The organism is Pseudomonas sp. LS_2 (assembly GCF_042709235.1).
In the GTDB taxonomy this organism is placed as follows: Bacteria; Pseudomonadota; Gammaproteobacteria; order Pseudomonadales; family Pseudomonadaceae; genus Aquipseudomonas.
This window is the reverse complement of sequence record NZ_JAVAYC010000021.1, coordinates 1-54,548: the sequence shown is the minus strand read 5'-3', so window position 1 is coordinate 54,548 and position 54,548 is coordinate 1. Positions and strand designations below refer to the sequence as shown.

Below are 54,548 nucleotides of genomic sequence, written 5' to 3'. Positions count from 1 at the left end.
ACCGATCGCCACGTGCGGGGCTCTTGCAATGAAGTTCAAGTCGATCCAGTTTTCCGTCGCGGCCCTGGCCGGCGCCATCGTCCTCAGCATCGTCGCGGCCCTGGTGCTCTACGCGGTGTTCTCCAGCGAACGCACCCAGGCATTGGTCCAGCAGCGCACCCAGCAGCAGCTTGAGAGCGTGATCCAGCAACGCCTGGAGTCGATGGCTCGCACGCAGGTCAGCGAGATCCAGCGCGGCCTGGAGGCCCCCTTGGTGCTCAGTCGCGGCCTGGCGACCGTCAGCAGCCTGATCGGCATGCAAGGCAGCGACGGCAGCCCACTGCTGCAGGTAGAGCGCACGCACCTGGCCAACCTGCTCAAGCGTACCCTGGAGACCAACCCCAGCGTACTGGGTGCCTACCTGGGCTGGGAGCCGAACGCGCTGGACCGTGCCGACAGCAACAGCGAGCGCTTCCTACCCTGGTGGTTCCGCAATGCCGACGGCAGCCTGGGCTACGACCGCCTGATCGATGTCAACGACCATACCGTGCTGTCCACCGGCGTGCGCGCCAGCGAGTACTACCTTTGCCCCAAGGAAACCCTGAAGGCCTGCGTGATCGACCCGGCGCCCTACAAGGTCGGCGACAAAATGGTCATGCTCGCCTCGTTCGTCGAGCCGATCCTGGTCAATGGACAGTTCCAGGGCATCGCTGGCGCCGACCTGTCGGTCAACTTCATTCAGGACCTGCTCAACGCGGCCGACCGTCAGCTGTATGACGGTGCGGGCGAGCTGGCATTGGTCTCGAGCAATGGCCGGTTGGTGGCCTATACCCGCGATGCCACGAAATTCGGTGAGAAGGCCAGCGACGTGCTGGACGCCTCCGAGGCTGCGACACTGGCCAGCCTCAAGGGTGAGGAAATCACCTACAGGGTCGACTCGAGCAAGGATCGCATCGAGCTGTTCCTGCCGTTCAAGGTCGCCAACACCGACGCCCGCTGGGCGCTGCTGCTGGAAATGCCGCTGAGCACGGTGATGGCCGACGCCAAGCACTTGCAGAACGAGCTGGCCGAGCAGCGCAAAACCGACATCACCGGCATGACGCTGGTGGGCCTGGCCATTGCCGCCGTGGGCCTGCTGGTGATCTGGCTGCTGGCCCACGGCATCGCCCGCCCGCTGCGCCAGATGGTGGCAATGCTCGATGACATCGCCCAGGGCGAAGGCGACCTGACCCGCCGCCTGCAAAGCGACCGCGCCGACGAGCTGGGCGCCATCGCCAAGGGCTTCAATACCTTCCTGACCAAGCTGCAGACCATGATCAGCCAGGTGGTCACCTCGGTGCAGAAGGTCAGCGACTCGTCCGAGCACACCGCCGACATCGCCATTCGCACCAACCAGGGCGTGCACAAGCAGATGGTCGAGATCGACCAGGTGGCCACCGCCGTGCACGAAATGACCGCCACCGCCCAGGACGTGGCGCGCAACGCCACCCATGCGGCGCACGCGGCAAGCAATGCCGACCAGGCAGCCAACCAGGGCTTGCAGATAGTGCGCGACACCTCGCGTTCGATCAGTGTGCTGGCCAGCGAGATTGGCCGCGCGGTGACGGTTGTGCAGGACCTGGCGCGCGACAGCGAGAACATCAATGCCATTCTCGTGGCGATCCGCGCCATTGCCGAGCAGACCAACCTGCTGGCACTCAACGCCGCCATCGAGGCCGCCCGTGCTGGCGAGCAGGGGCGCGGCTTCGCGGTGGTCGCCGATGAAGTGCGCAACCTGGCTCAGAAGACCCAGCAGGCCACCGAAGAAATCCAGCAGATGATCCAGCAGCTTCAGCAAGGCACCCGCGATGTGGTCAAGGTGATGGAAGACAGCCAGGGCAAGACCGACGACAGCGTGCAGCAGGCCACCCGTGCGGCAGAGGCGCTGGAAAGCATCACCCAGGCGGTGTCGGTGATCAACGACATGAACACGCAGATCGCCAGCGCTGCCGAACAGCAGAGCGCGGTGGCCGAGGACATCAACCGCAACGTCATCAATATCGGCCAGGTGGCCGGCGAGGTCGCCGGCGGGGCGGATGAGTCGAGCCAGGCCAGTGCCGAGCTGACCAAGCTGGCCGAGCAGCAGCGGCGCCTGATCAACCAGTTCAGGGTTTGATGGGTGGGGCGTCAGCGATGGTTTCTTCGCGGACAAGCCCGCTTCACGCCGGGGTCAGGCACTCCGGTGCATCCAGCTTGGGGTTATTGACGAAGTTCGCCAGCGCCCGCTCGCGCAGCGCAGCGGGCGGGCTGGCCAGCAACTCGTGCAGCCTGGCGATTGGCGTTTGCGGATCGAGCCAGGCCGCCTGCCCCGCTTCATCCAGAATCAACGGCCGACGCTGGTTGACCGCTGCCTGGGTCACCACGGCGCAACTGAGCCAAACCTGCTCCTGCACAGGGTACGCCTCCCACACCGCCGCATAGAACAGCGACGCGCCCTCGCCCGGCGTCAACCAGTACGGGCGTTTGCGTGCCGTACCCCGCCATTCGTAGAAACCATTGGCCGGCATCAGGCAACGCCGTTCAAGGAACGCCCCGCGAAACATCGGCTGATCGGCCAGGGTTTCCGCGCGGGCCTGGGCCGGGGTACGGGTGAGGTCGGTCAGCCATGGCGGGGTCAGGCCCCAGCGCGCGCGGGCCAGTTGCAGCTGGCCGTCGAGCTGGCGCTGGATCAGCACCGAGGCTCCGGGGGCGATGTTCCAATGGGCTTGCTGGTCGCTCGGAAAGCCCGGCAGGGCGGCGAAGCCGGGGGTCCAGCGAAAGAGGGCGTAACGTCCACACATAAGGCGAAAACAACCTAGAATCTGTCTGAAATATGCCTGCACTCGTCCATACTGCGTTGAAACGGGGCTCGGAATACTCATGTACTACAGTACACTGCGCTTCCTCGCCCCGTTTCGCCTTGTCTGGCCTTCGCGCAGACACATTTCAGACAGACCCTAGCAGATCAGGGTACCGGGGAAACTCTCCGGTTCGTCGCCGGCAAGTGGCTGGGCCGCATTGTACTCATCGATCAGCTGGCGTGCGTACCCGGCCTGCTCATCGGTCACCGCCAAGGCCAGCAGGCCCTGCATCGGCAGGTCGCCCATGGCCCCGACCAGGTCGCGGCCGACCACATGCACCTCGATGCCCTCGCTGGCCAGCATGCCCACCAGCATCTCGGCCTCCATCAGGCTGGCCGGTTCATAGATACGTTGCATCAAGCGTCATCCTCGCGTCGTACATCGAGCATCCATTCGTCACCGTGCACCTGCAGGATGAACACAATAGGCTGGCAGCATACCTGACAGTCCTCGGTGTAGACCTGATCGCCCCCAGACAGGTCGATCGTGGTTTCCACCGACTCGCCACAATAAGGACAACGATAGAAGTCGGTCTCTAGCATCTTGGGGCCTGCGCAGTGACTTGTGCGTATAATTGCCGGTCTATTTACAGGGCCTGCGTGTGTCCGAGCCGTTTTTCGAACCCCACCCCTATCTATTACCCTAGCCGTTTCCAACAAGAGAGCATGATGGGCGAATTCGATGCCATCCGACCGTACGACGACGCTGAGGTCCCTGCCGTTCTGGCACGCCTGCTCAGCGACCCGGCATTCCTCGATATCCTCACCCACTTCCGCTTCCCCCGCGCGGCGGGCGCCTTCGGCTGGCTGCTCAAACCGCTGATCGCCCGGCGCCTGCGCCAGGAGTTCGCCGGCGTCAGCTGCGTATCCACCTTGCAGGACAAGGTCGAGTACTACGTCGACCGCACCATCGACCGCGCCACCGACGGCGTCACCTACACCGGCGTGGAACAGCTCAAGGCCGGCACCGCCTACCTGTTCCTGGCCAACCACCGCGACATCGTGATGGACCCGGCTTTCGTCAACTACGCGGTGTACCACGCAGGCCTGCCGACGCCACGTATCGCCATCGGCGACAACCTGCTGCAAAAGCCGTTTGTCAGCGACATGATGCGCCTGAACAAGAGCTTCATCGTGCACCGCTCGCTGAGCGGTCGACGCGAGAAGCTGGCTGCCTACCAGCTGCTGTCGGCCTATATCAACCACTCCATCCGCAACGACGGCGCCTCGATCTGGATCGCCCAGGCCGAAGGTCGCGCCAAGGACGGTGACGACCGTACCGACTCGGCGATCCTCAAGATGTTCCACATGAGCCGCAAGGAAGAGCCGTTCGGCACGGTGATCCAGGGTCTGAACCTGATCCCGGTATCAATCAGCTACGAATACGACCCCTGCGACCAGGCCAAGGCCCGCGAGCTGTACATCCGCGCCACCACCGGCAGCTACACCAAGGCCCCCGGCGAGGACGACAACAGCATCGCCCTGGGCATCACCGGCTACAAAGGCCGGGTGCACATCAACTTCGCGCCACCGGTGACCGAGTACTTCGAGGACACCAAGCAATTGGCCCAGGAAATCGACCGACAGATTCTCGGCGGCTACCGGCTGTTCCCGGCTCACTACCTGGCCTACGCGATGTGGGAAGAAAAGGACGAGGCCCTGGGTGTGCCGAGCGCCGACACACTGTTCCCAGCCGATGAGCTGGAGCGCGCCAAGGCCGAATGGCAGCGCCGCCTGGACGCCTGCCCGGTGGAACATCGCCCCTATCTGGTACTGCAATACGCAACGCCGGTGCGCAACCAGTACCAGGTCAAGGCGCACAGCCCGGTGGCCTGATGTTTCCGGGGCCGCCCAGCGGCCCCGGCGACTCACACCACGGTGCTGAACCAGGACAGCAACAGCGCCATGGCCAGGCAGGAGAAGCCGAGGACGTAGTAGTAACGCGGTACGCGCTGGTAGAAGGCATCCACCACGCCCTCCTCGGCGGCCAGGCTCTCACGGGCCTGCACCTCGCGGCGGCGGGCGACGTGCAGCAGCAAGCCGCCCGGGCAGGTGATGAGCAGGGCCAGCACATTGATGAGCTTGGCCGGGTGGGCAGCCAGGAGCCCCCAGAGCAATTGCAGCGACATCGCACAACCTCGTAGCGACGAAAACGAAGCCAGGCATTCTACCCAAGGCCAACGCACCCGCCCGGTTTTTGCGACCAACTGTCACAAGGTTTCACCTGTCATACGCACGTCACACGGCCACGCCACCCTGTCGGCCTTTTCTGACAGGAACTCACCATGCTGCACGCCGAAAACCAGGACCGTCTCTATCTCGTGGCCCAGAACGATGAACAACAAGCGCTGATCGACGGTTTCGCCATCAACGTCCATGACCGCCGCTGGCTGGTCTACTGCGCCCTCGGCGGGCATGCGCACGATGACCTGCCGGAAATCGATGCAGGCACGGGCCTGAGCATGCTGGACTTTGGCATCGCGGCTGCTTGAACGCAGCCCGATAGGCCTTTGTGCTCCAGCATCCTCAATGCCCTGGCACTCGCACATGACGCGCGCCGGCCTGGAAACCGTGGCCACGTGCCGACCACGCGATGACGAAACCGACTACCACCACCAGCACCAACGCTGGCGGGAAAGACATCACTCCCCAGGCCTCAGGCAGTACGCCCCCTAGCAAACCCCCCCCCGCAATGGCGCTGTTCCAGGCCACAACGTTCATCGACAAGGCCACGTCAGCCCCCTCGCCCGCCGTATCTGCCAATGCCGTCTGCAAAAGCGTTGCCGCGCCACCGAAGGTCAACCCCCACACAGCCACGCCGATGTAGATGGCAGCCGGAACGCGAGCCAGCCAGACGAACAGCAAGGCCACCATTGCGAAGACCGCCAGGCTGCCCAGGACCGTGGCGCGCAAGTGGTGATCGACAAGCCGACCGGTAATGCCGATGGCGATGAGTGCCGCCACGCCGAAGGTCAGCAGCACCAGGTCCACCTGCGTGGCCAAGCCCGCTTGTACGACGAACGGCGCGATGTAGGTGTAGAGAAGGTTGTGGGCCAGCATCCAGGCGATCACCACGCCCAGCACGGGTCGTACTCCCGGCGTGGTGAACACTTTGCGCAGCGGCAAGCGCTCGTGCCCCGCCTGGCCCGGATAATCCGGCACCTTGGCCAGCACCCAGACGATCAACACCAAGGTCAGTGCCGACATCAAGACAAACGCACTGCGCCAGCCGATTACGGTGCCGAGCCAAGTGCCCAAAGGCACGCCCAGCGACAGCGCGATCGGCGTACCAACCATTGCCACGGCCAACGCCTTGCCTTGCTGGCGCACCGGCACCATCCGGCGCGCGTAGCCAGCCAGCAAGCTCCACGCAAGCCCGGCCGAGACGCCGGCGAAGAATCGAGCAGCGAGCGTCAGCCAGTAGTTCGACGAAAACGCGGTGATCGAATTGAAAACGAGAAAGCCGACGATAGCGACCAGCAAGACCTTGCGCCGCCGCCAGCCCTGCGTGGCAATCGTTAGGGGAATGGCGGCCAGCATTGAACCTAGTGCATAGGCGGTCACTGCCTGCCCTGCCAGCGCGGTAGAAATGCCTAGGCCCGTCGCCATCTGCGGCAACAGACCGGCCGGCAATGTTTCGGTGATGATGCAGATGAAGCCGGTCATGGCCAAGGCGAGCAATGCGGCCAGCGGAAATCGGTCGTCCTGGGTGCTGGCCGCTGCCGGAGAGGCCGTTGAAGTGGTTGTCATCGCAATGAATGTCTCGGTGAAAGTGAGAGGGGGTGAGCTACTGCGAACGCAGAAGACCATATATATACCGATCGATACATTAGTGAGGGCAGCGCTCGATTGTCAACGACTTATGTATTGACTAGTATATAAATCACGGCATTTTCCTGGAGTCCGACATGGCGGAAATGGGGCGCCCACGCACTTTCGACCGCGACAAGGCGGTCGAGCAAGCGATGCACATCTTCTGGCAGTACGGCTACGAGTCGACCTCGCTGGCCCAGCTCAAGGCCGGTATTGGCAACGGTATTTCCGCGCCTAGCTTCTACGCAGCCTTCGGCTCCAAGGAGGCGCTGTTCCAGGAATGCGTGCAACGCTACCTGTCCACCCACGCACAGGTGACGGAGCCACTGTGGGATACCGGCATCCCTCCTCGTGAAGCCATTGAAACGGCGTTGCGCAGCTCGGCGAGGATGCAATGGGAAGAAGGTCACCCCACAGGCTGCATGGTTGGACTTGGCGTCATGAGCGCTCCCTCCGAGGAACACGCCGCTGCGACGATGCCCTTGACCCGCTCTCGGGCTCGGACCAGAGCAGGGTTCGTGGCCTGCGTGCAACGAGGCATCGACAGCGGTGAATTGCGAGCCGATACCCAGGCCCAGACCCTTGCGAGGGTGTTCGAAGCCTTTCTGCTTGGCTTGTCCACCTTGGCCCGCGACAACATTCCCTACGCGGCGATAGAGGCTTCCATCACCCAGGCAATGTCGGCGTGGGATGCGGCGACGGCTCCCGCGGCGCCAGGAGGCACGGCCGGAACATAAAAAAAACCCGCTGCCTGTCGCCAGGCAGCGGGTTTTCTTCATTCAAGCGGCGAAGGTTACTCGCCCAGCACCTGACCGATGGTCGGGTCCTTGAACAAGCGGGTCAGTGCATCGCTGAGCACATCGCTGACCAGCTTGGTGTTGGTTTCCTCGTTCGGCGCCATGCCGAAACGCTGGTCGAGGGAAGCGCCGTAACGACCGCTGTAGCGGCGATTGGCATTGGACACGTCGGCGCGGAAGGTGGCGCCGATGGTCGCCTCGGTCACGTACATCTTGTCCTTGGGCGACTGGTACTTGAGCTCGGCCAGCGTCACGGTCAGTTGCGGCGCGTTGTAGGCATTGGGTGTCGGGGTGAAGCCCAGCAGGCGCACCGCCGCTTCGGCCTGGGCCTGCAGCTTGGGCAGTACATCATTGGCACCGACACTGATGGTGCTGGTTTCAGGGTACATGCCGCCACGGGTGCCCAGCGCTGGCGACGCACGGCCATCAACCACCTTGACCACGACCGGCTGGCCACGGCCTACCGGTTGCAGCTGGGCGTTGAGCTTGGGTTGTGGGCTGAGTTGTTGCGGGCTGTGGGCACAACCGACCAGGCTCAGCGTGGCCACCGCGATCAAACCGAACAACAGACGTTGCAGCATGCGCATTTCTCCAGAAAAAGCGGCAAAGGCCCACAGTATACCCAGCCTGATACAGGCCAGTCATCGGCCCAGCCCCACTGTCACAATGGTTTCATGCCCTGTGCTTATCCTTGTCCTGGCCCCGACTGCACAGGAACCACCGTCATGGCATCGCTCTGGACTCAACTTTTCCGACGCCCGCGCCACAATACCTACGCCCGCCTGGACGCCGACGGCCGGTGCCTGGGCTTCAAGCAGTGCAGCCAGGCACCCGATGGCAACGGCTGGGTGCAGGTCAGCGAAGCGCACCTGGGTTGGTTGGGTCGCCCACTACCGGCCAGCGCCCGTGTTTGCGCCCGCGCAAGCCGCCGTTGGCTGCAACGCAGCCTGCCGGCCTGACAAACGCTGCAATAAAAAGCCAAGAAGCGCACATTTCTGCCCGCGACCTCGTTATAATCTGCCCCCGATTATAAGGACGTCTCCTGATCGGGCCCCGCATTCGCCGCTTGACCCCGGCATCTTCACCCTCGCCCACAGAGAGCCTTCCACTCAGGTCTTGCCTTGGCGTCGTGCCTGCTGTTTCCGGCCACAGCCCTTCGCATGAACCTGCGGGTTGCCATCGCGCAGTCCACTTTGAGGTTCACGTCTTCAAAAGAGCGTGAAAAAACGGTTTTCACAACTTCACGAGAGTGTGGCGAGCAAATGAACAGTCTGGCATGTGTAAAAGCGACAGATGTGTCCCTGACAGCCCTGAACAGACGGCAAAAGCGCTCATCCTGGATGGGAGCCTGAAGCCGCTCCGTAACCCGCGACGGGCCCCTTGACCATAAGTCGAATTGCCGCAGCAGCGGCAAGGGCGTTCAATATCCGAACACCCAAGACTGGTTGGCGGTGTCCGCGGAAGTTGCAAGAACTGCGAAGAGTCGGACATGGCGACCCTGGCCACCCCAGGCGTCCTATGCTGTCAATTAGGTGCTGTAGATTGTGGAGACGCGTTAATGGCGCAGAACGAATCGGTTGATGTGGTACTGGTAGGCGCGGGCATCATGAGTGCCACCCTGGCCGTACTGCTCAAGGAGCTGGACCCGACGCTCAAGCTGGAAGTCGTCGAGGCGATGGACTCCGGTGCCGCGGAAAGTTCCAACCCCTGGAACAACGCCGGGACCGGCCACGCCGGCCTGTGCGAGCTGAATTACACGCCCCAGGCCGCCGATGGCAGCATCGACATCAAGAAGGCGGTGCACATCAACACCCAGTTCGAGGTGTCCCGCCAGTTCTGGGCCTACCTGAGCAACAAGGGTGGCTTCGGCCCTGCACGCGACTTCGTGAACCCCGTGCCGCACCTGAGCTACGTCGAAGGTGACAAGGGCGTCGACTTCCTCAGGAAGCGTTTCGAGCTGCTCAAGCAGCACCACGCCTTCGCCGAGATGGAATACACCGAAGACAAGGCCGTGATGAAGGAGTGGATGCCGCTGATGATGCCGGGTCGCCCGGCCGACCAGCGCATCGCCGCCACCCGCGTGCTCAAGGGTACCGATGTGAACTTCGGCGCGTTGACCAACAAGCTGCTGAAGCTGCTGGGCAACGACGCGAACACCCAGGTCAAGTACAGCAAGAAAGTGGTTGGCCTGCGCCGTAACGGCAGCGGCTGGACCGTCAGCATCAAGGACGTCAACAGCGGCGGCAGCCGTGAGGTCGATGCCCGCTTCGTGTTCCTGGGCGCCGGGGGCGCGGCCCTGCCGCTGCTGCAGGCCTCCGGTATCCCGGAGAGCAAGGGCTTTGGTGGCTTCCCGGTCAGCGGCCAGTGGCTGCGCTGCGACAACCCGGAAATCGTCAAGCAGCACCAGGCCAAGGTCTACAGCCAGGCCGCGGTCGGTGCGCCGCCGATGTCGGTGCCGCACCTGGACACCCGCGTGGTGGATGGCAAGAAATCCCTGCTGTTCGGCCCCTACGCCGGCTTCACCACCAAGTTCCTCAAGCACGGCTCGTTCATGGACCTGCCGCTGTCGGTGCGCATGGGCAACCTTGGCCCGATGCTGGCGGTAGCCCGTGACAACATGGACCTGACCAAGTACCTGGTCAGCGAAGTGATGCAGTCGATGGAGCAACGCCTCGAGTCGCTGCGCCGCTTCTACCCCGAGGCCAAGGCCGAGGACTGGCGCCTGGAAGTGGCTGGCCAGCGTGTGCAGATCATCAAGAAAGACCCGAAGAAAGGCGGCATCCTGCAATTCGGTACCGAGCTGGTCTCGGCCGCCGATGGCAGCCTGGCCGCGCTGCTGGGCGCCTCCCCTGGCGCTTCGGTGACCGTGTCGATCATGCTGGAGTTGATCGAGCGCTGCTTCCCCGAGCAGGCCAACGGTGCCTGGGCCGCCAAGCTCAAGGAGATCTTCCCGGCCCGCGAGAAGACCCTGGCCACCGACGCCGCCCTCTACCACAAGATCAGCGCCCACAACGACGAGGCACTGGGCTTGGTCGAGAGCAGCCCGGCCCAGCACTACGCCTGAGCAAAGCACTGCGCCTGACCTGTCAGGAACAACAAAAAACGCCCTTCGGGGCGTTTTTTGTTGTTCGCAAGCGCTTCACTCCGCCAGTTGCTGCGGCACCCGTTCGGAAATGAAGTCGATGAACGCCCTGGCCCGAGGCGTTTGTGCGCACCGGGGCGGCCACATCAGCCAGATACTGCCGCGATTCTCCGTGTAGTCCTCAAGCACCGCTTGCAGCCTGCCTGCCGCTACGTCCTCCTTCACCAGGTAACTCGGCGCCTGGACGATCCCCAGCCCCCCGAGCGCTGCCGAAGCAAGGGCCTCGCCATCGTTCAGCACGATGTCTGGCCTGAGCGGCTTGGCCGGCGCCGGGCCCTTGAACGCCCAGGTCTCCGGCCGCCCGGTGGTGGGGAACCGGTAGTAGATGCAGCAGTGCTCGTGCAGCTCCGAGGGCGAGCGCGGCACGCCATGCTGCGCCAGGTACTCGGGCGAGGCGCAGGTGGTGAAGGTATGCGGGCCGATGCAGCGAGCCTGCAGGCCCGAGTCCTCCAACTCACCCAGGCGCAGCACGATGTCATAGCCCTCTTCGATGACGTCGACCTTCATGTCATCCAGGCTGATATCGATGGTCACTTCCGGGAAGCTGGAACGGAAGTCGCGAAGCGCAGGCAGGACGATCTTGCGCCCCATCACCGTGGGCACGCTGACCTTGAGTCGCCCACGCGGCGTGTGCTGCACCAAGTGAAGCTCGCGCTCGGCCTCCTGAAGTTCTTTCAGGATGTTGCCAACATGCCGGAAAAGCACCTCGCCTTCACCCGTCAGCGCCAGCGAACGGGTGGTGCGGTTCAGCAAACGCAAGCCCAACTTGAGTTCCAGACGCTCGACAGCCTTGCCGACCGCAGAGGCCGACAAGCCGAGCTTTCGTCCAGCCGCAGCAAAGCTGCCGGTCTCTGCGGCAGCAGCGAAGGCCACGAGGCCACTGAACGATTCGACCAACATGATTGCGGACATATTGTCGCGAATCATAGGACCGCTACCCACCTTCTGTAAACGCAGGTCGCGGCCAATCATGAAAGTGATTGCGTGCAAATAACCGATCGACCCTCGGTTGCCTCGTTCATTGCGCTCACAGCGCTAACAACGGATCTCTCCCATGAATAACAACAGTGGCAACACCACGTCGGGAACAGCGAGTGAAGCACCCGCCTACGACTTCATCGTGGTAGGCGGCGGTTCGGCAGGCGCCGTACTGGCCAACCGCCTCAGCGAGGATGCATCGCGTCGCGTCCTGCTGATCGAAGCGGGCAAAGCCTATGCGCCACACAACTACCCCGATGCGGTCCGACTGCAAACGGCAATTGGTGGTGACCCAGACCACGACTGGGGCTTCAGCTCCGAGACTGGCTGGGGCGGCAAGTCGTTTCCAGTACCGCGCGGCAAGGTGCTGGGCGGTTGTTCTGCGGTGAATGCCGGCGTCTGGATGCGTGCACCGGCCGCCGACTTCGAGCGCTGGACCAAGGCCGGCCTGCCGCACTGGTCCGTCGACGACGTGCTGCCCTTCTTCCGCTCCAGCGAGCGGACGGTCTCAGGCGTCGATCAGTGCCGCGGTCGCACCGGCCCGGAGCCGATCCATCAGTTGCAGGACGATGAAATCTCCGACATGCAGTACGCCTTCATTGCGTCGGCTGAAAGCGCAGGGTTCGCACGGGTGAAGGATTTCAACGGCGACTCGCCATTCGGTGCCGGCCCCTACCCCATGAACAACCGCATGGGCCAGCGGCTGAATACGGGCATGACCTACTTGTCCGACGCGGTCCGTCTGCGCCCGAACCTGACGATTCTCAGCGAAACGCTGGTCGACAGGGTCGAGGTCGAGAACGGCCAGGCACGCGCGGTGATCCTGGCCGACGGCCAGCGTATCGGTGCCAATGAGATCGTGCTGTCGGCCGGCACCTACGGCTCGGCGGCAATCCTGCTGCGCTCCGGCATCGGTCCGGCTGCCGACCTGCAGGCGCTGGATATCCCCATCGCCGCCGACCTCCCGGTCGGGCAACGGCTGCAAGAACATCCGTTCTTCTACACCATCTGGGCAGCGCGCCCTGAGCGGCTGGGCCTGCCCATTCCGCCGGTGGGCGCAATCCTCTGGGCGAAGTCGTCCAAAGGCGGCCCCAACGACGGCGACCTGCACGTCACTGCGGTGCACTACGGCGACCCGGCAGACTCGCCGACCGGCGCCATCTTCATGCTGGCGCTGGCCCTGACCCGTCCACGCTCCACCGGCACGCTGAAGCTGCGCGACCGCGACCCGAACACTGCGCCGATCATCGACCTGAACATTCTCGGCGAGGCAGAAGACCGGGCATTGATGGTCGAGGGCATCCAGATGATCCGCCGCATCGCCAGCCAAGGGCCGCTCAGCGAAATCATCGCCCAGGAGCTGGTTCCAGGTGCCGCGATCGTCGACCCGGCGGCGCTGGAAGCCGCCCTGCCCACGGCACTGGACATCTACCACCACCCCACCTCGACAGCGCCGATGGGCGGCGACAACGATCCGCACGCGGTGACCGACTACCAAGGACGTGTACGAGGCGTGGCCAAGTTGCGCGTCGTCGATGCCTCCAGTTTCCCCGACGTGCCGTCTGTCGCGACCAACCCCACGGTGGTCATGCTGGCCGAGCGCGTCGCCCACTGGATCAACGGGTAAGTCGGCTTGTCGCCACGTAGCACGCTGCTTCAGCGCCTGAGGAAGACGGCGATGATCTGGCTCGCCGTCTACCCCACCGTGCTGCTCGTGCTCGCCCTGGTGGGAGATGTGCTGAGCGATTGGCCGCTGCCATTACGAGTACTCGGCGCCACGCTGATCATCGTGCCGATCGTCGCCAATATCACAGAGCCGATCGTCAGGGCAGCGGTTGGCGCAATAGAGCGCAAGTGGGCGCGCATCAGCGCGCGCCGGGCTTGCGACGACTGAAATTCTTTCAATGGGAACCAAACAATGGCCAAGGCCACGAACGATGAAGCGCTGCGCAAGGCCTTCAACTGGATCGACGGCGTACTGCGCGCGGAAGGCACCCGGCGGGAGTCGATCGACCCCGCCACCTACCAGGTGATTGGCTACTACATGGATGACGGCCTGGCCGCGGCAAAGGCCGCTGTCACGGCAGCCAAGCGTGCCTTCAAGGAAACGCCATGGGCGCACGACCATGAACTGCGTGCCCGGGTCCTGGAGCAACTGGCCAGCGCCTTCGAGCGCAATCGCCAGAAGCTGCTGGACATCCTTTCGCTGGAGAACGGCAAGGTCCAGGCCGAAGCCGCCTTCGAACTGGACATGATCCCGAGCAAGCTGCGCTACTCGGCAGCCACTGCACTGCTGGAAAGTGGCCGCGCCGTCACGCCCAAGCCTGGCAGCATTTCGATGATCCTGCGCCAGCCGATGGGCGTCGCGGCCGTTATCGCCCCGTGGAACTCCCCGCTGGTGCTGACCGTTCGCTCCTTGGCGCCGGCGCTCGCTGCCGGCTGCACGGTGGTGATCAAGCTGCCGTCGCAGGTGGCGCAGATCGGCAGCGCCATGGCCAAGGTCATGGCCGAAGCCAAGGACTTGCCCCAGGGCGTCATCAACCTGTTCTTCGAAAGCGGCCCGCAAGGCTCGGCCTACCTGGTGGAGTCGCCGGATGTTCCAGTGGTGAGCTTCACCGGCTCGACCCAGACCGGGCGTGCGATCAGCAGCACCGGCGCCCGCCACGTGAAACGCTTTGGCATGGAACTGGGCGGCAAGACGCCGATGATCGTGTTCGACGACGCTGATGTAGCGGCGGCATTGCCGGTGCTGGAGAAAGCGTTGACCGTCTTCAGCGGCCAGTTCTGCATGACCGGCTCGCGCCTGCTGGTGCAGGACGGCGTGTATGGGCAGGTGCGCGACGCGATGGCCGAGCGACTGCGTCGGGTCAAGGTCGGCCCGGCGGCGGACCCGGCCAGCGACATGGGGCCACTGATCGACCGCGCCAATGTGGAACGGGTCGAGCGGGTGGTCGAACAGGCGATCGCGGCAGGGGCCAGGGTGGTCGAACGGGGTGGCGCCGTGCGGAACGGGCCACTGGCGAGCGGCGCGTTCTTCCGCCCTGCACTGCTGGAGGTGTTCGACAACCGCCTGGCTATCATCCAGGAGGAAACCTTCGGGCCGGTGCTGACGATCCAGCGTTTCTCGGACGAAGCCGAGGCGATCCGTCTGGCCAACGACAACGAATATGGGCTGGCCGCAAGTGTCTGGACCCGCGACGTGGACCGCTCGCTGCGCGTGGCGCAGGCCCTTGATGTGGGCTCGGTATGGATCAACGACTGGGCAAAGGTGTACGACAGTACCGAGGAAGGGGGCTTCAAGCAGTCTGGGCTGGGGCGCTTGAATGGGCTTGCGGCGCTGGAGGACTTCCAGGAGTACAAGCACATTGCCTTGAAGCCGGGGCTCAGTCAGGGCTGAGGGGCTTTGCTGTATGGCACCGGCTGCGCCGGTGTTCGCGGGTAAACCCGCTCCTACAGGTTCAGCGCAGCTCTTCAGCACGGCGCGGTACCTGTAGGAGCGGGTTCACCCGCGAAGAAGCCTACGATCAACCACGGGCTTTTTCGATCACCTCGATGTATTCCGGCGCATTGCGCTGGTCGGCGATGGCTTCAACGAAGGTCTTGCCGTGCTCGTCCTTGCCATCCACGTCATGGCCCGCCGCGACGAAGAAGCCGACGAAACGCTCGAAGTCATCAATGCGCAGGCCACGGTAGGCCTTGACCAGCTTGTGGTGAGACGGCGAAGTCACACCATCGGCAGGCTCGAACTGAAGGAACGTCTTGATGTAGTCATCGCTGATTTCATCGCCAATCACCTGCTTCTTGTCTTTACGCATTGCCGACTCCGACTGGGCCACCACGGGCATTTCAAAGGCGGCAGTGTACCCCCCGCACGCCGCACGCCTCAACGCGTACGTACGGTGCCGGTATGCAGGTCGGCCCAGACATGGCCGTTGCCGTAGGTCAGGAACTGCACGTACAGGGTTTCGTTGCGCAGCAGGTCCATTACCACGCGGTAGTCGGCCACCGGGTAATTGAGCGTCAGCGTGCGCGAGGCCTGGTCGTAGGCGGGTTTCTTGAGGCTCTTGCCGGCCTCGCCATCGAAGTTCAGCAGCACCTGGGCGATGGTCGCGCCTTTGCTCAGCGGCTTGCCCTTGAGGCGCACCTGCAATGACGAAGTGATCGGGATCGGCTGCTGGTCGGACTGGCGCTGGGTGCCCACCACTACCGAGTAGTCGGTGACTTGCAGCAGTTGCTGCGCGGTGGGGGCTTCCTGGCGCAGGGAAAGGTCGTCCGGCGGCAGGAACTGGCTGTGCAAAGGCGCCGCCGACAACGGCAGGCTCACGGCCAGCAGGAGGGGTATGAGGGCACGCATGACGGCTCCTTGGAATGAGCGGACACTCTAGCACGCCCGCTCGGCACTCAGTCGAACTGCGCGCGCATCCAGGCCTGATACTCGGCCACGCCAGGCTCGCCCTCACGCGGCGCCCAGTGCGCGTGCTCGCCCTCGCCCACCGGCCGGTAGGGCCCGGCCTTGCACTCGAAGAGAATGCTGTCGGCTTCCAGCACCACCAGCCCGTGATAGATACCCGGCGCCAGGTCGACGCCCAGGCAATCACCGCCCGCCTGCATCACGCGCTTTTCGACGACCGCACCCTGGTCATCGAACACCAGCAAGCCCAGCCGCCCCTTGAGCACGATCAAGGCCTCGGCCTTGTCGTCGCTCAGGTGTCGGTGCGGCGGAATATAGGTGCTTGGCTGCAAGCCTACCGCCATGCGGTGGCAGGGCTCGCTCATCGCATGGAAATTGTGGTGCTGGCGACCGCGCGGGCTGTCGCCAGCCTGTTGCGCCAGGCCCACCAACAGCGCTTGGTCGATGAACGCAGGCGGGCGCATGTTCACATCCCTTTGACGGCAAAGATGCCATTGGCATTGCGCCAGTAGCCTTTGTAGTCCATGCCATAGCCGAAGATGTAGCGGTCGACGCACGGCAGGCCGGCGAAGTCGGCTTTCAGGTCCGGGCTGGCCTTGCGGTCGTGGTCCTTGTCGATCAGCACGGCGGTGTACACGGCGCGGGCGCCGGCGTGCTTGCAGAACTCGATGATGGCGCTGAGGGTGTGGCCCTCGTCGAGGATGTCGTCGACGATCAGCACGTCGCGGTCGATGAAAGACACCTCGGGCTTGGCCTTCCAGAACAGCTCGCCGCCGCTGGTCTTGTTGCGGTAGCGAGTGGCGTGCAGGTACGACACCTCAAGGGGGAATTGCAGGTGGGTCAGCAACTTGCCGGCGAAGATCAGCCCGCCGTTCATCACGCAGAACACCACGGGGTTCTTGTCGTGCAGTTGCTCGCAGACCTCTGCACCCACCTTGGCGATGGCCGCATCGACCTCGGCTTCGTTGTACAGGCAGTCAGCCTCGCGCATGACTTGACGGATATGCTCGAGATCGGCGGACATGGCGCTCTCCAAGGGGCAGGGAAATGGAAAAGCGGGCAAAGGTACGCATCCGCCGGGAACAGATCAAGGGTTTATGGACTAACGTGCACGACAGCAAGAACTGAATAGATTAATCTAGCGCGGTTTTTTTGCCCGCCTTCCGGAGCCCTTCCCATGCCCACTCGTGAGATCCGCCACCCGCTGATCCGCCACAAGCTCGGCCTCATGCGCCGCGCCGATATCAGCACCAAGAACTTTCGCGAACTCGCCCAGGAAGTCGGCGCCCTGCTGACCTATGAAGCAACCCAGGACCTGCCACTGGAAGCCTACGACATCCAAGGCTGGAGCGGCACCGTGACGGTCGAGAAGATCGCCGGCAAGAAGATCACCGTGGTGCCGATCCTGCGCGCCGGTATCGGCATGCTCGACGGCGTGCTCAGCCTGATCCCCGGGGCCAAGGTCAGCGCTGTGGGCGTTGCCCGTAACGAGGAAACCCTGGAAGCACACACCTACCTGGAAAAGCTCGCGCCGGACATCAACCAGCGCCTGGCCCTGATCATCGACCCAATGTTGGCCACCGGCGGTTCCATGGTCGCCACCATCGACCTGCTGAAGAAAGCCGGCTGCCGGGAAATCCGCGCCATGGTGCTGGTAGCCGCCCCGGAAGGCATCGAAGTGGTCGAGAAGTCGCACCCTGACGTGCAGATCTACACCGCCTCCATCGACGAGCGCCTGAACGAGCACGGCTATATCATTCCCGGCCTGGGCGATGCCGGCGACAAGATCTTCGGCACCAAGCAGAAGGACGCCTGACCATGCAGGACGGCTTCAACGACCCGCTGTGGCGCCAGGTCGTCTCCGGCGCGCAAATGCTCTTCGTGGCCTTCGGCGCACTGGTGCTGATGCCGCTGATCACGGGCCTCGACCCGAACGTGGCACTGTTCACCGCAGGCCTGGGCACCTTGCTGTTCCAGCTGGTGACCGGACGCCAGGTGCCGGTATTCCTGGCCTCGAGCTTTGCGTTCATTACCCCGATCATTCTCGCCAAGGGCCAGTTCGGCCTGGCCGCGACCATGGGCGGGGTGATGGCGGCCGGCTTCGTCTACACCTTCATGGGCCTGATGGTGAAGATCAAAGGTACCGGTTTCATCGACCGCATGCTGCCCCCCGTGGTGATCGGACCGGTGATCATTTCCATCGGCCTGGCCATGGCGCCGATCGCCGCCAACATGGCCATGGGCAAGGCTGGCGACGGCACCGCGCTGATGCCCTATTCCACCGCGATGATGATCTCCATGCCGGCGCTGCTGACCACCCTGGTGGTGGCCGTGTTCGGCAAAGGCATCTTCCGCCTGGTGCCGATCATCGCCGGTGTACTGGTGGGGTTTGCCCTGTCGTTCGCCTTCGGCGTGGTCGACACCGCGAAGATCGCCGCAGCGCCTTGGCTTGAGCTGCCCAGGTTCACCGCACCGGAGTTCAACTGGCAGGCGATCCTGTTCATCGTACCGGTGGCGCTGGCACCGGCCATCGAGCATATCGGCGGCGTGATCGCGGTGGGCAGCGTGACCGGCCGTGACTACCTGAAGAAACCCGGCCTGCACCGCACCCTGTTCGGCGATGGCCTGGCCACCACCGCAGCGGGTATGTTCGGCGGCCCGCCCAACACCACCTACGCCGAGGTCACGGGCGCGGTGATGCTGACCAAGAACTACAACCCGAAGATCATGACCTGGGCAGCGGTGTTCGCCATTGTCCTGGCGTTCATCGGCAAGTTCGGCGCGCTGCTGCAAAGCATTCCGGTACCGGTGATGGGGGGCATTCTCTGCCTGCTGTTCGGCTCGATCGCGGCGGTGGGCATGAACACCATGATCCGCCACAAGATCGACCTTTCCGAGGCGCGCAATCTGGTGATCGTCTCGGTGACCCTGGTGTTCGGCATCGGCGGGGTATTGATCGGCAGCGGCGACGGCCCGGACGACTGGGGCCTGAAGGGCATCGCCCTGTGCGCCATCGTGGCGATTGCGCTGAACCTGATCCTGCCGGGCAACGACGGCTGGAAGAACAGGAAGCTGGACGACCAGTTGCCTTGATGCAGCCTGAGCGGGCAAGTCCGCTGCTACAGGCGCTTCGCACGACCTGTAGGGGCGGGCTTGCCCGCGAAGACGCCAGTCTCAGGCAGCGTAACACTCAGGCCCTTTCACACATGCCCGCCAACACCCGCGCCCATTGCGGGTGATCGTTCAGGCAAGGCACCAGCACCAACTCCTCGCCCCCTGCCTCGATGAACTGCTCGCTGCCGCGCTGGCCAATTTCTTCCAGCGTCTCGATGCAGTCGGCAACGAAGGCCGGGCACATCACCAGCAACTTCTTCACCCCCGCCTTGCCCAGCTCGTCGAGCCGCGCCTCGGTGTAGGGCTCGATCCACTTCGCCCGGCCCAAACGCGACTGGAACGACACTGACCACTTGCCGTCGGGAATGCCCATGCGCTGGGCGAAGGCCCTGGCACTGGCCAGGCACTGGCCGCGATAGCACACCGCGCGCATCTCGGCGCTGGCGTCCTTGCAGCAATCCTCGGCCTGGAAATCATGGGTGCCGGTGGGGTCGAGCTTTTTCAGGTGCCGTTCGGGCAGGCCATGGAAGCTCAGCAACAGGTGGTCGTAGTCCTGCTGCAAATACGGTTCGGCACTGACGGCAAGCGCCTCGATGTACTCGGGGTGGTCGTAGAACGGCTGCAACACGCGCATCTGCAAGGGCAGCCCGCGTTCGGCGACGGTCGCCTTGGCCAGCTCGACCACGGTGGTCACGGTGCTGTCGGCGAACTGAGGATACAACGGCGCCAGCGTTACCTTGCGCACACCCTGGGCGGCCAGGCGTTCGAGCACTTCGGGCAGGGCCGGCTGGCCGTAGCGCATGGCGATTTCTACCGGGCCGTGGGGCCAGTGCGGAGTGATTGCCGCTTGCAGGCGGCGGGTCAGCACCACCAGGGGCGAGCCTTCTTCCCACCAGATCGAGGCATAGGCATGGGCCGACTGCTCGGGGCGCTTGACCAGGATCAGCGACACCAGCAGGCGTCGCACCGGCCAGGGCAGGTCGATCACGTAGGGGTCCATGAGGAACTGGTTGAGGTAGCGGCGCACGTCGGCGACCGAAGTGGAGGCCGGTGAACCCAGGTTGACCAGCAGCAGGGCGTGATCGGTCATGCAGCGTCCTATGTCAGGGGCGGCTGGACAGGTGGTCCAGCGCCGATTGCAGATCGTTGTAGCGGAAGGTGAAACCGGCGGCCAGCAAACGCGCCGGGCGCGCCCGCTGGCCGCCCAGCAGCAAGGTCGACAACTCGCCCAGGCCCGCCTTGAGCAGCACGCCCGGTACCGGCAACAGCGCCGGGCGATGCAGCGCGCGCCCCAGGCGCTTGGCGAACTCGCGGTTGCGCACCGGCTCTGGCGCGCAGGCATTATAGGGACCGCTGGCGTCCTCGTGCTGCAAGAGAAAATCTATCAGCGCGACCTGATCTTCGATATGCACCCAGGGCATCCATTGCCGACCATTGCCCAGCGGCCCGCCCAAGCCCAGCTTGAAGGGCAGGCGCAGGCGCGACAAAAAGCCGCCATCACGGGCCAGCACCAGCCCGGTTCGCACCAGTACCACGCGAATGCCGAGGCTCTGCGCACGCTGTGCGGTCTCTTCCCAGGCAATGCACAGCTGGCTGGCAAAATCCTCCTTCACCGGCTGCGAGGCCTCGGTAAGCTCACGCTCGCCAGCGTCGCCGTACCAGCCCACGGCCGAGCCGGACACCAGCACTTCGGGGCGTTGCCGGCGCTGTTCCAACCAGGCCAGCAACTGCTCGGTCAGGGTGACGCGACTGGCCCACAACAGCTGGCGCCGTGCGGCGGTCCAGGGCCGATCGGCGATCGGTGCGCCAGCCAGGTTCACCACCGCATCCACCGGGTCATCAGCAGCCAGCTCCTCAAGCCGGGCAATGCCGCGCACGCCAGGGCCGCAGCGTTTAGGCACCTGGGCAGGGTCGCGGCTCCACACGGTCAGGCGGTAGCCCTGGCCGCGCCAGAATTGGCAGAGGTGCTGGCCGATCAAGCCAGTACCGCCTGTCAGCAATATATGCATGGCTGTGTCCTCGCAAGCTTCGCCTGTGGTCTATTTTTAAGATCAAGGTGCTTTCTAAACCAGCTGTTTGACCGAACGCTCTCGGATTAAACATAGGCCAAGCTGTCCATCGAGCGGAATAACCTTATACAAAGTTTTTGTATTGTACAGGTTTGCCCAGCAGCGTAGGCTGCCTTATAGCCAAGGTTCGAAGAGGCCATCATGACAGTACCTATTGCCATTATCGGTGCCGGTATCGCCGGCCTTTCCGCCGCCCAGGCGCTACAGAAAGCCGGGCAGACCGTCCACCTGTTCGACAAGGGCCACGGCAGTGGCGGGCGCATGGCCAGCAAACGCAGCGATGCCGGGGCCCTGGACCTGGGCGCCCAGTACTTCACTGCCCGCGACCGGCGTTTCGTCGAGCAGGTCCAGCAATGGGTAGAAGCGGGCTGGGCCGCACAATGGAAACCGCAGTTGTACAACTACCGCGATGGCGAGCTCACCCCCTCCCCCGACGAGCAAACTCGCTGGGTAGGCGTACCGCGCATGAGCGCCATTACCCGTGGGCTGCTCAAGGACGTCACGGTGAACTTTGGCTGCCGCATCGCCGAGGTGTTCCGCGGCAAGCAGTACTGGCACCTGCAAGACACGGAGGGATGCAGCCACGGCCCGTTCAGCCGCGTGGTCATCGCCGTGCCCGCGCCCCAGGCCACACAGCTGCTGGTCGCCACCCCCAAGCTTGCCGCGGTGGCCGCCGGGGTGCAGATGGAGCCGACCTGGGCCATCGCCCTGGCCTTCCAGACCCCACTCGACACCCCCATGCAAGGCTGCTTCGTGCAGGACAACCCGCTCGACTGGCTGGCGCGCAACCGCAGCAAGCCCGGGCGCGACGAGCAACTCGATACCTGGGTCTTGCACGCCACTTCGAGCTGGAGCAAGCAGCACATCGACCTGCCCAGAGAGGATGTGATCGAGCAGCTCTGGGGCGAGTTCGCCGAGCTGGTGGGCTGCGTGGTGCCCGAGCCGACGTTCGCCCTTGCCCATCGCTGGCTCTATGCACGCCCCGCCGGTAACCATGAATGGGGCGCCCTGGCCGATGCCGACCAGGGGCTCTACGCCTGTGGCGACTGGTGCTTGTCTGGCCGGGTCGAGGGCGCCTGGCTCAGCGGCCAGGAAGCAGCGCGGCGGCTGTTGGAGCACCTGGAATAGTTCAAAAAAGCTATACAGAAAATTTGTCTTGCATAAGTTCTTCAGTGTGTTGGAATAAACCTATACAAAATTTGTCCTTGTATAGGTTTCCGGAGGCAGTGATGAGCACCCCCAGCACATCGGACAAACCCCGCATCGCCCTCAGTGCCTGCCTTTCAGGTCACGAAGTACGCTACAACGGTGGACACAAGGCATCGTCCTTGTGCGACGCCCTGTTGAGCGAACACTTCGATTGCGTGCCGGTATGCCCCGAGGTGGCAATCGGCCTTGGCATCCCCCGCGACGCTATCCGACTGGTGGGTGACCCAGAGTCGCCCGAGGTGGTCGGCACTCGCGACCCCGGCAACGACCTGTCCGGTCCGCTGCGCACCTATGGGCATCGCATGGCCGACGAGCTCGGTGACATCTGCGGCTACGTGTTCATGCAGAAATCGCCCTCCTGCGGCCTGGAGCGAGTCAAGGTGTACCAGGCCGACGGTCGCCCCGCGGTCAAGGGCGGGCGTGGCGCCTATGCCCAGGCGTTCTGCGAGCGGCGCCCGGACCTGCCGGTGGAGGAAGAAGGCCGGCTGCACGACCCGGTACTGCGCGAAAACTTCATCAGCCGCGTATACGCCTATGCCGACTGGCAACGCCTGCGCGCCGAAGGCTTGAGCCGCGGCGCGCTGGTGCGCTTCCATTCGCGCTACAAGTACCTGCTGATGGCCAACAATCCCCAGGCCTACCGCGAGCTGGGCCGGATGCTCGGTAGCATGCGTCGCGAGGACGACCCGCAAGCCATCGGTGCCCGCTACTTCAGCCAGCTGATGCAGGCCCTGCGCCGCTGCGCCAGTCGCGGCACCCACTGCAACGTGCTGCAGCACCTGTGCGGCTACCTGCGCCCGGTGCTGGACCGCGACGACAAGGCTGAGCTGCAACAACTGATTGGCCAGTACCAGCAGGGCAACGTGCCGCTGGTGGTGCCGCTGACGCTGCTCAAGCACCATCTGCGCAACCATCCCGACCCTTATTTGCTGCAGCAGGCCTACCTGCAACCGCACCCCGAGAACCTGGGGCTTCGTAATGCCCTGTGATGCCTGGCTACCCATCGGCGAGCTGGCCAAGCGCACCGGCGTGAACCCCATCACCCTGCGTGCGTGGGAGCGGCGTTATGGCCTGCTGGTGCCCGAGCGCACACCCAAGGGGCATCGGCTGTACAACGAAAGCCACGTCACACGGGTCGAGGACATCCTGCACTGGCTCGAGCGCGGCGCCTCGGTTGGCCAAGTGCGTGAGCTGCTGGAGCGCCAGGCCGACTCCCCGCCCGTGCTGCAAGGCGACTGGCACGACCGCTGCCAACGGCTGGAAGATGCGGTCGCCAACCTGGCACAACGCAGCCTCGACCAGCAACTGAACCAGGCCATGGCGCTGTACCCGGCCATGACCCTGTGCGAGCAATTGCTGATTCCCCTGCTCGAGCGCCTCGAGCAGCGCTGGCGTATCCACGTCGACCCGCGCCTGGAGCAGTCGCTGTTCCAAACCTGGCTGCGCAGCAAGCTGGGCGCCAGGGTCTACCACGACAACCAGTCGCTGGAAGGCCCACCGGTGTTGCTGACCAGCGACAACGAACAACCCTTCGATGAACATCTTTGGCTGTGCGCCTGGCTGCTGAGCAGCAGCGGGCTGGCCGTAGAGGTACTGGAGCGCCCGGTGAGCGGCAAGCAGTTGCAGCAAGCAGTAGCCCGCCTGCAACCCCGGGCGCTGGTGCTGTACCTGGGGCCACGCCTGGAAGCGGAAAAACTGGCAGCCCTGCAGGATCTCGGCATTCCACAACTGCTGGGCGGCACCACGGCTTCCATTCACGAAGCGCGATTGTCGGCGCAACCCATCGCGCACAGACACCTGTTCGACACCCCCACAGGCGTACTGCGCCTGCTCCAGCAATCGCGCTGAACACCAAGACCAGGAACCTTCCCATGCAGCTCATCTGGCTGCGCAGCGACTTGCGCATCAACGACAACACCGCCCTCAGCGCAGCCATGGCGAAGGGACCGACCGTGGCCTTGTGGGTCGCGAGCCCCGGACAATGGCTGGCACACGACGACGCTCCGTGCAAGGTGGACTTCTGGCTGCGCAACCTGCGCGACCTGCGCAACGCCCTGGACACGCTCAACGTCCCCCTGCTGGTACGCCACACCGATACCTGGCAACAGGTACCCCAAGTGCTGGCCGAGGTGTGCGAGGCCCAGCGCATCCAGGCCGTGCACTGGAACGACGAGTACGGTGTCAACGAAACCCTGCGCGATGCCACCACCCGTGCCCGGCTGGAGCATGCCGGCATCGCCGTGCACAGCTACCTCGACCAACTGCTGTTCCAGCCTGGCACGCTGCTGACCCGCGCCGGCCACTACTTTCAGGTGTTCGGCCAGTTCCGCAAGGCCTGCCTGGAACACCTGCACCGCAGCCTGCCCTCGCAGATTTCCTGTCCCAAGCCACAAACGCCGCTGGGGATCGGCCACGACCCGATCCCTCAAGCCATCGACGGCTTCGACAAACCGCCGCAAACCTTGAGCAGCCACTGGCACGCCGGCGAGGCCGAGGCCCAGACCAGGCTGACGCGCTTCGTCGACGAGGCAATCGAGGACTACCAGACCCAGCGCGACCTGCCCGCCCGCCCCGGCACCAGCCAGCTTTCGCCGTACCTGGCAGCCGGGGTGATCTCGCCCCGGCAATGCCTGCATGCCGCGTTGGCCAGCAACCAGGGCGAATTCGACAGCGGTAACGAAGGCGCCCGCACCTGGGTCAACGAGCTGCTGTGGCGCGAGTTCTACAAGCACATCCTGGTGGGTTATCCACAGGTCTCGCGGCATCAGCCTTTCCGTGAGCACACCCGCAACCTGCCGTGGCGTAACGCGCCGGCCGACCTGCAGGCCTGGGAACAGGGGCGCACTGGTTTTCCGATCATCGACGCGGCGATGCGCCAGTTGCTGGAGACCGGCTGGATGCACAACCGCTTGCGCATGATCGTCGCCATGTTCCTCAGCAAGAACCTGCTGATCGACTGGCGCAAGGGCGAGCGACACTTCATGCGCCACCTGATCGACGGCGACCTGGCGGCCAACAACGGCGGCTGGCAGTGGAGCGCCTCCACCGGCACCGACTCGGTGCCCTACTTCCGCATCTTCAACCCGGTGACCCAGTCACAGCGCTTCGACCCGCAGGGGCGTTTCATCCGCCACTGGCTACCGGAGCTGGCCGGGCTGGATGACAAGAGCATCCACCTGCCAAAGAAATCGGCAGACCTGTTCGCTGGCAACGATTACGTCGCGCCAATCGTCGACCTGGACAGCAGCCGTCAACGCGCGCTGGCCGCATTCAAGGGACTGTAGAGCCAAATGAGGGAAGGTTAGAGCGAGAACGCCTGGACGCTGCCGGGGCGCTTGAACAGCAGCGGCAGGATGGCTTGCAGGCTGGCAGGGTTGGCGCTGCTCCAGAACGCAGCCTCGCGGGCCGGCCCTTGTGCCAGCAGCCCACGGGCCGCCAGCAGACGCTCCAGCTGGCGAGCGACGGCGGCGCCGGTGTCGATGATGGCCACGTCCTGCGGAACCATTTCGGCCAGCAGCGGGCGTAGGAAGGGATAGTGGGTGCAGCCGAGGATCAAGGTGTCGCAACCAGCATCCAGCAAAGGCTGCACATAGCCGAGCAGCAACTGGCGCAGCACCGGGCTGGCAAGGTCGCCGGTCTCGATCAATTCCACCAGCCCCGGACAAGGCTGGGTAATCACCTGTACATCGCTGGCGAAACGGTCAAGCAATGCCGCGAACTTGGCGCTCTGCAAGGTACCGGTGGTGGCCAGCACCCCGACCACGCCGGAGCGGGTGGCGGCGGCAGCAGGTTTGACAGCGGGCTCCATGCCCACCAGCGGCCAGTCCGGGTAAAGCTCGCGCAGGTCGGCCACCGCCGCCACCGTGGCGGTATTGCATGCCAGCACCATGGCCTTGGCACCTTGCTCGCGGAAGAACCCGGCAATATGGCGGCAGCGCTGGCGGATATAGTCGGCAGACTTCTCGCCATACGGCACATGCCCGCAGTCGGCCACGTACAGCAGCGACTCGGCGGGCAACAGGCGCTGGATCTCGCCGAGCACCGACAGCCCGCCGACCCCGGAATCCATTACGCCGACCGGCGCAGAACGCTCAACCATGGCGTGGACCGCACACGGCGCAGGCAGGGTCGCGTTTGACCCGCAGCTCGCGCATGCGCGTGCCCAGGGCGTCGATCAGCAACAGGCGCCCCACCAGCGGCTCGCCGAAACCGGCCAGCAGCTTCAGCGCCTCCAGCGCCTGCAGGCTGCCCACCAGCCCTACCAGTGGGCCGATGACCCCGGCTTCGCTGCAGGTCAACTCGGCTTCGCTGCCGTGGCCATACAGGCAGTGATAGCAAGGGCTGTGGTCACGGCGTGGGTCGAACACCGACAACTGCCCTTCCAGGCGGATGGCAGCGCCGCTGACCAGCGGCTTGCCTGCCGCGACGCAAGCCGCGTTGACCGCCTCGCGGGTGGCGAAGTTGTCGCTGCAATCGAGCACCAGGTCGACCGCCGTCACTGCGGCGGCGAGGGAGTCCTGGTCCAGCGCCTGGCGATGGGCGACCAGGGAAATTTCCGGGTTGATCGCCTGCAAACGCTGCAACGCCGAGTCGACCTTGCTCATGCCGACGCTGGCGCTGTCATGAATGACCTGGCGTTGCAGGTTGGTCAGGTCGACCGTGTCGAAGTCCGCCAGGTGCAGTTCACCGACACCGGCCGCCGCCAGGTACAGCGCCACCGGCGAGCCCAGACCGCCGAGGCCGACCACCAGCGCCTTGCTCTGCTTGAGCCGCAACTGGCCGTCGATATCGACCTGGGACAGCAAGATCTGCCGACTGTAACGCAACAGCTCCTGGTCGCTCAGCATGGCAGACGCCCCAGGCTGATGCGGGCATGCCCGGCCAGGTCGACGCGGCTGCTCACCTCGACGAAGCCTTGGGCGGACAACAGCCCGCGCACCGCCTCGGCCTGATCGTAACCATGCTCGAGCAACAGCCAGCCGCCCGGCAACAGGTGCTGCGGCGCCTGGGCGACGATCACCCGCAGGTCATCCAGGCCATCGTTGCCCGCGACCAGCGCGCTGCTCGGCTCGAAGCGCACATCGCCCGCGGCCAGGTGCGGGTCGAGCGCTGCGATGTAGGGTGGGTTGCTCAGGATCAGGTCGTAGCGCTCGCCGGCGAGGCTGCCGTACCAGTGGCTGGCAAGCACCTTGGCGTTATTCAGGCCCAGCCGCTGGCGGTTGCGCTCGGCCAGGGCCACGGCGTCTTCGATACGGTCCACGGCAGTTACCTGCCAGGCAGGGCGTTCGCTGGCCAGGGCCAGGGCGATGGCACCGGTGCCGGTGCCCAGGTCAAGCACCTTGGCCGCAGCGGCGGGCACCAGCTCCAGCGCAGCTTCCACCAGCAGCTCGGTTTCCGGACGGGGGATCAAGGTATGCGGTGCGACTTCGAGGTCAAGCTTCCAGAACCCCTGCTGCCCGAGAATATACGCCACTGGCTCGCCAGCACGGCGGCGCGCCAGGTAGCTGGCGAAGGTGTCGGCGGCCTCGCTGCTGACAATGCGCTCGGGCCAGGTGTGCAGGAAGCTGCGCGACTTGCCCAGGGCGGCGGCCAGCAGCAGTTCGGCGTCCAGGCGCTCGGTAGGCGAGTCGGGCAACTGCGCATTGCGCAGCAGGCTGGCGATGATGGTCATCAGTCCCCCAGGGCGGCCAGTTGATCGGCCTGGTATTCGGCCAGCAAGGGTTCGATCACGGCATCGACCCCACCGGCCAGCACGTCGTCGAGGGAATACAGGGTCAGGTTGATGCGGTGGTCGGTCACGCGCCCCTGAGGGTAATTGTAGGTACGGATGCGCTCGGAACGGTCGCCCGAGCCGACCAGCAGCTTGCGCTCGCTGGCGATGGCGTTCTGCGCGGCGCTGGTCTGCATGTCGTTGAGCTTGGCCGACAGCCAGGACATCGCCCGGGCCCGGTTCTTGTGCTGGGAGCGTTCTTCCTGGCACTCCACCACGATGCCGGTGGGCAAGTGGGTGATGCGGATGGCCGAGTCGGTCTTGTTGACGTGCTGCCCGCCTGCGCCCGAGGCGCGGTAGGTGTCGACGCGCAAGTCGGCGGGGTTGATCTCGATCGCCACCTGCTCGTCGGGTTCGGGCAACACGGCCACCGTGCAGGCCGAGGTGTGGATGCGCCCCTGGGACTCGGTCTCGGGCACCCGCTGCACGCGGTGCGCGCCCGACTCGAACTTCAGCTTGCCGTAGACACTGTCACCCTCGACCCGGGCGATGATTTCCTTGTAGCCGCCGTGCTCGCCCTCGTTTTCCGAAAGGATTTCCAGGCGCCAGCCACGCTTCTCGGCGTAGCGCGAGTACATGCGGAACAGGTCGCCGGAGAAGATCGCCGCCTCGTCGCCACCGGTGCCGGCACGAATTTCCAGGAACACGTTGCGTCCATCGTTGGGGTCCTTGGGCAACAGCATGCGTTGCAGTTGCGACTCCAGCTCCAGCAGTTGCTCCTTGGCTTCGCGAACTTCCTCCACGGCCATTTCGCGCATGTCCGGGTCGCTGTCCTTGAGCAGGGCCTGGGCGCCCTCCAGGTCGTCCTGCACTGTACGCCACTGCTTGTAGGCGACGAATACCGGCTCGACCTCGGCATATTCGCGCGAATAGGCGCGGAAACGGGTCTGGTCGGAAATGACTTCGGCGTCACCGAGCAGCGCGGTGAGTTCTTCAAAGCGGTCCTGGAGGATCTCCAGTTTTTTCAGCAGCGACGCTTTCATTGCGGGGTCTTGTCCGTCGAGCCCTCGTTGAGGGCAAAGAGTTCCTGAGCCATGGCCAGCGCATCGACGCGGCCTTCGGCAGAGAGCTTTTTCAGTTGCACGCTGGGTGCATGCAACAATTTGTTGGTCAGGCCCCGCGCCAGCTGGGCCAGCACATCCTCGGGGTTGCTGCCATTGGCCAGCAGGCGCAGGGCCTTTTGCAATTCTTCGTCGCGGGTGCGCTCGCTTTGCTGGCGATAGGCCTTGAGCACGTCCACCGCGGCCAGCTCGCGCAGGCGCACCATGAACTCGTCAGCCCCCACGCTGACCAGCTCTTCGGCAGCCTGGGCCGCGCCCTGGCGGCTCTTGAGGTTTTCCGCAACCACCTCGTGCAGGTCATCGACGGTATAGAGGTAGACGTCGTCCAGTTCGCCTACCTGCGGTTCGATATCCCGCGGCACGGCGATATCGACCATGAAGATCGGCTTGTGCCGACGCTGCTTCAGCGCACTTTCCACCGCGCCCTTGCCGAGGATCGGCAACTGGCTGGCAGTAGAACTGATGACGATGTCGCTGTTGGCCAGTTCCTGGGGGATATCGGCCAACAGCACGGCATGGGCGCCGAACTGCTCGGCAAGGGTACTCGCCCGCTCCAGGGTACGGTTGGCCACGACGATGCGCTTGACCCCCTGCTCGTGCAGGTGGCGGGCAACCAGGGTGATGGTTTCGCCAGCACCGATCAGCAGCGCCTGGCTACGGCCAAGGTCGGAGAAGATCTGCCGGGCCAGGCTGACGGCGGCGAACGCCACCGATACGGGGTTCTCCCCGATGGCGGTGTCGGTACGGACCTGCTTGGCGGCGTTGAAGGTGGCCTGGAACAGTCTTCCCAGCAATGGACCAACGGTGCCCGCCTCGCGGGCCACGGCGTAGGCCGACTTCATCTGGCCGAGGATCTGCGGCTCGCCCAGCACCAGCGAGTCGAGGCCGGATGCCACGCGCATCATATGCCGTACCGCATCGTGCTCTTCGTGCACGTAGGCGCTGGCGCGCAGCTCATCGAGGCTCAGGCGATGGTAGGAGGCCAGCCACTGCAACACGGCGTCGGCCGACAGGTGGTCCTGCTCTATATAGAGCTCGCTGCGGTTGCAGGTGGAGAGGATCGCTGCCTCGCGGCTGTCGGTCAGTCGGCAGAGTTGCTGCAGGGCATCGACCAGCTGCTCGGGGGTAAACGCCACGCGCTCGCGTACGTCTACCGAGGCAGTCTTATGGTTGATACCAAGGGCAAGAAAGGCCATGCAAGGTCGCTGGTTGTGACATGAAGCCGATAATTCTCCTACTTCGCAGGTTTCAGGACAACCACCGTTCGCTATTGTCGTCATGCAAGGACACTATTGTGTGCATCCGCGCGTAGAACGACGCTGCCACCCCGTTGTCCCAACAGACGCGCCGCAACGCGGGTGGGTTTGCCACCCAGCTTGTGTCATGATGCCCCGACCGCCGGTAAGCCCTTCTAAAGCCTCTATGAACAGATCCTACGCATTGCTGCTAGCCCTTGCCCTGCTCCAGGGCTGCCAAAGCCTGGCCCCGCAGAAAGACGAGGCGCCAGTGCCTGTCGCCGAGGCTGGCAAAGGCGCGCCGGAAAAGCCCATGGTGTATGGCTCGTTCAAGCAGGACACGCTCTACAGCCTGCTGGTGGCGGAGCTGGCCGGCCAGCGCAACCGCTTCGACATCGCCCTGGCCAACTACGTCAACCAGGCCGAGAAAACCCAGGATCCTGCGGTTTCCGAACGCGCCTACCGCATCGCCGAGTACCTCGGTGCCGACGAGCCTGCCCTGGACACCGCACTCATCTGGGCTCGCAACGATGCCGAGAACCTCGACGCACAACGCGCCGCCGCCATCCAGCTGGCCCGCGCCGGCCGCTACGACGACGCCATGGCCTACATGGAGAAAGTGCTCCAGGGCCAGGGCGACACGCACTTCGACTTCCTCGCCCTCGCCGCTGCCGAAACCGACCAGAGCACCCGCGACGGCCTGATGCAGAGCTTCGACCGGCTGCTGGTGAAGTACCCGGAAAACGGCCAACTGCTGTTCGGCAAGGCCCTGTTGCTGAACCAGGACGGCAAGAGCGAAGAAGCCCTGGAGCTGCTCGAAAGCCACCCGGCACAGAACGGCGAGATCGCCCCGGTGTTGCTGCGTGCACGCCTGCTCCAGGCCCTGGACCGAGGCCCCGAGGCCCTGCCGCTGCTGCGCGGCGCCATCCGCGACAACCCGGACGACAAGCGCCTGCGCCTGACCTACGCGCGCACCCTGGTTGAGCAGGACCGCATCCTCGACGCCAAGGCCGAGTTCGAGAACCTGGTCCAGCTGTACCCCGACGATGACGAGCTGCGCTACTCCCTGGCCCTGGTGTGCATGGAGAACAAGGACTGGGAAGAAGCCGAAGGCTACCTGCAAGAGCTGGTCGAGCGCGACAGCAACGTCGATGCCGCACACCTGAACCTGGGGCGCATCCGCGAAGAACTCAACACCCCGGCCGCCGCCCTGCGCGAATACGCCCTGGTCGGCCCAGGCCCCGACTACCTGGCCGCGCAGCTGCGCCAGGCCGACATCCTGATCGCCAACGGCCGCAGTGCCGAAGCCTCGCGCCTGCTCGCCGAAGCCCGCGAAGCGCAGCCCGACTATGCCATCCAGCTGTACCTGATCGAAGCCGAAAGCCTGGGCAACAATGCCAAGGAGGCCCAGGCCGACCAGGTGCTGCAACAAGCGATCAAGCGCTACCCCGACGACCTCAACCTGCTCTACACCCGCGCCATGCTGGCCGAGAAGCGCGGCGACCTGGCCGAAATGGAAAAGGACCTGCGCGCCATCATCCGCCGCGAGCCCGAGAACGCCATGGCCCTCAATGCCCTGGGCTACACCCTGGCGGACCGCACCACCCGCTACGCCGAAGCCAAGGCACTGATCGAGAAGGCCCACCAGCTGACACCCGAAGACCCGGCCGTGCTCGACAGCCTTGGCTGGGTCAACTACCGCCTGGGCAACCTGGCCGAAGCCGAGCGCCTGCTGCGCCAAGCCCTGGAGCGCTTCCCCGATCACGAGATCGCAGCCCACCTGGGCGAAGTGCTGTGGGCCAAGGGCGAGCGCCGCGAAGCCCGCCAGGTCTGGGCCAAGGCCTTCGAAGCCCAGCCCGACAGCCCTATCCTGCGCAAGACCATCCTGCGCCTGACCGGATCCGAGACCCTCTAAGCCATGTTCCTGCGTCATTGCATCACCTTCACCCTGATTGCCCTGCTGGCCGGCTGTGCCGGCTTCGGCACCCGCGAAGCCCTGCAAGGCGAGGGCGACCCACAGCAGTGGCGCGCCCATAAAGAGCGGTTGAGCAGCCTCGACGGCTGGCAGATCGACGGCAAGGTCGGCATTCGCGCGCCGCGCGATTCCGGCAGCGGTACGCTGTTCTGGCTGCAACGCCAGGACTACTACGACATCCGCCTGGCCGGCCCACTGGGCCGCGGCGCCGCCCGCCTGACCGGACGCCCTGGCGGCGTGGTCCTGGAGGTGGCCAACCAGGGCCGCTTCGAGGCCGCCAATCCCGAGGCACTGCTTGAAGAACAGCTCGGCTGGCGACTGCCGGTGTCGCATCTGGTCTGGTGGGTGCGCGGCCTGCCCGCTCCCGACAGCAAGAGCCAGCTGACCCTGGACGGCGACAGCCGCCTGGCCAGCCTCAACCAGGATGGCTGGCAGGTGCAGTACCTGAGCTATACCGAGCAGAACGGCTACTGGCTGCCCGAGCGCCTGAAGCTGCATGGCCAGAACATCGACGTGACCCTGGTGGTCAAGGACTGGCAACCGCGCCAGCTTGGCCACTAAGCCCGTGGACAAGCTCACCCTGCCCGCCCCCGCCAAGCTCAACCTGTGGCTGCACATCATTGGCCGTCGCCCCGACGGCTACCACGAGCTGGAAACCGTGTTCCAGTTCCTCGACCACGGCGACGAATTGAGCTTCGCCCTGCGGGAAGACGGCCAGATCAAGCTGCACAGCGAGCTGACCGACGTGCCCCACGACAGCAACCTGATCGTGCGCGCAGCGCGCCAGCTGCAGGAGCAGTCCGGCACCGCCCTCGGCGCCGACATCTGGCTGCACAAGGTGCTGCCCATGGGCGGCGGTATCGGTGGCGGCAGTTCCGATGCCGCCACCACCCTGCTGGCGCTGCATCACCTCTGGCAGCTGGACTGGAGCGAAGACCGCCTGGCCGCCCTGGGCCTGACCCTCGGTGCCGACGTGCCGGTGTTCGTGCGCGGCCATGCGGCTTTCGCCTCGGGTGTCGGCGAACTGCTCGAACCGGTCGACCCCGAGGAGCCCTGGTATGTCGTGCTGGTGCCGCAAGTGTCTGTCAGCACAGCGGAAATTTTTTCGCATCCAGAGTTGACACGTGATTCCCTCCCCCTTAAGATGCGCCCCGTTCCCGAGGGAAACAGTCGAAATGACTGCCAACCGGTGGTCGAGCAGCGTTACCCAGAAGTTCGCAATGCGTTGAATTCACTGGGTAAATATACGAAGGCTCGAATGACCGGCACTGGAAGTTGCGTGTTTGGGGCCTTCCCAAGCAAAGCCGAAGCTGGTAGAGTTCTGGCCCTTCTTTCAGCGACCCATACAGGGTTTGTGGCTAAGGGAAGCAACATTTCGATGTTGCATCGTGAGCTGCAAAGTCTGATCAAGAAGTCGAGTGCCTAGCGCTCGCAGCAACAGATACAGGGGCGTCGCCAAGCGGTAAGGCAGCAGGTTTTGATCCTGCCATGCGTTGGTTCGAATCCAGCCGCCCCTGCCATTTTCCTTATACTCATCCAGGTTACCCTCAGCCTTCAGGTACTGCGCGTGTCCAAGATGATGGTCTTCACGGGGAATGCCAACCCCGATCTGGCTCGGCGTGTCGTACGTCAGCTGCATATCCCACTGGGTGATGTTTCTGTCGGTAAATTCTCCGACGGCGAAATCAGCACTGAGATTAATGAAAACGTCCGTGGTAAGGACGTGTTTATCATTCAGCCGACCTGCGCCCCGACCAACGACAACCTGATGGAACTGGTAGTGATGGCCGACGCCTTCCGCCGCTCCTCAGCTTCGCGAATCACCGCCGTGATTCCCTACTTCGGATACGCCCGCCAGGACCGCCGTCCGCGTTCGGCACGTGTAGCCATCAGCGCCAAAGTCGTCGCTGACATGCTCACTGTCGTGGGTATCGACCGTGTTCTCACCGTCGACCTGCACGCTGACCAGATCCAGGGTTTCTTCGATATCCCCGTCGACAACATCTACGGTTCGCCCGTACTGGTCGACGACATCGAAGACCAGCGTTTCGATAACCTGATGATCGTCTCCCCGGACATCGGTGGCGTGGTGCGTGCACGCGCTGTCGCCAAGTCCCTGGGCGTCGACCTGGGTATCATCGACAAACGCCGCGAGAAGGCCAACCACTCCGAAGTGATGCATATCATCGGCGACGTCGAAGGACGCACCTGCATCCTGGTTGACGACATGGTCGACACCGCCGGCACCCTGTGCCACGCGGCCAAGGCCCTGAAAGACCACGGCGCTGCCAAGGTCTACGCCTATTGCACGCATCCGGTACTGTCGGGCCGTGCAATCGAGAACATCGAGAAGTCGGTGCTCGACGAGCTGGTGGTGACCAACACCATCCCGCTGTCCGCCGCTGCTCAAGCCTGTGACCGTATCCGCCAGCTGGATATCGCACCGGTTGTCGCTGAGGCGGTACGCCGCATCAGCAATGAAGAATCGATCAGCGCGATGTTCCGCTAACGCGGAACCCGTGTTGATATGAAGCGCCCCGCCCCAGCATTTCGTTGGGGCGGGGCTTTTTTGCCATCCCCGTCTGGCGCTGGTCGCAAACGCCTTTCGGGAGGCTAATTTGGAGAAGCAAAATGACTGATTTCACCCTGAACGCCCAAGCGCGTACTGACCTGGGGAAAGGTGCGAGCCGCCGCCTGCGTCACTCCGCCAGCATCCCAGCCGTTGTCTACGGTGGCAACAAGGACGCCCAGTCCCTGACCATCGTTGCCAAGGAAATCGCCAAGCTGTTCGAAGACGAAGCTGCCTTCAGCCACGTTCTGCAACTGAACGTTGACGGCACCAAGCAAGACGTCATCGTCAAGGCCCTGCAGCGCCACCCAGCCAAAGGCTTCATCATGCACGCCGACTTCGTTCGCGTCGTTGCTGGCCAGAAGCTGACCGCCAAGGTTCCGGTTCACTTCGTTGGTGAAGAAGCCCCGATCAAGAAAGGCGGCGAGATCTCCCACGTTGAGTCCGAGATCGAAGTGTCCTGCGAAGCCAAGGACCTGCCAGAGTTCATCGAAGTTGACCTGAGCAAGGCCGAAATCGGCACCATCATCCACCTGTCGGACCTGAAAGCTCCGAAAGGCGTAGAGTTCGTCGCTCTGGCCCACGGTGATGACAAAGCTGTTGCCAACGTTCACGCTCCGCGCGTTTCCGCCGAAGCTGCTGAAGAAGGCGCTGCCGAGTAATCCACTCGCACGCCGGCGTTGATCGGGTTACAGTGCCGCGCGCACTGTAGCCCACCAACTCCAAGGAAAGAGCCCCTGACGTGACCGCCATCCAGTTGATCGTCGGCCTGGGTAACCCCGGCCCCGAATACGAACAGACCCGGCATAACGCAGGGGCTCTTTTCGTTGAGCGTATTGCCAGCGCCCAGCGCGTTTCGCTTTGCGCCGACAAAAAGTATTTCGGCCTGACGGCAAAGTTCAGCCATCAGGGCAACGATGTTCGCCTGCTCATCCCCACCACCTACATGAACCGCAGCGGCCAAGCCGTGGCGGCCCTGGCCAATTTCTTCCGCATCAAGCCGGAAGCGATCCTGGTGGCGCACGACGAACTCGACCTGCCCCCCGGCGTCGCCAAGCTCAAGAAAGGCGGCGGCCATGGTGGGCACAACGGCCTGCGCGACATCATCGCGCAGCTCGGCAACCAGAACGACTTCCACCGCCTGCGGCTTGGCATTGGCCACCCGGGCGACGCCAAACTGGTCTCCAACTTCGTCCTGGGCCGCGCGCCGCGCGCCGAGCAGGAGAAGCTCGACGCCAGCATCGATTTTGCCCTCGGCGTGCTGCCGGATGTACTCGCTGGCGACTTCGCCAAGGCGATGCGCGAACTGCACAGCCAGAAGGCCTGATTTCCTAGAGAGGGGAATACCCATGGGTTTCAATTGCGGCATCGTCGGCCTGCCCAACGTCGGCAAGTCCACCCTGTTCAACGCCCTGACCAAGTCCGGTATCGCGGCGGAGAACTTCCCCTTCTGCACCATCGAGCCGAACAGCGGCATCGTGCCGATGCCCGATGCGCGCCTGGCGGCGCTCGCGGAAATCGTCAAGCCTAACCGCATCCTGCCGACCACCATGGAATTCGTCGACATCGCAGGTCTGGTGGCCGGCGCATCGAAAGGCGAAGGCCTGGGCAACAAGTTCCTCGCCAACATCCGCGAGACCGACGCAATCGCCCACGTGGTGCGCTGCTTCGAAGACGAGAACGTTATCCACGTTTCCAACAGCGTCGACCCCAAGCGTGACATCGAGATCATCGACCTCGAGCTGATCTTCGCCGACCTCGACAGCTGCGAGAAGCAGCTGCAGAAGGTCGCCCGCAACGCCAAGGGCGGCGACAAGGAAGCCCTGGCGCAGAAAGCCATCCTCGAGAAGCTCATCCCGCACTTCACCGAGGGCAAGCCTGCGCGCAGCCTGATGAAGCACATGGCCGACGACGAGAAGGCGGTCATTCGCGGCTTCCACCTGCTCACCAGCAAGCCGGTGATGTACATCGCCAACGTGGCCGAAGACGGCTTCGAGAACAACCCGCACCTGGACGTGGTGAAGGCCATTGCCGAGGAAGAAGGCGCGGTCGTGGTGCCGGTGTGCAACAAGATCGAAGCCGAGCTTGCCGAGCTGGAAGACGGTGAAGAGAAGGACATGTTCCTTGAGGAACTTGGCCTGGAAGAGCCTGGCCTGAACCGCGTGATCCGCGCCGGCTACGAGCTGCTCAACCTGCAGACCTACTTCACCGCTGGCGTACAGGAAGTGCGCGCCTGGACCGTCCGCGTGGGCGCCACCGCCCCACAAGCAGCCGGCGTGATCCACACCGACTTCGAGAAAGGCTTCATCCGCGCCGAAGTGGTGGCCTACAACGACTTCATCCAGTTCAAGGGTGAAAGCGGCGCCAAGGAAGCCGGCAAATGGCGCCTGGAAGGCAAGGACTACATCGTCAAGGATGGCGACGTGATGCACTTCCGCTTCAACGTCTAGTACGAACCCACTGACATCCCCGGTGCCAGCCTATGGGCAGGTAGCGGGGTTGTAACCTCCTCATGCAGGGCTGGGGTGCCCTGCGTGCAGAATTGCACTTGCCCCTCGCCCCTGTCCCTGAAGGTAATATTCGCGTCCACGTTGCTGGGGTGCGCCCTGCGGGTCATTTAAGCTTACGCATTTGCCATCGGCATAGATGCCATTGTCTGCATGGGCGCTCTTTGGCGCAGGGCAACTGATGGAAAGAGCATGACGGTCGACCGCACCTGTCTGGCCGCAAAGAAGCAAAACTCCAATAGGCAGAGCAAGGTCGCCAAAGCGTTGAATGTTGAAAAGCGTGAAATTGGCCCCGTCGAAAGCGACAACCCATTCCTGACTTGGAGACATGAAATGACTGACATCACCCCAACCCCAAACGAAGTGGCAGGCAAGGTAGTGCTGGTGACCGGCGCGGCTAGCGGCATCGGTAGGGCCATCGCCGAACTCCTTCACGCTCGTGGTGCGAAAGTCATCGCCGAGGACATCGAACCGGCAGTCAATGCCCTCGAGCGTCCTGGCCTGGTTCCTTTCGTCGCCGATATCACCGTTGACGGTTCTGCCGAGCAAGCAGTGGCACTGGCGGTAGAGAAGTTCGGCAAGCTTGACGTGCTGGTCAATAACGCCGGTCGCATCCTGTACAAGCCCCTGATCGAAATGACCCGCGAAGAGTGGGAATGGCAGATGCAGACCAACGTGACCGGTGCGTTCCTTCACTCCCGCGAGGCAATGAAGGCGATGATCAAGCAAAAGAGCGGCGCGATCGTGAACATTGCCTCTTACGCGTCCTACTTCGCCTTCCCCGGTATCGCGGCCTATACCGCCTCCAAGGGCGCGCTGGCGCAGTTGACACGCACCCAAGCGCTGGAAGCGATCGAGCATGGTATTCGGGTCAATGCAATTGGCGTAGGGGATGTGGTGACCAACCTCCTGAACCACTTCATGGAAGACGGTCGTGGATTCCTGCAGGAACATGGCAAGTCCGCGCCGATCGGTCGGGCTGCAGCCCCCGAAGAGATCGCCGAGATCGTCTCTTTCCTGGCCTCCGAGCGCGCCAGTTTCATCGTCGGTTCGGTGGTCATGGCCGATGGCGGCATGAGCGTCCCGGTCGGTTAAGGCTGATTGGCGCGCCCACTCACTGTTTGCGGTACTGAGTGGGCGTGACGCCAACCTCACGTTTGAACACCTGAGAAAAATGGCTTGGACTGCTGTAGCCGACCTCCAAGCCTATATCGATCACGCTCTGATCCGTTTCGACCAGCAGCTGCCGGGCTCTTGCCATCCTCAGCCTGATAAAGAACTGCGACGGCGAATAACCAGCGGCTTTTTTGAACAGCCGGCTGAAGTGGTACTCACTCATCCCGGCTATTTCGGCCAAGTGCCCGAGGTTGAACTCCGCCGCCAGATTGGCTTCCATCGCCGACTGCACGCGGCGCAGCTTGTAAGCGGGCAATGCGTTGCGGCGCACGATATCGTCCGCTGCGCTGTCCAGATAGTTGCGTGAGAGATGAATGGCGATGCACTGGGCCAGGCCTTGAAGATAAAGAGGGCTAGCCCTGTGCCCCGTCAGCTCCAGGCGAACTTGCTCCAGCAGGACGGACAACCCATCGTCACGCCCACCCGAGACTTCACGTAGTCGAACCGCTTCCACAGCGCCGCCCAGCACTTCATGAATGGCTTTTTCCAACAGCGGAATGCCGAGGTAGACATGCATGACTTCGAAGGGTTCTGCGCCGTTCACACGCCAGCGCATCTCGTAAGGCCGAGCCGAGGTAGTCAAGAAAAAATCACCTTTGGACACCTGGCTACATTGCCAGTCGCCGTCCAGCTCACGCTCCTGGACGGCAGCATTTCCCGAGATGATCCACACCAGCAAGGGCTCGGCTACGGCGGGCACGATAACGCTGTCTTCCTGACGTTCCCGGTTGAAGATCTGCACCAACATATCCCGATCGGCCAGAACGTCAGAGGCGGCAAGCCGCTCGCCCCGGATGTAAGCCTCCAGACCGTGGGCTGAAGTCCGCTCTATAACATCCATGAGAATCGTCGCCTCAGTGAGTAAGCCGGCCCGAACGAGCCATTTCGGGCATTGGTCTCACAGGGGTGGGCTTGAGTTCAAGCCCAGGCTGTCGCCAGTGAGGCCGTTCGCGGGGTCGCGGGTAGAGGTGAGAGCGCCCGCTATGGACGCGAGTTCTGAAAGGCAAGGGATTAAAAAAGCCGGAATGTCTCCATTCCGGCCGGCGCTTCAACGCTCGGGATAGAGAACCATCCCTGCGTGATACAGCACGTTGCTGCGAAACTCCCCGTCGGCTGTAAAGCCGGTGTCATCCACATACTCGATGTGATCACCCTCCAGCCAGTACCGACCTTGGTAGGCACTTCGTTGCCCCCCGCGGGCTTCGTCATAGCGGCCGCCAGGCAAGAGCTCATGGCGAATGCGACCGTCAGCCGTTACCCACATGCCAACATACTTGCCCTGATCTCCAAATGGTTTACCCATGGCATTTCCTCGCTGTCGACCGGACATTCAGAATGGACTTGCGGTTGGACGCACGATCAGTTCGCTGACATCGACATCCGCGGGCTGTTCTACGGCGTAGGCGATCGCCCGGGCAATCGCCGAGGCTGGAATCGCGATCTTGCGGAACTCACGCATCTCGGCACGCCCGCCCTCATCGGAAATGCTTTCGGCCAGCTCGGACTCGGTGACGCCTGGTGCAATGACGGTGACCCGGATGTCCCCTCCCACCTCCTGGCGCAAACCCTCGGAAATGGCCCGTACGGCATATTTGGTAGCGCAGTACACCGCAGCGGTCGGGCTCACAGCGTAGGCGCCAATGGAGGCAATATTGATGATCTGGCCGGCGCGTTGTTCTTGCATGAGGGGCAGCGTTGCGGCAATGCCGTGCAGCACGCCACGAATGTTGACATCAATCATGCGGTTCCACTCATCGACCTTGAGCGCTTCGAGTTTCGAAAGCGGCATCACGCCGGCGTTGTTGATGAGCACATCGACGCGGCCATGCAACTGGACAGCGAAGTCGATGAAGGACTGCATGTCATTCAGGCTGGTGACGTCCAGCGCCAGTACATCAGCGACACCACCTGCTGAGCGAATCTCGTTGGCCAGCGCTTCCAGCCGATCGGTGCGGCGGGCACCCAACACCACGCGAGCGCCTTTACTGGCCAGCAGGCGAGCGGTTGCTTCGCCAATACCACTGCTGGCGCCAGTGATCACGATGACTTTTTGTTCGATGCCGTGCATTTTTCCACTCCTGTTTCTTGCTTGAAGGCCACCGCCGGTAGGCAGGTGGTGAAGCAAGAGTAAGAAGCCTGGGCCGGGTTAGGTTATGCCATTCCTGCGGTCGACATGCACGATCCTGCTTGAGAGGTATGCGCTGGCCGAGACGGGCTTGGAACAGCCCGAGGTAGCGGTCACCCGTACTGGGTCATTTGCTTGGATTCGTCCGGCCGATCGATCGCCCTTGCTCAAGCCTGTCTGTCGGTCGGTGCGCGCTTCGTCAAATAGCACCCGCTGAATACTGCGCCCTTGCATAGGGGGGGTGGGGTATGACAATCTTCGCGCAAATATACCTAGGGGGAGTATGGTATGGGCCATCTCACATCGAACAAGGACGCGCTGCTCAAACGCGTCAAACGCATTGCCGGGCAGGTGCACGCCATTGAAAAAGCGCTTGAGGAAGATGAGGACTGCGCCAAGACCCTGCTCCTGGTGGCCTCGACACGTGGAGCGATGAATGGACTGCTGGACGAGATCATCAGGGATCACGCCAGGGCGCATGTGGCTGCTCCTTCGCTCACTGACGAAGAGCGCAGCAAGGGAGTGGAGGAACTGCTGGAAGCAATCCAGCGCTACTCAAAATGACCTCGGACACCCAAGCAATGAATACGACGACAACGCTCCACGACCATGATTTTCTCGGCGCCTCCCACGAAGAGAATGCGAAGCGCACGCTCTGGGTGGTCTTGCTGACCGTTGTGATGATGGTGGGTGAAATTGCCGCCGGCTACATCACCGGATCGATGGCTCTACTGGCCGACGGTTTCCACATGGCCACGCACGCCGGTGCGCTCGGCATTGCCGCAGCCGCCTATGCATACGCAAAGCGGCACGCCACCAATTCACGGTTCAGTTTTGGTACCGGCAAGGTCGGTGACCTGGGTGGGTTCGCCTCGGCGTTGATCCTGGGGCTTGTTGCCCTGGGAGTGGGTGCTGAGTCGGTCGTGCGCTTGATGCAACCCAACGAAGTGCAATTCGGCACGGCCATCGCAATCGCCGTCGTTGGCTTGCTGGTGAACATCGTGAGTGCGTTGTTGCTGGGGCACGGGCACCACCATGATCACCACCACGACCATGACCATGACCATGATCATGGACACAGCCACGGACACAGCACCGGCGATAACAATCTGCGATCAGCCTATGTGCATGTCCTCGCCGATGCATTGACTTCGGTTCTCGCCATCGTCGCCCTGCTGGCGGGCAAGTACCTGGGTTGGGTCTGGCTCGACCCGGTGATGGGTATCGTAGGCGCTTTGGTAATCGGTCGTTGGTCATGGAACCTGATGAAAGTGACCGCCGGTGTGCTTTTGGACAAAACCGATGATCACGTCGCGCAGGAAATCCGCGCGTTCATTGAGCAGCCGGGTGACGTCCGTATCTGCGATCTGCATGTCTGGCGTGTCGGGCCCGACGCTCACGCAGCGATCGTCAGCGTTATCGGCCAAGCTGACACCCGCGTCTCAACCATTCGTGAACGACTGCTGCCGGTTCATGAAATACGGCACCTGACCGTCGAAGTCCACCAAGCCTGAGGTGAAGGAGCGGGCCGCAGTTGCTGCCCGCACACTCGCTGAAAGTCCCGCCCCACAAGTAACTCGACAATGTGAAGAGTGGGGCTCATCCAGCCGGAATCGCCAACCCCGAACCTACCGCCACGACTTCAAAATTGTTGAAGATTTTGGAACAGACAAGCCAACCAGCCTGGGTTTATCCCAAGTCGCCCAACCGCCATCATGGGTAACGCTTCCCCTATCGAGGCCTACCAATGGCAGATCACACACCGGAACGTTTGCTGTTTCCTTCCCTCGGACGCCTCTACAGCCACGCCGAGCCCTGGCTCTACGTCCTGCTGCGCTGCGGCTTCGGCCTGGTAATGCTGACCCACGGCCTGCCCAAGCTCCTTGGCACAGGCCACGGCTCGATGGCCGACCCGATGGCCGGTTCGATCAACCTGATCGGCAATGTCATGGGCCTGCCCTTCGCCGAGGAACTGGCGATGCTGGTCATGCTCCTGGAAACCCTCGGCGCGCTGATGCTGACGCTGGGCCTGCTCAGCCGCCCGATTGCCCTGGCCATGGCCGTGGAAATGCTCGGGATCTGCTACGCACTCGGCCCGACCTGGCCCTGGATCGACCGCGGCATCGAGTACCCGGTGGTCCTCGCAGGCCTTGCGCTGTACATCGCCGTGCGCGGCAGCGGGCGCCTGTCGCTGGACCGCCTGACAAGGATCACGGTCTGAACAGCGGAAAAAATAAAAACCGCAGGCCCGGAACACGCCTTGTGGGCAGTACCGAGCCTGCGGCAACCGGGCACCTCGCTTAGAGGCTCCCGGGTCAATCAACCATTGCGGAACAGGAAGCTGTAGGCGTTCAGAGCAGGTACGCCGCCCAGGTGGGCATACAGCACCTTGGAGCCTTCCGGGAATTCGCCGCGGCGGACCATTTCGATCATCCCGTGCATCGACTTGCCCTCGTAAACCGGGTCGGTCAGCACGCCCTCCAAACGACCGCACAGGCGAATGGCTTCCAGCGTGCCGTCGTTGGGCAGGCCGTACTCGGGGTAGGCGAAGCGAGTGTCGAGCACCACATCCTCTTCAGTGATTTCCCGACCCAGGTCAACCAGTTCTGCGGTATGCCGGGCGATACGCAAAATCTGCGCCTTGGTCTGCTCCGGCTTGGCCGAGGCATCGACGCCAATCACCCGCTGCGCCCTACCATCGGCGGCAAAGCCCACCACCATGCCGGCCTGGGTACTGCCGGTCACCGAACACACCACGATGTAGTCGAACTTGAAGCCCAGCTCGGCCTCCTGCTGGCGCACCTCCTCGGCGAAGCCGACGAAGCCCAGCCCGCCGTAGGGGTGCTCGGAGCAACCCGCCGGGATCGGGAACGGCTTGCCGCCAGCCGCGCGGACATCAGCCATGGCCTGCTCCCAGCTGGGGCGAATGCCGATATCGAAGCCCGCGCTGTCCAGGCGCACGTCGGCCCCCATGATCCGCGACATCTCGATATTGCCGACGCGGTCGTACACCGCGTCGGAATAATTCACCCAGTTCTCCTGCACCAGCACGCATTTCATGCCCAAGTGCGCAGCTACCGCAGCCACCTGGCGGGTCTGGTTGGACTGGATGCCGCCGATCGACACCAAGGTGTCGCAGCCCTGCTCGATGGCCTCGGGAATCAGGTACTCGAGCTTGCGGGTCTTGTTGCCGCCGAAGGCCAGGCCGCTGTTGCAGTCCTCGCGCTTGGCATACAGCTCGACCTTGCCACCCAGGTGCTCGCTCAGGCGCTTGAGCGGCGTGATCGGCGACGGGCCGAAGGTCAGCGGGTAACGTTTGTAGCGACTCAGGTTCATGGCATGGGCTCCTTGTTGTTCGGGGTATCCAAGCACCGGGGCGAAGGAAGAGACGGCGTGCTTCGATGGCTTCCATGCTAAGAAAAAACGCGAAAATTCGGGTTGCAAGTTTCTGGACAAATACGAACTATTGATTCGCAGTAAAACCCTTGGAAAAGTCTTTGTTGTGAATAAAACACCATGAAAGCAACAAATGAACGCGGCGCAGGCAAGCAGAAGCCCCTGGAGCCCATCACGCTTGACCGCACCGACCGCGCTATCCTGCGCACCTTGCAGCAGGACGCCTCGATCTCCAACGTGGCGCTGGCCGACAAGGTGAAGCTCAGCGCCCCGGCCTGCCTGCGGCGGGTCGAACGCCTGAAGCAGGCCGGCCTGATAAAGGGCATCGTCGCGCTGCTCGACAGCGAGTCGCTGGAAGCAGGGATGGTGGTGTTGATCGGGGTAGTGCTGGACCGCTCCACCCCGGAATCCTTCGCCGCTTTCGAGGCGGCCGCGCAGAAGGTTTCCGGGTGCATGGAGTGTCATGTGGTGACCGGGGAGTTCGACTACTTCATGTTGCTGCGCACCAAGGACAGCAACAGCTTCAACCGGCTTCATGCAGAGCAGTTGCTGTACCTGCCGGGGGTGCGGCAGATACGGTCGTTCATGGGCTTGCGCCAGGTGCTGTCGACGACGCGCATACCGCTCTAGATCGCAGCGCGGGTTACAGCAACAACCGCCGATAGTCGCCCAGCAACCGCACCAGGCAGGCATTGAAACGCCCCGCCTCTGCACCATCGATCACCCGGTGGTCCCAGCTCAGGCTCAGCGGCAACATCAACCTTGGCACCGGCCCACCCGCTTCCCAGGCCACCACCGTGCGGCTCTTGCCCACCCCGAGGATGGCCACCTCAGGCGCGTTGATGATCGGCGTGAAGTAACTGCCGCCGATCCCGCCCAACGACGAAATCGTGAAACATCCCCCGCTCATCTCGGCACTGCCCAGCTTGCCCTCGCGCGCCTTGGCCGACAGCTCGGCCATTTCCCTGGCGATAGCCAGCACGCCCTTTTTGTCGACATCTCGAATCACCGGCACCACCAAGCCCTGCGGTGTGTCGGCGGCGAAGCCGATATGGCAGTACCCCTTCAGCACCAGCTCATCGCCGTCCAGGCTGGCGTTGAAACCAGGGAATTCTGCCAGCGCCACACTGCAAGCCTTCATCAGCAGCGCCAGCAGGGTCACCTTGGCGCCCTTCCCTGCGTAGTCCTGGTTCAGCTGTTGCCTGAAAGCCTCCAGTTCGGTGATGTCGGCATCATCGTGGTTGGTGACGTGGGGAATGGTCACCCAGTTGCGGTGCAGGTTGGCGCCACTGAGCTTGCGAATGCGCGACAGCGGCTGGCGCTGCACCGGGCCGAAGCGGGCGAAGTCCACCTGCGGCCAGGGCAGCAACCCTTCCAGCATGCCGCTACGCGGGCTGGTCGCAGGTGCCTGGTCGAGCATCCGCGCATGCACGTGGGCATGCACGTCGCCCTTGGTAATACGCCCGCGCGGGCCGGTGCCTTTAATCGCGGCAAGGCCGACGCCCAATTCGCGCCCCAGCTTGCGCACCGAGGGCGAGGCGAACGGCAATTCGCTGTTGACGATGGCGCGCTGCGGCGCAGTCGCCACAGGCAGCGCGACTTCCGGCATCGGCGCTGCCGGTGGCTCGGAAACAGGCGCCACGCTGGCGGTGCCTTCGAGCAGGCCGATCAGGCTGCCCTCGCTGACCCGATCCCCCACCACCACATTCAGCGCCCGCAGCAACCCGGCCGATGGCGCAGGAATCTCCATGGCCGCCTTGTCGGTCTCGACCACGATCAACGGTTGTCCATCGCTCACCGACTCACCGGCCGCCACCAGCAACTCGATCACTGCCACTTCTTTGTAATCGCCGATATCCGGCACGCGAATTTCCTGGGAACTGCTCATGGCTTTACTCCATGCGAACGGGCTCGCCGCGCGGGCAACCGTTCGGAACAAAACATAGGGAGAAAATGACGGCGGACACCCCGCCGTCAGTTGGGCAATGGGCTTAGCAGCGCCAAGGCGCGGGCGCGTCGACCTCGATGGCGTAGCGCGTGATGGCCTCGGCGCACACCTGCGCTGGCAGCACACCTTCGACCACCAGGCTGGACAACGCCGCCAGCACTATCTGGCGCCGGTCCACCTCGAAGAAGCCGCGCAGTTGCTCACGGTTATCGCTACGCCCGAACCCATCGGTGCCCAGGGCCACGAAGCGGTCCTGCAGGTAAGGCGCCACCAGGTGTGGCCAGGCACTGACGTAGTCGGTCGCGGCGATCACCGGAGCGCCCTGTGGCAGGCAATGCCGCAGGTGGCTGGTACGCGGCTGCTCCAGCGGGTGCAGGCGGTTCCAGCGCTCCACCTCGCGGGCATCGCGGGCCAGCTCGCTGAAGCTGGTGGCGCTCCACACTTCGCATGCCACGTTCCAGTCCTGCGCCAGCCACTGCGCGGCGGCCTGCACTTCGCGCAGGATGGTGCCCGAACCGAGCAGCCGCACCCGGCCTTTCGGCGCTTGCGGGGCATGCGTTTCCAGGCGGTAGAGGCCCCGAATGATGTCGTCTTCGACGCCGCTGGGCAGGCTCGGCTGGGGGTAGTTCTCGTTCATCAGGGTGACGTAGTAGAACGCGTCTTCCTGTTCTTCGAGCATGCGACGCATGCCGTGGTCGAGAATCACCGCGAACTCGCCGGCAAAGGCCGGATCGTACGCCCGGCAATTCGGCACCGTCGACGCCAGCAGCAGGCTGTGGCCGTCCTGGTGTTGCAGGCCTTCGCCGCCCAGGGTGGTGCGCCCGGCCGTGGCACCCAGCAGGAAGCCGCGCGCGCGCTGGTCGGCGGCCGCCCAGATCAGGTCGCCGATACGCTGGAAGCCGAACATCGAGTAGTAGATGTAGAACGGCAGCATCGGCAGGCCATGGGCCGAGTAGCTGGTGGCCGCGGCCACCCACGAACTGATGGCCCCGGCCTCGCTGATGCCTTCCTCGAGAATCTGCCCGTCGAGCGCTTCGCGGTAGCAGAGGATCGAGCCGATATCCTCGGGCTCGTATTGCTGGCCAACGCTGGAGTAGATGCCGATCTGCTTGAACAGGTTGGCCATGCCAAAGGTTCGCGCCTCGTCGGCGACGATGGGCACCACGCGCGGGCCGAGCGTCTTGTCCTTGAGCAACCCGCCGAGCATGCGCACAAAGGCCATGGTGGTGGACATGTCCTTGCCTTCGGCCTGGGTGGCGAAAGCGCCATAGGCCGACAGCGGTGGCACCGCCAGGGTGTCGCTGTGGCGCGGACGCGAAGGCAGGTAGCCGCCAAGCGCCTGGCGACGGGCGTGCAGGTAGCGCATCTCGTGGCTGTCAGCGGCAGGCTTGTAGAACGAAAGGGCTTCGACCTGCTCGTCGCTGAGCGGCAGGTTGAAGCGGTTGCGGAAGGCGATCAGCGCCTCGCGGTCGAGCTTCTTCTGCTGGTGGGTGGTCATCTTGCCCTGCCCGGCCTCGCCCATGCCGTAGCCTTTCTTGGTCTGCGCCAGCACCACGGTGGGTCGGCCATCGGTTTCCAAGGCGGCGGCATAGGCGGCGTGGATCTTCACCATGTCGTGGCCGCCGCGCTTGAGGCGGTCGATCTGCTCGTCGGTCAGTCCTTGGGCCAGGCGCGCCAGGGCCTCGCTCTGGCCGAAGAAATGCTCGCGGTTGTAGCGGCCATCCTTGGCGGCGAAGGTCTGGAACTGGCCATCGACGGTGCCGGACAACGCCTGCACCAGCTCGCCGGAGGCGTCGCGGGCGAACAGGCCGTCCCAGTCCGAACCCCACACCAGCTTGATGACCCGCCAGCCAGCACCGCAGAACAGCGCCTCCAGTTCGTCGATGATGCGACCGTTGCCGCGCACCGGGCCGTCCAGGCGTTGCAGGTTGCAGTTGACCACCCACACTAGGTTGTCCAACCGTTCGCGGGCCGCCAGGGTAAGCGCCGACATGCTCTCCGGCTCGTCCATCTCGCCATCGCCGAACACGCCCCATACCCGCCGCCCAGCGGTCTGCTGCAAGCCGCGGTGCTCGAGGTAGCGCATGAAGCGCGCCTGGTAGATCGAGCTGATCGGGCCGATGCCCATGGAGCCGGTCGGGAACTGCCAGAAGTCCGGCATCAGCCAGGGGTGTGGGTAGCTGGAAAGGCCCTGCACACCGGCGCGGCGAGCGCTGATTTCCTGGCGGTAGTGTTCCAGGTTGCTCTCTTCAAGGCGCCCTTCGAGAAAGGCGCGGGCATACACGCCCGGCGCCGAGTGCGGCTGGAAGAACACCAGGTCCGAACCGCCCGGCTGGTCGCTGGCGCGGAAGAAGTGGTTGAAGCCCACTTCGAACAGGTCGGCGGCGCTGGCGTAGCTGGCGATGTGGCCGCCCAGCTCGCCATAGGCCTGGTTGGCCCGCACCACCATGGCCAGGGCGTTCCAGCGCATGATCGAGGCCAAACGTTCCTCGATGGCCAGATCGCCAGGGAAGACCGGCTGCTGGTCCACGCCGATGCTGTTGACGTAGGGCGTGCCGTGGCGCGGCTGCCAGTCGATCGGTGCACGCCGCGCGAGCACCGTCAGCATGTCCAGCACCTGCCTGGCCCGCTCGGGGCCATCGTGCTCGACCAATGACAACAACGCCTCGCGCCATTCCTGGAGCTCGACCGCATCGATTTCGTCCACTGGGAACGCTTCGGCCACACGGCCGGCGACTTCTTGCTTGCTCATGACAGCGACTCGACCTCGGTGTTCTTGTTGTTGGAAATCGGTTCAGGGCGCGAAGCGCTCTTCGAGAATCGTCTTGACCAGTGACCTGGCCACGTCCACTACCCGCGCTACCTGGGCCTGCGTCTCGCCCTCGGCAAGCAGTGCGGGTTCCAGTTGCAGGCAGCGCAGTTCGTGCCCGCACACCGACCCCAGCCAGGCCAGGCGCACCGAGCCAGCGCTTTCAAGGTCGAGCAGGAAACAGCGCTTGGATACTGCCCGCAGCAGTTCGCTGGCCTGGCATTCGCTTGTATCGAGGGTGCTTGCTGGTTTGCCGGAGGCCGCCAGCCAGTTGGCTTGCAGGCCGTCCATATCCTCCACCCGCAAGTGCGCGACCTCGTTCCAGTTGGCGATGGCCCCCTCTAGGCCATGACTGACATCCTCTGCCAGCGCGGCGCTGGACACGATAACCACCGCGACATCACGCGACGGCTCTTTCAGCCATCTTGCAAACCTGGAAATCGCCAGCATCGCTTGCTCCCTCTGCTCGGGTTTACGCTCACGGAACCTGTAGGAAAACGATACTCAGCGACTGGAGGAATTTCACACCTATTATTCGGCGCTCTCAGGTAAATGTTTCCGAATTGCCTAGGGAAAGGGGTGGAAAACGAAATATTCATCGAGGCTTCCGGTATGCCAGGCCAGTTCGCCAGTGCGGGTCCGCGCTTCTATCCACCGCTCCGGTTGGCCATGCGCAGCAGAAGCTGAAAGCAGCGCTTGATTTGTGCGCATTTTGTGCGAGGATTGTTCTCATAAACGACGCCTGTCAGCCTGGAGGTCATCAATGGCCAGCAATGCACTATTGGAAAACCGCCCCACCAGTTTCGAAGCCCTGATGGAGTCGCTTCGTGAGGCGAACCGGGTGATGTTTTCCCCCGAGCGGTTCCTGAAAGTGTTTGCGATGGACCAGCAGACTTTCGCTTCCCGCGCCCACGTGCACCGCAACACCGTGCGAAACGCACCTGAGTCGGAAAAGATCCAGGCCTATATTCGCGACGCGGTTCGAGTGCTGCGTGCCGTGACCGACATGGGCACCGACATGACCAAGGCGATTTTCTGGTTCAAGAACGAGCCGTTGTCGGTGTTCGATTACAAGACGGCCGAGGAGGTTGTCAGCGAAGGCAGGACCGAGGCGCTGGTCGCCTTCTTGCAATCCTGGGAAGCCGGCGCCCAGGGATGAAACTCACCCACCTCGAAAACCTCCCCTGCTACCGCATGCACACGCCGAAGTGGGCCATTACGCCTACCTCCGGCGCAGGGGCCGCAATACAGGGCGGTCGTGCCAATCGCAAAGGGCTCGAGGCGCTTTACTTGTCCCTTGAGCCCGAAACAGCCGTCGCCGAGTTCCAGCAAGGGCGCCCGTTTCTTCCCCCGGGCTTGCTGGTGAGCTACTCGCTTACGTTGAACCGTGTGCTCGACTTCACAGCGGGTTACCAGGAGAGCTGGCCACCCATCTGGAAAGACTTTTTCTGTGATTGGCGAAAAATTCGCTTCAACGAAGGCGTCGAACCGCCCAGCTGGCTGATCGGCGACCTGGCGTTGGCGGGCAACCATGCGGGCATTCTCTTCAGCTCCCTCGCCCATCCCGGCGGTAGAAACCTGGTGATCTATACCGACCAGTTGCCTGTGCACGGCACCCTTGTCGTCAATGACCCACACGGTGACCTGCCCAGCAATCAATCTTCCTGGAATCACAGCCGCTAACCCTTGCGCTTGGGCAGTTGGCCAATTGATCGGCCTCGCCAAACCCTTCCAGCAGAGTCCTCCGCGCTCGCTCATTTGGTTTACAAATTCCTGAACTGATTATTTCTCCCCAGCGATTTTTCCCAACGCCCGCCCTGCCCAGAATCCCCTCACCATAATCACAATAACCGTGAGGCCACTTCCGTGGACCAGACCCTCCAAGTGCGCCAGGCCGCCGCCGCCCTCGTCGCTGCCTTCGCCAGCAACGACAGCGCTCGTTACTTCGCCTGCTTCAGCGAAGACGCCACCTTTCTCTTCCACACCCTGCCCCAGCCGTTGCTGTCTCGCCACGCCTACGAACTGCTGTGGGCGCAGTGGCAGGCCGAGGGTTTCGCGGTGCTCGGCTGCCAGTCGAGCAACGCGCAGGTGAGCGTGCAAGGCGAGGTGGCGATCTTCATGCACGACGTGGCCACACGCCTGCGCATCAATGGTGAAGAGCACGCCCTGGAAGAACGCGAAACCATCGTGTTCCGCCGTGCCGGCGAGCACTGGCTGGCCTGTCACGAACACCTGTCGGTCGCCTCGCCAGCCTGATATTTCGACCGCGGCCTTGCCGCACTGCCATCGCACCCACAACGACAACGAATCGCGCTGGAGCCCATCATGAGCCACTCGACCGGTATCGAGACCAATGGCGTCGAACAGATCCCCGACGACCAACGCCACGCCACCCCGCTGGACCTGTTCCGCCTGATCTTCGGCGGCGCCAATACCTTCGCCACTGCCGTGCTCGGCAGTTTTCCGGTGCTTTTCGGCCTGTCGTTCCAGGCCGGGGCCTGGGCTATCGTGCTGGGGGTCGCCGTCGGCGCGCTGATCCTCGCGCCCATGGGCCTGTTCGGCGCGCTCAACGGCACCAACAACGCGGTGTCCTCGGGCGCGCACTTCGGTGTGCACGGGCGTATCGTCGGCTCGTTCCTGTCGTTGCTCACCGCCGTGGCGTTCTTCTCGCTGTCGGTGTGGAGCTCGGGCGATGCGCTGGTCGGCGGCGCCAAGCGCCTGGCAGGCCTGCCGGAAACCGATATGACCCTGGGCCTGGCCTACGGGCTGTTCGCCATACTGGTGCTGGTGGTGTGCATCTATGGCTTTCGCTTCATGCTGTGGGTCAACAAGATCGCCGTGTGGGCTTCCAGCCTGCTGTTCCTGCTGGGCATCTTCGCCTTCGCCGCGCCGTTCGATGCGGGCTTCGCTGGCAGCGTGAGCCTGGGCCAGGCAGGTTTCTGGGCGGCGTTCGTGGGCGCGGCGATCCTGGCCATGAGCAACCCGGTATCGTTCGGCGCCTTCCTCGGCGACTGGTCGCGCTACATACCGCGTGAAACACCGACGGCGCGCATCATGCTGGCGGTGATCGCCGCCCAGGCCGCCACCCTCATTCCGTTCATGTTCGGCCTGTGCACCGCCACCCTGGTGGCCAGCCACGCGCCGGACTACATCGCCGCCAACAACTATGTCGGCGGCCTGCTGGCAATCTCGCCCAGCTGGTTCTTCCTGCCGGTGTGCCTGATCGCGGTGATCGGCGGCATGTCCACCGGCACCACCGCGCTATATGGCACAGGCCTGGACATGTCCAGCGTGTTCCCGCGCCTGCTCAGCCGCGCCGGGGCTACCTTGCTGATCGGCGTCCTGGCCATCGCTTTCATCTTCATTGGCCGCTTCGCCTTCAACCTGGTGCAGAGCGTGTCGACCTTCGCCGTGCTGATCATCACCTGCACCAGCCCCTGGATGATCATCATGATCCTCGGCCTGATCACCCGCCGCGGCTTCTACCACGCCGACGACCTGCAGGTGTTCACCCGCGGCGAACGCGGCGGCCATTACTGGTTCCTGCACGGCTGGAACTGGCGCGGCATGGGCGCGTGGATCCCCAGCGCCGCCGTGGGCCTGTGCTTCGTCAATCTGCCGGGGCAATTCGTCGGCCCCCTTGGCGAGCTGGCGGGCGGCATCGACCTGAGCCTGCCGCTGACCCTCGGCATCGCCGCCGTGCTGTACCTGACCCTGCTCAACCTGTTCCCTGAACCCGCTGGCGTCTACGGCCCGAAAGGCCCGCGCTGGGTACGCTGCAAAAGCGTGCCGACGACGCCTGTGACCACCGCCGAAATGGCCTGACCGGATACCGACCATGACCACACCTCACTACATCGACGGCCACTGGGTCGAAGGCCAAGGCAGCGACTGCATCACGGTCAGCGACCCGTCCCTGGGGTTGCCGTTCGCCGAACTGCTATCGGCCAGCAGCGCCCAGGTCGATCAGGCCGTGCGCGCCGCACGCGCGGCCCTGCCGGCCTGGAAGGCCACCGCTCCTGGCGAACGTGCCACCTTGCTGCGTGGCTTCGCCGAACAGCTCGGCAAGCGCCGCGAAGCGCTGATCGCTGTGCAGATGCGCAACAACGGTAAACCTCGACACGAAGCCGAGATCGATCTGGACGACGCCATCGCCACCTTCGCCTACTACGCCGAACTCGCCGAACAACTCCCGCAGAAAAACCGCGACGTGCCCCTGGCCGCGCCCGGCTTCAGCGCCCGTACGCGCCTGGAGCCAGTAGGCGTGGTGGGCCTGATCGTGCCGTGGAATTTCCCCCTGGTGACCAGCGCCTGGAAACTCGCCCCAGCCCTGGCTGCCGGTTGCACCGTGGTGCTCAAGCCCTCCGAGGTCACCCCCCTGGTCGAGCAGGCCTATGGCGAGATCGCCGATACGCTGGGCCTGCCTGCGGGGGTACTTAACATCGTCAACGGCAAGGCCGAGACCGGCGCGGCATTGAGCAGCCACAGCGGCCTGGACAAGCTGTCGTTCACCGGCAGCAACATTGTCGGCAGCCAGGTGATGCGCAGCGCCTCGGCGCAGTGCCGACCGGTGACCCTGGAGCTGGGCGGCAAGTCGGCGATCGTGGTGTTCGACGACTGCGACCCTGACCAGGCGGTGCAGTGGATCGTCGCCGGCATTACCTGGAACGCCGGGCAGATGTGCTCGGCGACCTCGCGCCTGCTGGTACAGGACGGTATTGCCGATGTGTTGCTACCACGCCTGCAAGCAGCGCTGGGGCAACTGCGCGTAGGCAACCCGCTGGTCGAAGATGACGTGGCCATGGGGCCCCTGACCAGCCAGGCGCAGTGGCTGAAGGTAGCGAGCTACTTCGCCACCGCGCGTGAGGAAGGCTTGCGGTGCCTGGCGGGCGGCGAGGCACTGGAGCGCGATGGCTGGTTCGTCGCACCGACGCTGTATGTGGATGTGCCTGAGCACAGCCGTCTGTGGAGCGAGGAAATCTTCGGCCCGGTGCTGTGCGCCCGACGTTTTGCAACTGAAGCGGACGCCATCGCCCAGGCCAACGACAGCCGCTTCGGCCTGGTCGCCACGGTGTGCAGCGCCGACCTCGACCGCGCAGAACGCGTGGCCGATGAGCTGGAGGTGGGGCATGTGTGGATCAACTCGGTGCAGGCAGTGTTCGTTGAAACGTCCTGGGGTGGCACCAAGGGCAGCGGCATCGGTCGGGAGCTGGGGCCTTGGGGGTTGTCGGCGTACCAGTCGGTGAAACATGTGACGCGTTGCCTGGCGTGAGTTCATCTCTTCGGCAGTACCCGATCGGCATCTTCTGGCGTAACGAAACAGCCCCGGCATTTGCCGGGGCTGTTTCGTTGTGGGGCTAGCGTCGGGGCTCAAGCGCGTTGCTGGATTTCCCGCAGACGGTCTGCGCCACCTTCGGCGACACGCTGGCCGGCAGGAGTGCGTTCAAAGCCACCTTCGGCGACACGCTGGCCAGCCGGGGTGCGGTCGGAACCCCCTTCGGCGACGCGTTGGCCAGCCGGGGTACGTTCGAAGCCGCCTTCGGCGACACGTTGGCCAGCCGGAGTCCGTTCGAAGCCGCCTTCGGCG

At 63.9% G+C, this 54,548-nt stretch carries 57 protein-coding genes, 1 tRNA gene and 2 pseudogenes; 34 read left to right on the top strand and 26 right to left on the bottom strand.

What is annotated here, in order from left to right:
- Positions 1 to 28: 28 nt before the first annotated feature.
- Both RAC97_RS18275 and RAC97_RS18270 read left to right on the top strand, forming a co-directional pair.
- Positions 29 to 1,276, top strand: a pseudogene (locus tag RAC97_RS18275) (HAMP domain-containing protein); the annotation flags it as partial.
- A 15-nt stretch (positions 1,277 to 1,291) separates the two neighbouring features.
- Entirely contained in the window at positions 1,292 to 2,134 is an 843-nt protein-coding gene (locus RAC97_RS18270) for a methyl-accepting chemotaxis protein (RefSeq protein ID WP_377748296.1), read from the top strand.
- 43 nt (positions 2,135 to 2,177) lie between these two features.
- Here the strand turns inward: RAC97_RS18270 and RAC97_RS18265 are convergent, their stop codons facing one another.
- The 3 genes from RAC97_RS18265 to RAC97_RS18255 all read right to left on the bottom strand — a co-directional run bounded on the left by RAC97_RS18265 (position 2,178) and on the right by RAC97_RS18255 (position 3,400).
- Entirely contained in the window at positions 2,178 to 2,798 is a 621-nt protein-coding gene (locus RAC97_RS18265; protein WP_375100858.1) for an SOS response-associated peptidase, read from the bottom strand.
- Positions 2,799 to 2,954: 156 nt separating this feature from the next.
- Entirely contained in the window at positions 2,955 to 3,215 is a 261-nt protein-coding gene (locus tag RAC97_RS18260; RefSeq protein ID WP_375100859.1) for a putative signal transducing protein, read from the bottom strand.
- The gene (locus tag RAC97_RS18255; protein WP_375100860.1) at positions 3,215 to 3,400 is read right to left on the bottom strand and encodes a CPXCG motif-containing cysteine-rich protein; all 186 of its coding nucleotides are present in this window, start codon (positions 3,398 to 3,400) and stop codon (positions 3,215 to 3,217) included. Before RAC97_RS18255 ends, RAC97_RS18260 begins: the two co-directional genes overlap by 1 nt.
- Positions 3,401 to 3,526: 126 nt before the next feature.
- On the opposite strand from RAC97_RS18255, the gene RAC97_RS18250 reads away from it, so the two are divergent.
- Entirely contained in the window at positions 3,527 to 4,693 is a 1,167-nt protein-coding gene (locus RAC97_RS18250) for a 1-acyl-sn-glycerol-3-phosphate acyltransferase (RefSeq protein WP_375100861.1), read from the top strand.
- A gap of 32 nt (positions 4,694 to 4,725) precedes the next feature.
- Here the strand turns inward: RAC97_RS18250 and RAC97_RS18245 are convergent, their stop codons facing one another.
- Positions 4,726 to 4,986: a hypothetical protein gene (locus RAC97_RS18245; protein WP_375100862.1), complete on the bottom strand. Its 261-nt coding sequence runs from the start codon at positions 4,984 to 4,986 to the stop codon at positions 4,726 to 4,728.
- A 156-nt stretch (positions 4,987 to 5,142) separates the two neighbouring features.
- Here RAC97_RS18245 and RAC97_RS18240 point away from each other — a divergent pair, with 156 nt between their 5' ends.
- A complete protein-coding gene (locus RAC97_RS18240) occupies positions 5,143 to 5,349 on the top strand; it encodes a hypothetical protein (protein ID WP_375100863.1) in 207 nt (68 codons plus the stop codon).
- A 34-nt stretch (positions 5,350 to 5,383) separates the two neighbouring features.
- Here the strand turns inward: RAC97_RS18240 and RAC97_RS18235 are convergent, their stop codons facing one another.
- The gene (locus RAC97_RS18235; protein ID WP_379671500.1) at positions 5,384 to 6,607 is read right to left on the bottom strand and encodes an MFS transporter; all 1,224 of its coding nucleotides are present in this window, start codon (positions 6,605 to 6,607) and stop codon (positions 5,384 to 5,386) included.
- Between the two features lie 158 nt (positions 6,608 to 6,765).
- On the opposite strand from RAC97_RS18235, the gene RAC97_RS18230 reads away from it, so the two are divergent.
- Positions 6,766 to 7,407 (top strand): TetR/AcrR family transcriptional regulator, encoded by a 642-nt coding sequence (locus tag RAC97_RS18230; RefSeq protein WP_375100865.1) that lies wholly within the window; start codon positions 6,766 to 6,768, stop codon positions 7,405 to 7,407.
- Positions 7,408 to 7,463: 56 nt separating this feature from the next.
- Here the strand turns inward: RAC97_RS18230 and RAC97_RS18225 are convergent, their stop codons facing one another.
- A complete protein-coding gene (locus tag RAC97_RS18225) occupies positions 7,464 to 8,048 on the bottom strand; it encodes a YajG family lipoprotein (RefSeq protein WP_375100866.1) in 585 nt (194 codons plus the stop codon).
- 144 nt (positions 8,049 to 8,192) lie between these two features.
- Here RAC97_RS18225 and RAC97_RS18220 point away from each other — a divergent pair, with 144 nt between their 5' ends.
- A complete protein-coding gene (locus RAC97_RS18220) occupies positions 8,193 to 8,426 on the top strand; it encodes a hypothetical protein (protein ID WP_375100867.1) in 234 nt (77 codons plus the stop codon).
- A 599-nt stretch (positions 8,427 to 9,025) separates the two neighbouring features.
- Positions 9,026 to 10,531 carry a malate dehydrogenase (quinone) gene (gene mqo, locus RAC97_RS18215; protein WP_375100868.1) on the top strand — a complete coding sequence of 502 codons (1,506 nt, stop codon included), beginning with the start codon at positions 9,026 to 9,028 and terminating at the stop codon, positions 10,529 to 10,531.
- A 75-nt stretch (positions 10,532 to 10,606) separates the two neighbouring features.
- Here the strand turns inward: mqo and RAC97_RS18210 are convergent, their stop codons facing one another.
- A complete protein-coding gene (locus RAC97_RS18210) occupies positions 10,607 to 11,509 on the bottom strand; it encodes a LysR family transcriptional regulator (protein ID WP_375100869.1) in 903 nt (300 codons plus the stop codon).
- A gap of 154 nt (positions 11,510 to 11,663) precedes the next feature.
- Here RAC97_RS18210 and RAC97_RS18205 point away from each other — a divergent pair, with 154 nt between their 5' ends.
- From RAC97_RS18205 to RAC97_RS18195, 3 genes are read left to right on the top strand one after another with little or no spacing between them, the layout of a single operon-like run.
- The gene (locus tag RAC97_RS18205; RefSeq protein ID WP_375100870.1) at positions 11,664 to 13,214 is read left to right on the top strand and encodes a GMC family oxidoreductase; all 1,551 of its coding nucleotides are present in this window, start codon (positions 11,664 to 11,666) and stop codon (positions 13,212 to 13,214) included.
- A gap of 51 nt (positions 13,215 to 13,265) precedes the next feature.
- A complete protein-coding gene (locus RAC97_RS18200; RefSeq protein WP_375100871.1) occupies positions 13,266 to 13,481 on the top strand; it encodes a hypothetical protein in 216 nt (71 codons plus the stop codon).
- A gap of 24 nt (positions 13,482 to 13,505) precedes the next feature.
- Complete coding sequence (locus tag RAC97_RS18195; protein ID WP_375100872.1) at positions 13,506 to 14,984, top strand: aldehyde dehydrogenase family protein; 1,479 nt, start codon at positions 13,506 to 13,508, stop codon at positions 14,982 to 14,984.
- A 127-nt stretch (positions 14,985 to 15,111) separates the two neighbouring features.
- Here the strand turns inward: RAC97_RS18195 and RAC97_RS18190 are convergent, their stop codons facing one another.
- The 4 genes from RAC97_RS18190 to RAC97_RS18175 form a co-directional block, all read right to left on the bottom strand.
- Entirely contained in the window at positions 15,112 to 15,402 is a 291-nt protein-coding gene (locus RAC97_RS18190; RefSeq protein WP_375100873.1) for a PA4642 family protein, read from the bottom strand.
- A 68-nt stretch (positions 15,403 to 15,470) separates the two neighbouring features.
- A complete protein-coding gene (locus RAC97_RS18185; RefSeq protein ID WP_375100874.1) occupies positions 15,471 to 15,941 on the bottom strand; it encodes a hypothetical protein in 471 nt (156 codons plus the stop codon).
- A gap of 47 nt (positions 15,942 to 15,988) precedes the next feature.
- The gene (locus RAC97_RS18180; RefSeq protein ID WP_375100875.1) at positions 15,989 to 16,462 is read right to left on the bottom strand and encodes a WbuC family cupin fold metalloprotein; all 474 of its coding nucleotides are present in this window, start codon (positions 16,460 to 16,462) and stop codon (positions 15,989 to 15,991) included.
- A gap of 2 nt (positions 16,463 to 16,464) precedes the next feature.
- The gene (locus RAC97_RS18175) at positions 16,465 to 17,022 is read right to left on the bottom strand and encodes a hypoxanthine-guanine phosphoribosyltransferase (protein ID WP_375100876.1); all 558 of its coding nucleotides are present in this window, start codon (positions 17,020 to 17,022) and stop codon (positions 16,465 to 16,467) included.
- A 153-nt stretch (positions 17,023 to 17,175) separates the two neighbouring features.
- Between RAC97_RS18175 and upp the strand changes: the two genes are divergently transcribed.
- Together upp and RAC97_RS18165 are read left to right on the top strand one after the other, a co-directional pair.
- Positions 17,176 to 17,814 (top strand): uracil phosphoribosyltransferase, encoded by a 639-nt coding sequence (gene upp / locus RAC97_RS18170; protein ID WP_375100877.1) that lies wholly within the window; start codon positions 17,176 to 17,178, stop codon positions 17,812 to 17,814.
- Positions 17,815 to 17,816: 2 nt separating this feature from the next.
- Positions 17,817 to 19,091, top strand: a complete 1,275-nt coding sequence (locus RAC97_RS18165) for a uracil-xanthine permease family protein (protein WP_375100878.1) — start codon at positions 17,817 to 17,819, stop codon at positions 19,089 to 19,091.
- A 97-nt stretch (positions 19,092 to 19,188) separates the two neighbouring features.
- On the opposite strand, the gene hemH is transcribed toward RAC97_RS18165, so the two are convergent.
- Together hemH and RAC97_RS18155 are read right to left on the bottom strand one after the other, a co-directional pair.
- A complete protein-coding gene (gene hemH, locus RAC97_RS18160) occupies positions 19,189 to 20,202 on the bottom strand; it encodes a ferrochelatase (protein ID WP_375100879.1) in 1,014 nt (337 codons plus the stop codon).
- 13 nt (positions 20,203 to 20,215) lie between these two features.
- Positions 20,216 to 21,121, bottom strand: coding sequence for a TIGR01777 family oxidoreductase (locus RAC97_RS18155; RefSeq protein ID WP_375100880.1), 906 nt, complete (start codon positions 21,119 to 21,121; stop codon positions 20,216 to 20,218).
- A gap of 201 nt (positions 21,122 to 21,322) precedes the next feature.
- Between RAC97_RS18155 and RAC97_RS18150 the strand changes: the two genes are divergently transcribed.
- The 4 genes from RAC97_RS18150 to phrB all read left to right on the top strand — a co-directional run bounded on the left by RAC97_RS18150 (position 21,323) and on the right by phrB (position 25,674).
- Complete coding sequence (locus RAC97_RS18150; protein WP_375100881.1) at positions 21,323 to 22,309, top strand: NAD(P)/FAD-dependent oxidoreductase; 987 nt, start codon at positions 21,323 to 21,325, stop codon at positions 22,307 to 22,309.
- Between the two features lie 101 nt (positions 22,310 to 22,410).
- Positions 22,411 to 23,379, top strand: a complete 969-nt coding sequence (locus RAC97_RS18145) for a YbgA family protein (RefSeq protein WP_375100882.1) — start codon at positions 22,411 to 22,413, stop codon at positions 23,377 to 23,379.
- Positions 23,369 to 24,238 (top strand): MerR family transcriptional regulator, encoded by an 870-nt coding sequence (locus tag RAC97_RS18140; protein WP_375100883.1) that lies wholly within the window; start codon positions 23,369 to 23,371, stop codon positions 24,236 to 24,238. The genes RAC97_RS18145 and RAC97_RS18140 overlap by 11 nt, the downstream gene beginning before the upstream one ends.
- Before the next feature lie 23 nt (positions 24,239 to 24,261).
- Positions 24,262 to 25,674, top strand: coding sequence for a deoxyribodipyrimidine photo-lyase (gene phrB / locus RAC97_RS18135; protein WP_375100884.1), 1,413 nt, complete (start codon positions 24,262 to 24,264; stop codon positions 25,672 to 25,674).
- Positions 25,675 to 25,691: 17 nt separating this feature from the next.
- On the opposite strand, the gene murI is transcribed toward phrB, so the two are convergent.
- Genes murI through hemA form a run of 5 tightly spaced genes read right to left on the bottom strand, consistent with a single transcriptional unit; the run spans position 25,692 to position 30,417 of the window.
- On the bottom strand, positions 25,692 to 26,489 hold the full coding sequence (gene murI, locus RAC97_RS18130) for a glutamate racemase (protein WP_375100885.1): 798 nt from the start codon (positions 26,487 to 26,489) through the stop codon (positions 25,692 to 25,694).
- Positions 26,482 to 27,237, bottom strand: coding sequence for a molybdopterin-synthase adenylyltransferase MoeB (locus RAC97_RS18125; RefSeq protein WP_375100886.1), 756 nt, complete (start codon positions 27,235 to 27,237; stop codon positions 26,482 to 26,484). Before RAC97_RS18125 ends, murI begins: the two co-directional genes overlap by 8 nt.
- Entirely contained in the window at positions 27,231 to 28,061 is an 831-nt protein-coding gene (gene prmC, locus RAC97_RS18120) for a peptide chain release factor N(5)-glutamine methyltransferase (protein WP_375100887.1), read from the bottom strand. Before prmC ends, RAC97_RS18125 begins: the two co-directional genes overlap by 7 nt.
- Positions 28,061 to 29,143: a peptide chain release factor 1 gene (gene prfA, locus RAC97_RS18115; protein WP_375100888.1), complete on the bottom strand. Its 1,083-nt coding sequence runs from the start codon at positions 29,141 to 29,143 to the stop codon at positions 28,061 to 28,063. The genes prmC and prfA overlap by 1 nt, the downstream gene beginning before the upstream one ends.
- Complete coding sequence (gene hemA, locus RAC97_RS18110) at positions 29,140 to 30,417, bottom strand: glutamyl-tRNA reductase (RefSeq protein ID WP_375100889.1); 1,278 nt, start codon at positions 30,415 to 30,417, stop codon at positions 29,140 to 29,142. The genes prfA and hemA overlap by 4 nt, the downstream gene beginning before the upstream one ends.
- A gap of 226 nt (positions 30,418 to 30,643) precedes the next feature.
- On the opposite strand from hemA, the gene RAC97_RS18105 reads away from it, so the two are divergent.
- The 9 genes from RAC97_RS18105 to RAC97_RS18065 all read left to right on the top strand — a co-directional run bounded on the left by RAC97_RS18105 (position 30,644) and on the right by RAC97_RS18065 (position 38,602).
- Entirely contained in the window at positions 30,644 to 32,371 is a 1,728-nt protein-coding gene (locus tag RAC97_RS18105) for a tetratricopeptide repeat protein (protein WP_375100890.1), read from the top strand.
- Positions 32,372 to 32,374: 3 nt separating this feature from the next.
- Positions 32,375 to 32,992, top strand: a complete 618-nt coding sequence (gene lolB, locus RAC97_RS18100) for a lipoprotein insertase outer membrane protein LolB (protein WP_375100891.1) — start codon at positions 32,375 to 32,377, stop codon at positions 32,990 to 32,992.
- Positions 32,993 to 32,996: 4 nt separating this feature from the next.
- Positions 32,997 to 33,857: a 4-(cytidine 5'-diphospho)-2-C-methyl-D-erythritol kinase gene (gene ispE, locus RAC97_RS18095; RefSeq protein WP_375100892.1), complete on the top strand. Its 861-nt coding sequence runs from the start codon at positions 32,997 to 32,999 to the stop codon at positions 33,855 to 33,857.
- Between the two features lie 19 nt (positions 33,858 to 33,876).
- A tRNA-Gln gene (locus RAC97_RS18090) sits at positions 33,877 to 33,951 on the top strand.
- A gap of 47 nt (positions 33,952 to 33,998) precedes the next feature.
- Positions 33,999 to 34,940 carry a ribose-phosphate pyrophosphokinase gene (locus RAC97_RS18085; RefSeq protein ID WP_029614333.1) on the top strand — a complete coding sequence of 314 codons (942 nt, stop codon included), beginning with the start codon at positions 33,999 to 34,001 and terminating at the stop codon, positions 34,938 to 34,940.
- A 122-nt stretch (positions 34,941 to 35,062) separates the two neighbouring features.
- Positions 35,063 to 35,662: a 50S ribosomal protein L25/general stress protein Ctc gene (locus RAC97_RS18080; protein ID WP_065863363.1), complete on the top strand. Its 600-nt coding sequence runs from the start codon at positions 35,063 to 35,065 to the stop codon at positions 35,660 to 35,662.
- Between the two features lie 80 nt (positions 35,663 to 35,742).
- Entirely contained in the window at positions 35,743 to 36,327 is a 585-nt protein-coding gene (pth, locus tag RAC97_RS18075) for an aminoacyl-tRNA hydrolase (protein ID WP_375100893.1), read from the top strand.
- Between the two features lie 22 nt (positions 36,328 to 36,349).
- Positions 36,350 to 37,450 (top strand): redox-regulated ATPase YchF, encoded by a 1,101-nt coding sequence (ychF, locus tag RAC97_RS18070; RefSeq protein ID WP_375100894.1) that lies wholly within the window; start codon positions 36,350 to 36,352, stop codon positions 37,448 to 37,450.
- Between the two features lie 390 nt (positions 37,451 to 37,840).
- Positions 37,841 to 38,602, top strand: a complete 762-nt coding sequence (locus tag RAC97_RS18065) for an SDR family NAD(P)-dependent oxidoreductase (protein ID WP_375100913.1) — start codon at positions 37,841 to 37,843, stop codon at positions 38,600 to 38,602.
- Positions 38,603 to 38,621: 19 nt separating this feature from the next.
- Here RAC97_RS18065 and RAC97_RS18060 read toward each other — a convergent pair whose 3' ends face one another.
- The 3 genes from RAC97_RS18060 to RAC97_RS18050 form a co-directional block, all read right to left on the bottom strand.
- A complete protein-coding gene (locus tag RAC97_RS18060) occupies positions 38,622 to 39,524 on the bottom strand; it encodes a helix-turn-helix domain-containing protein (RefSeq protein WP_375100895.1) in 903 nt (300 codons plus the stop codon).
- A gap of 207 nt (positions 39,525 to 39,731) precedes the next feature.
- A complete protein-coding gene (locus tag RAC97_RS18055) occupies positions 39,732 to 39,986 on the bottom strand; it encodes an Atu4866 domain-containing protein (protein WP_375100896.1) in 255 nt (84 codons plus the stop codon).
- A gap of 27 nt (positions 39,987 to 40,013) precedes the next feature.
- Positions 40,014 to 40,751, bottom strand: a complete 738-nt coding sequence (locus tag RAC97_RS18050; RefSeq protein WP_375100897.1) for an SDR family oxidoreductase — start codon at positions 40,749 to 40,751, stop codon at positions 40,014 to 40,016.
- A gap of 345 nt (positions 40,752 to 41,096) precedes the next feature.
- Between RAC97_RS18050 and RAC97_RS18045 the strand changes: the two genes are divergently transcribed.
- The 3 genes from RAC97_RS18045 (at position 41,097) to RAC97_RS18035 (ending at position 43,029) form a co-directional block, all read left to right on the top strand.
- Entirely contained in the window at positions 41,097 to 41,372 is a 276-nt protein-coding gene (locus RAC97_RS18045) for a metal/formaldehyde-sensitive transcriptional repressor (protein WP_375100898.1), read from the top strand.
- Positions 41,369 to 42,322: a CDF family Co(II)/Ni(II) efflux transporter DmeF gene (gene dmeF / locus RAC97_RS18040; RefSeq protein WP_375100899.1), complete on the top strand. Its 954-nt coding sequence runs from the start codon at positions 41,369 to 41,371 to the stop codon at positions 42,320 to 42,322. Before RAC97_RS18045 ends, dmeF begins: the two co-directional genes overlap by 4 nt.
- A gap of 233 nt (positions 42,323 to 42,555) precedes the next feature.
- Positions 42,556 to 43,029, top strand: a complete 474-nt coding sequence (locus RAC97_RS18035) for a DoxX family protein (RefSeq protein WP_375100900.1) — start codon at positions 42,556 to 42,558, stop codon at positions 43,027 to 43,029.
- Positions 43,030 to 43,127: 98 nt separating this feature from the next.
- Here the strand turns inward: RAC97_RS18035 and RAC97_RS18030 are convergent, their stop codons facing one another.
- On the bottom strand, positions 43,128 to 44,144 hold the full coding sequence (locus RAC97_RS18030) for a 1-aminocyclopropane-1-carboxylate deaminase (RefSeq protein ID WP_375100901.1): 1,017 nt from the start codon (positions 44,142 to 44,144) through the stop codon (positions 43,128 to 43,130).
- Between the two features lie 180 nt (positions 44,145 to 44,324).
- Between RAC97_RS18030 and RAC97_RS18025 the strand changes: the two genes are divergently transcribed.
- Positions 44,325 to 44,834, top strand: coding sequence for an Lrp/AsnC family transcriptional regulator (locus tag RAC97_RS18025; RefSeq protein ID WP_375100902.1), 510 nt, complete (start codon positions 44,325 to 44,327; stop codon positions 44,832 to 44,834).
- 13 nt (positions 44,835 to 44,847) lie between these two features.
- On the opposite strand, the gene RAC97_RS18020 is transcribed toward RAC97_RS18025, so the two are convergent.
- The 3 genes from RAC97_RS18020 to RAC97_RS18010 form a co-directional block, all read right to left on the bottom strand.
- The gene (locus RAC97_RS18020) at positions 44,848 to 46,092 is read right to left on the bottom strand and encodes a dihydrolipoyllysine-residue acetyltransferase (RefSeq protein WP_375100903.1); all 1,245 of its coding nucleotides are present in this window, start codon (positions 46,090 to 46,092) and stop codon (positions 44,848 to 44,850) included.
- A gap of 103 nt (positions 46,093 to 46,195) precedes the next feature.
- Positions 46,196 to 48,904, bottom strand: a complete 2,709-nt coding sequence (gene mdeB, locus RAC97_RS18015; protein ID WP_375100904.1) for an alpha-ketoglutarate dehydrogenase — start codon at positions 48,902 to 48,904, stop codon at positions 46,196 to 46,198.
- 42 nt (positions 48,905 to 48,946) lie between these two features.
- Complete coding sequence (locus tag RAC97_RS18010; protein ID WP_375100905.1) at positions 48,947 to 49,345, bottom strand: transketolase; 399 nt, start codon at positions 49,343 to 49,345, stop codon at positions 48,947 to 48,949.
- Positions 49,346 to 49,724: 379 nt separating this feature from the next.
- Between RAC97_RS18010 and RAC97_RS18005 the strand changes: the two genes are divergently transcribed.
- The 5 genes from RAC97_RS18005 to RAC97_RS17985 all read left to right on the top strand — a co-directional run bounded on the left by RAC97_RS18005 (position 49,725) and on the right by RAC97_RS17985 (position 54,233).
- Positions 49,725 to 50,120, top strand: a complete 396-nt coding sequence (locus RAC97_RS18005; protein WP_375100906.1) for a DUF2384 domain-containing protein — start codon at positions 49,725 to 49,727, stop codon at positions 50,118 to 50,120.
- Positions 50,117 to 50,644: an RES family NAD+ phosphorylase gene (locus tag RAC97_RS18000; protein ID WP_375100907.1), complete on the top strand. Its 528-nt coding sequence runs from the start codon at positions 50,117 to 50,119 to the stop codon at positions 50,642 to 50,644. The genes RAC97_RS18005 and RAC97_RS18000 overlap by 4 nt, the downstream gene beginning before the upstream one ends.
- Before the next feature lie 183 nt (positions 50,645 to 50,827).
- Positions 50,828 to 51,217, top strand: coding sequence for a nuclear transport factor 2 family protein (locus tag RAC97_RS17995; protein WP_375100908.1), 390 nt, complete (start codon positions 50,828 to 50,830; stop codon positions 51,215 to 51,217).
- A gap of 69 nt (positions 51,218 to 51,286) precedes the next feature.
- Positions 51,287 to 52,786, top strand: coding sequence for a purine-cytosine permease family protein (locus RAC97_RS17990; RefSeq protein WP_375100909.1), 1,500 nt, complete (start codon positions 51,287 to 51,289; stop codon positions 52,784 to 52,786).
- Between the two features lie 13 nt (positions 52,787 to 52,799).
- Positions 52,800 to 54,233 carry an aldehyde dehydrogenase family protein gene (locus RAC97_RS17985; protein ID WP_375100910.1) on the top strand — a complete coding sequence of 478 codons (1,434 nt, stop codon included), beginning with the start codon at positions 52,800 to 52,802 and terminating at the stop codon, positions 54,231 to 54,233.
- A gap of 98 nt (positions 54,234 to 54,331) precedes the next feature.
- Here RAC97_RS17985 and RAC97_RS17980 read toward each other — a convergent pair.
- Positions 54,332 to 54,548, bottom strand: a pseudogene (locus tag RAC97_RS17980) (hypothetical protein); the annotation flags it as partial.

Bases quoted from the DNA above. Each gene is read 5' to 3' on its own strand.
- RAC97_RS18270 (WP_377748296.1), top strand. From the start codon at position 1,292: ATGATCAGCCAGGTGGTCACCTCGGTGCAGAAGGTCAGCGACTCGTCC.
- RAC97_RS18265 (WP_375100858.1), bottom strand. From the start codon at position 2,798: ATGTGTGGACGTTACGCCCTCTTTCGCTGGACCCCCGGCTTCGCCGCC.
- RAC97_RS18260 (WP_375100859.1), bottom strand. From the start codon at position 3,215: ATGCAACGTATCTATGAACCGGCCAGCCTGATGGAGGCCGAGATGCTG.
- RAC97_RS18255 (WP_375100860.1), bottom strand. From the start codon at position 3,400: ATGCTAGAGACCGACTTCTATCGTTGTCCTTATTGTGGCGAGTCGGTG.
- RAC97_RS18250 (WP_375100861.1), top strand. From the start codon at position 3,527: ATGGGCGAATTCGATGCCATCCGACCGTACGACGACGCTGAGGTCCCT.
- RAC97_RS18245 (WP_375100862.1), bottom strand. From the start codon at position 4,986: ATGTCGCTGCAATTGCTCTGGGGGCTCCTGGCTGCCCACCCGGCCAAG.
- RAC97_RS18240 (WP_375100863.1), top strand. From the start codon at position 5,143: ATGCTGCACGCCGAAAACCAGGACCGTCTCTATCTCGTGGCCCAGAAC.
- RAC97_RS18235 (WP_379671500.1), bottom strand. From the start codon at position 6,607: ATGACAACCACTTCAACGGCCTCTCCGGCAGCGGCCAGCACCCAGGAC.
- RAC97_RS18230 (WP_375100865.1), top strand. From the start codon at position 6,766: ATGGCGGAAATGGGGCGCCCACGCACTTTCGACCGCGACAAGGCGGTC.
- RAC97_RS18225 (WP_375100866.1), bottom strand. From the start codon at position 8,048: ATGCTGCAACGTCTGTTGTTCGGTTTGATCGCGGTGGCCACGCTGAGC.
- RAC97_RS18220 (WP_375100867.1), top strand. From the start codon at position 8,193: ATGGCATCGCTCTGGACTCAACTTTTCCGACGCCCGCGCCACAATACC.
- mqo (WP_375100868.1), top strand. From the start codon at position 9,026: ATGGCGCAGAACGAATCGGTTGATGTGGTACTGGTAGGCGCGGGCATC.
- RAC97_RS18210 (WP_375100869.1), bottom strand. From the start codon at position 11,509: ATGTTGGTCGAATCGTTCAGTGGCCTCGTGGCCTTCGCTGCTGCCGCA.
- RAC97_RS18205 (WP_375100870.1), top strand. From the start codon at position 11,664: ATGAATAACAACAGTGGCAACACCACGTCGGGAACAGCGAGTGAAGCA.
- RAC97_RS18200 (WP_375100871.1), top strand. From the start codon at position 13,266: ATGATCTGGCTCGCCGTCTACCCCACCGTGCTGCTCGTGCTCGCCCTG.
- RAC97_RS18195 (WP_375100872.1), top strand. From the start codon at position 13,506: ATGGCCAAGGCCACGAACGATGAAGCGCTGCGCAAGGCCTTCAACTGG.
- RAC97_RS18190 (WP_375100873.1), bottom strand. From the start codon at position 15,402: ATGCGTAAAGACAAGAAGCAGGTGATTGGCGATGAAATCAGCGATGAC.
- RAC97_RS18185 (WP_375100874.1), bottom strand. From the start codon at position 15,941: ATGCGTGCCCTCATACCCCTCCTGCTGGCCGTGAGCCTGCCGTTGTCG.
- RAC97_RS18180 (WP_375100875.1), bottom strand. From the start codon at position 16,462: ATGCGCCCGCCTGCGTTCATCGACCAAGCGCTGTTGGTGGGCCTGGCG.
- RAC97_RS18175 (WP_375100876.1), bottom strand. From the start codon at position 17,022: ATGTCCGCCGATCTCGAGCATATCCGTCAAGTCATGCGCGAGGCTGAC.
- upp (WP_375100877.1), top strand. From the start codon at position 17,176: ATGCCCACTCGTGAGATCCGCCACCCGCTGATCCGCCACAAGCTCGGC.
- RAC97_RS18165 (WP_375100878.1), top strand. From the start codon at position 17,817: ATGCAGGACGGCTTCAACGACCCGCTGTGGCGCCAGGTCGTCTCCGGC.
- hemH (WP_375100879.1), bottom strand. From the start codon at position 20,202: ATGACCGATCACGCCCTGCTGCTGGTCAACCTGGGTTCACCGGCCTCC.
- RAC97_RS18155 (WP_375100880.1), bottom strand. From the start codon at position 21,121: ATGCATATATTGCTGACAGGCGGTACTGGCTTGATCGGCCAGCACCTC.
- RAC97_RS18150 (WP_375100881.1), top strand. From the start codon at position 21,323: ATGACAGTACCTATTGCCATTATCGGTGCCGGTATCGCCGGCCTTTCC.
- RAC97_RS18145 (WP_375100882.1), top strand. From the start codon at position 22,411: ATGAGCACCCCCAGCACATCGGACAAACCCCGCATCGCCCTCAGTGCC.
- RAC97_RS18140 (WP_375100883.1), top strand. From the start codon at position 23,369: ATGCCCTGTGATGCCTGGCTACCCATCGGCGAGCTGGCCAAGCGCACC.
- phrB (WP_375100884.1), top strand. From the start codon at position 24,262: ATGCAGCTCATCTGGCTGCGCAGCGACTTGCGCATCAACGACAACACC.
- murI (WP_375100885.1), bottom strand. From the start codon at position 26,489: ATGGTTGAGCGTTCTGCGCCGGTCGGCGTAATGGATTCCGGGGTCGGC.
- RAC97_RS18125 (WP_375100886.1), bottom strand. From the start codon at position 27,237: ATGCTGAGCGACCAGGAGCTGTTGCGTTACAGTCGGCAGATCTTGCTG.
- prmC (WP_375100887.1), bottom strand. From the start codon at position 28,061: ATGACCATCATCGCCAGCCTGCTGCGCAATGCGCAGTTGCCCGACTCG.
- prfA (WP_375100888.1), bottom strand. From the start codon at position 29,143: ATGAAAGCGTCGCTGCTGAAAAAACTGGAGATCCTCCAGGACCGCTTT.
- hemA (WP_375100889.1), bottom strand. From the start codon at position 30,417: ATGGCCTTTCTTGCCCTTGGTATCAACCATAAGACTGCCTCGGTAGAC.
- RAC97_RS18105 (WP_375100890.1), top strand. From the start codon at position 30,644: ATGAACAGATCCTACGCATTGCTGCTAGCCCTTGCCCTGCTCCAGGGC.
- lolB (WP_375100891.1), top strand. From the start codon at position 32,375: ATGTTCCTGCGTCATTGCATCACCTTCACCCTGATTGCCCTGCTGGCC.
- RAC97_RS18080 (WP_065863363.1), top strand. From the start codon at position 35,063: ATGACTGATTTCACCCTGAACGCCCAAGCGCGTACTGACCTGGGGAAA.
- ychF (WP_375100894.1), top strand. From the start codon at position 36,350: ATGGGTTTCAATTGCGGCATCGTCGGCCTGCCCAACGTCGGCAAGTCC.
- RAC97_RS18065 (WP_375100913.1), top strand. From the start codon at position 37,841: ATGACTGACATCACCCCAACCCCAAACGAAGTGGCAGGCAAGGTAGTG.
- RAC97_RS18060 (WP_375100895.1), bottom strand. From the start codon at position 39,524: ATGGATGTTATAGAGCGGACTTCAGCCCACGGTCTGGAGGCTTACATC.
- RAC97_RS18055 (WP_375100896.1), bottom strand. From the start codon at position 39,986: ATGGGTAAACCATTTGGAGATCAGGGCAAGTATGTTGGCATGTGGGTA.
- RAC97_RS18050 (WP_375100897.1), bottom strand. From the start codon at position 40,751: ATGCACGGCATCGAACAAAAAGTCATCGTGATCACTGGCGCCAGCAGT.
- RAC97_RS18045 (WP_375100898.1), top strand. From the start codon at position 41,097: ATGGGCCATCTCACATCGAACAAGGACGCGCTGCTCAAACGCGTCAAA.
- dmeF (WP_375100899.1), top strand. From the start codon at position 41,369: ATGACCTCGGACACCCAAGCAATGAATACGACGACAACGCTCCACGAC.
- RAC97_RS18035 (WP_375100900.1), top strand. From the start codon at position 42,556: ATGGCAGATCACACACCGGAACGTTTGCTGTTTCCTTCCCTCGGACGC.
- RAC97_RS18030 (WP_375100901.1), bottom strand. From the start codon at position 44,144: ATGAACCTGAGTCGCTACAAACGTTACCCGCTGACCTTCGGCCCGTCG.
- RAC97_RS18025 (WP_375100902.1), top strand. From the start codon at position 44,325: ATGAAAGCAACAAATGAACGCGGCGCAGGCAAGCAGAAGCCCCTGGAG.
- RAC97_RS18020 (WP_375100903.1), bottom strand. From the start codon at position 46,092: ATGAGCAGTTCCCAGGAAATTCGCGTGCCGGATATCGGCGATTACAAA.
- mdeB (WP_375100904.1), bottom strand. From the start codon at position 48,904: ATGAGCAAGCAAGAAGTCGCCGGCCGTGTGGCCGAAGCGTTCCCAGTG.
- RAC97_RS18005 (WP_375100906.1), top strand. From the start codon at position 49,725: ATGGCCAGCAATGCACTATTGGAAAACCGCCCCACCAGTTTCGAAGCC.
- RAC97_RS18000 (WP_375100907.1), top strand. From the start codon at position 50,117: ATGAAACTCACCCACCTCGAAAACCTCCCCTGCTACCGCATGCACACG.
- RAC97_RS17990 (WP_375100909.1), top strand. From the start codon at position 51,287: ATGAGCCACTCGACCGGTATCGAGACCAATGGCGTCGAACAGATCCCC.
- RAC97_RS17985 (WP_375100910.1), top strand. From the start codon at position 52,800: ATGACCACACCTCACTACATCGACGGCCACTGGGTCGAAGGCCAAGGC.